Source organism: Streptomyces sp. NPDC001070 (assembly GCF_053598835.1).
In genome coordinates this window covers 1-56966 of sequence record NZ_JBSFLB010000035.1, presented here as the reverse complement: position 1 = coordinate 56966, position 56966 = coordinate 1, and the positions used below count along the sequence as shown (strand labels likewise).

Sequence of the window (56966 nt, the reverse complement as noted above, 5' to 3'; positions counted from 1 at the left end):
TGCCGTTCTCCCGCATCTTGCCTGCCGGGAAGGCCACCGCCGCCTGGAAGAGGATCCAGACGCCCAGCAGCCAGAAGATGTGCGCGCCGTGCCAGTTGTGCGCCTCGGAAAGCGTGTCCTCGGCGGAGGTGAACGCGTACTCCGAGGAGCTGATGGCCATCATGGCGACCCACGGGAGGATCACCATGGTCCACCGGGGCCGCCCCATGATGTCCCGGTCGGATTCGCCGATCCGGTACGTGCGGCCGTTGCGGTCCGTCACCTCCGTGTAGGGAATGGGTGGTTGAGACGATGTCGATGACGCCATTGTCGTTCCCCTTGCCTCGTAAGAGCCGGTGCCAGCGCCCCCTGGACGGTTCTCGTGTGGTGCTGCCGGAACGGCCCGGCCTCGCGGTTCGGGTCCGATGCCGCCCGGTGTGCTGCTCCCCCGCAAGCGGGAGCGACTGCCCGGGACGGGGGTGTCCGGGCAGGGTCGGTGGCGGGCCGAGTTCTCGGCCCGGATGACCGGGTGCGCCGTGGAAGCACTCGCGGAAGGCCATCGCCACCATGTCGGCCGTGCGGGCCGTGTCGGGCACGGTGGCGGCGAACTTGGTGATCGGGGCCATCAGGTCGACGTGCGGGAGGTCCTGCGGCGATCCCGTCCTGTGCCGGCTGCGGGACCCCTGGCCGCCGATCAGCAGCATGGGGCTCTCGGCCCGGAAGGCGTTCGCCACGCCGGTGACGGCGTCGGTGGTGCCGGGGCCCGCGGTGACGACGGCGTAGCCGGGGCTGCCCGTGATGCGGGCGCAGCCGTCGGCGGCGTGCGCGGCCACCTGCTCGTGGCGTACGTCGACCACCTTGATGCCCTCGTTGACGCAGCCGTCGTGGATGTCGATGATGCGGCCGCCGTCGAGGGTGTAGACGACGTCCACACCCTCGGCCTTGAGCGCCTGAGCGACGAGGTGGCCACCGGAGACGAGGTCGGAGTTGCCCTCGGACATGGCGAGTTCGGTTCCTTCCGACGGGGCCGGTGGATGGGTCGAGCGGCGATTCCGTTCACGAGTCTGTACATTGCATACAGGCGACGAATACTGTATGCAGACGTTTATCCCGCATCGGCAAGCCGGTGTCCAGGGGTGTGCACCGAATTATCTTTCGACTCGAGACAGGGCAGGTGCGTTTGACGATGGATCTGTTCGAGTACCAAGCACGGGAGCTGTTCGCGCGGCACGGAGTCCCCGTGCTCGACGCACACGTGGTGGACGACCCCGCCGCGGCCCGCGCCGCGGCCGAACGCCTGGGCGGGCGGGTCGTGGTGAAGGCCCAGGTCAAGACGGGCGGCCGGGGCAAGGCGGGCGGGGTGAGGCTCGCCTCGGACCCGGCGGACGCGGAGGAGAAGGCCCGCGCCATCCTCGGCATGGACATCAAGGGCCATACCGTCGGCAAGGTCATGCTGGCCCGGACCGCCGACATCAGGGACGAGTACTACGTCTCCTACCTCCTCGACCGCGCCGAGCGCACCTTCCTCGCCATGGCCTCCGCCGAGGGCGGCATGGACATCGAGGAGGTCGCCGCCACCCGGCCCGAGGCCCTGGCCCGCATCCCCGTCGACGCCGCCGAGGGCGTCACCGAGGACAAGGCCCGGGAGATCGCCGCCGCGGCCGGCCTCCCCGAGGAGACCGTGCCCGTCCTCGTGGCCCTGTGGGAGGTCCTCACCGCCGAGGACGCCCTGCTGGTCGAGGTCAACCCGCTCGTACGGACCGGGGAAGGCCGCATCGTCGCCCTCGACGGCAAGGTGTCCCTCGACGCCAACGCCCGCTTCCGCCACCCCGCCCACGAGGCCTACGAGGACCCCGGCGAGGGCGACCCCCTGGAGGCCGCCGCCCGTGCGAAGGGCCTCAACTACGTCAAGCTCGACGGTACGGTCGGCGTCATCGGCAACGGCGCCGGCCTGGTGATGAGCACCCTCGACGTGGTCGCCCACCACGGGGGCGCCCCGGCGAACTTCCTCGACATCGGCGGCGGCGCCTCCGCCCAGGTGATGGCCGACGGCCTCGGCGTCATCCTCTCCGACCCCGACGTCTCCTCCGTCCTCGTCAACGTCTTCGGCGGCATCACCGCCTGCGACGCCGTCGCCGACGGCATCGTCCACGCCCTCGACCTGGTCGAACTCACCAAGCCCCTCGTCGTCCGCCTCGACGGCAACAACGCCGAACGCGGCCGCGCCATCCTCGAGGACGCGGCGCACCCGTTCGTACAGCAGCTGGACACCATGGACGGCGCGGCCGCGCGGGCCGCCGAGCCCGCAGGGAGCTGATCGCGATGGCCATCTTCATCGACCGCAACAGCAAGGTGATCGTCCAGGGCATGACCGGCTCGGAGGGCATGAAGCACACCCGCCGCATGCTCGCCTCGGGGACTGACATCGTGGGCGGCGTCAACCCGCGCAAGGCGGGCACGCAGGCCGAGTTCGACGGGCGCATCGTCCCGGTCTTCGGGTCGGTCAAGGAGGCGGCCGGCGCCACGGGCGCGGACGCCAGCGTCGTCTTCGTCCCGCCGCCGTTCGTGCGCGGCGCCGTCGACGAGGCCGTCGACGCCGGGCTCGGGCTCGTCGTCGTCATCACCGAGGGCGTCCCCGTCCACGACACCGTCGCCTTCCGCGCCCGCGCCGTCGCCTCCGGCACCCGCATCATCGGCCCCAACTGCCCCGGCCTGATCAGCCCCGGACAGTCCAACGCGGGCATCATCCCGGCCGACATCACCACCGCCGGGCGGATCGGCCTGGTGTCGAAGTCCGGCACCCTCACCTACCAGCTGATGTACGAGCTGCGCGACATGGGCTTCTCCACCGCCGTCGGCATCGGCGGTGACCCCGTCATCGGCACCACGCACATCGACTGCCTGCGCGCCTTCCAGGACGACCCCGACACCGACCTCATCGTCATGATCGGCGAGATCGGCGGCGACGCCGAGGAGCGCGCGGCCTCGTACATCTCCCGCCTGGTCGCCAAGCCCGTCGTCGGCTATGTCGCGGGCTTCACCGCGCCCGAGGGCAGGACCATGGGTCACGCGGGCGCCATCGTCTCCGGCTCGTCCGGCACCGCCCGGGCCAAGAAGGAGACGCTGGAGGCCGCGGGCGTCGCCGTCGGCAGCACCCCCTCGGACACCGCGCGGCTCGTACGCGGACTGCTGCGGTGAGCGGCGCCGAGGAGCTGCTCACCCGCAGGTACGACGTGGGCGCGACACTCACACCACTCGCCCCCGAAAAGAAGCAGCCCCAGACCGGAGTCGCTATCGTCGCGTGCATGGACGCACGGCTCGGCGTCGAGACGATGTTCGGGCTGCGTCCGGGCGACGCCCATGTCATCCGCAACGCGGGCGGGTGTGTCAACGACGACACGCTCCGTTCGCTCCGACTGAGTCAGCTACGAGGCGGCACCCGCGAGATCGTGCTGGTCCACCACGAGGACTGCGCGGCACTGAGCGACCCGGCCGACGACCTGCGTGCGTGCATGGCGCGTCTGCGTGCCGGCACCGAGCTGCCCCACACCGAGCTGGTGCGGGGATTCCTCTACACGCGCGGTGGTGCGCTGCGCGAGATCCGCCCCGAATGAGCGGAGAACCCATGACCCTCATCCTCAAACCCGGAACGGCCTGGACGGACGCGTGGAGGCGCTGTCTCCAGGCCGCCCCCGAGGCGTTCCACGACGACCGCGTGCTCAACCTGTGGGCCGGGACCTGGCAGGCCGACGGCCGTGTCCTGCCGACCACCAGCCCCGTCGACGGCACCCCCATCGCCGGGCTGCCCCGCCTGGACGCCGGCACCGCCCACCGGGCGGTCCGCGCCTCCCTCGACCAGCACCGCGCCTGGTGCGACGTCCCCCTTCCCGAGCGCAAAGCACGGGTCGCGGCCGCCCTGGACGCCCTCACCGAGCATCGCGAGCTGCTCTCCCTGCTCCTGGTCTGGGAGATCGGCAAGCCATGGCGGCTCGCCCAGGCAGACGTCGACCGGGCCGTCGACGGCGTGCGCTGGTACGTCGACGAGATCGACGGCATGCTCGCCGACCGGACGCCACTGCCCGGACCGGTCAGCAACATCGCCAGCTGGAACTACCCCATGAGCGTCCTCGTCCACGCCATGCTCGTGCAGGCGCTCGCCGGCAACGCCGTCATCGCCAAGACCCCCACCGACGGGGGCCTGGCCTGCCTCACCCTCGCGTGCGCGCTCATCGCCCGCGAGGACGTACCGGTGACCCTGGTCAGCGGCAGCGGCGGCGAACTCTCCGAGGCGCTGGTGCGGGCGCCCGAGGTCGGCTGCGTCTCCTTCGTCGGCGGCCGGGACGCGGGCGGCCGGGTCGCCTCGCACGTCGCCGACCTCGGCAAACGCCACGTCCTGGAACAGGAGGGTCTCAACGCCTGGGGCGTGTGGGACTACAGCGACTGGGACACCCTGGCGGGTCATATCCGCAGGACCTTCGACTACGCCAAGCAGCGCTGCACCGCCTACCCCCGCTTCGTCGTGCGGCGCGAACTCTTCGCCGACTTCCTGTCCGCGTATCTGCCGGCCGTGCGCTCCGTACGCCTCGGCCACCCACTCGCCGTCGAGAACCCCGGGGACGACCTCCCCGAGCTCGACTTCGGGCCGCTCATCAACGCGGCCAAGGCCAAGGAGCTCGGAGACCTCGTCGCCGAGGCCGTCGACCGCGGCGCGATCCCGCTGCACCGCGGCAGCCTCGCCGACGCCCGGCTCCTGCCCGGCCAGGACACCTCCGCCTACCTGCCGCCCGTCACCCTCCTCAACCCGCCCTCCACCTCCCCGCTGCACCACGCGGAGCCCTTCGGCCCGGTCGACACGATCGTCCTGGTCGACACCGAGGCGGAGCTGCTGGCCGCCATGAACGCCAGCAACGGCGCCCTCGTCGCCACCTTGTCCACCGACGACGAGGAGACCTACGCCCGTCTCGCCCCGCAGATCCGCGCCTTCAAGGTCGGCCACAACAAGCCCCGCTCCCGAGGCGACCGCGCCGAGCTCTTCGGCGGCTTCGGCGCCTCCTGGCGCGGCGCCTTCGTCGGCGGCGAGCTGCTGGTCCGCGCCGTCACCGAGGGCCCGGCGGACGAGCGCCCGCCGGGCAACTTCCCGGACTACCACCTGATGCCGGAGCGGGCGGCGTAGCCGCCCGTGACCCGGTCGCCGGCCGCCGGGGCCGTCGTGGCCCCGGCACCCCGGCGTATCCCCGCGCACCCCGCGGATACGCAGGTGAAACCCACTCCGAATCCTTGGTATCGTTGTCCATGTCGCCGCGGGGCCAGCCCCGCGGTCGCATCACCTGGTCCGGGTGGCGGAATGGCAGACGCGCTAGCTTGAGGTGCTAGTGCCCTTTATCGGGCGTGGGGGTTCAAGTCCCCCCTCGGACACAACGATTGACGATACGGTGAGGACCTCGATCTTGCGATCGCGGTCCTCGTTGCGTGTTCGTAGCCAATGGCGATGCCCAGTGCCTCGTAGAGGGGGCCTTTCTTCTCGACGGCGGCGGTCTGGATGCGCTGTGCAATATCTCCAAGACTCTCGGTGATCTGCCGGATCTGTTGCGCGTTGAGCGGGATCTTGTGGGGCTCGGAAAGTCGTCGCTGCAGGTCAGGCCGCGTATCGGTACTCATCGATGACACCGCCGAGGATGCGGGTGCGTAGGAGCCTGCGGCCTCCGAGCTCGTGCACGGTGATCGGCTGCTGGTCGGCGCCCGGAGGTCGTTGGGTGCGGGCCCGGTGGGGGCGGTGGTCGTTGTAGTGCCGCTCGTGGGCGGTCAAGACGTGCCGGGCGCGGGCCTCGTTCAGGATGGGGACGTGGTCGAGGGCTTCGCGCCGGATGCTGCCCGAGCGCGTCCGGTTCGAGCATGACGGCCCGGTCACCCGGGCACGCCAACCCGCCCTGACCAGCTGGTCAGCACCTCCCACGCGGCGGGGGAACCTCAGATCAGGGACGCACATCGACGTAGTCGCCGGTGGCCTTGGCCGGGCCGGTGGTGTTGGTGCCGGTGAAGCTCCACCGCCAGTAGCCGTCTTTGACTGCCTTGACCGTGGTGCGAAGGGTGCCGGTGCCGCTGGTGTTCACCGTGGCCACCGTGGTGTAGGTGCTGCTGCCCTTCGGGCGGAACTGCAGTTTCACGGCTTGGCCCGCGTATCCCGCATACCGGTAGGTGTCCCAGTTGGCCCGCACGAGCTTGCCGGTGATGGTGATACGTGCGCCCTTGGCCACCGGTTCCGGTGAGGCGTTGACCGTGAGCCGCGCGGCACGCTTGAGGCGGAACGACCCCACGCCGGGGGCAAAAACGGAATCGCCGTCGTTGGTGTCGACCAAGGCGTCGACTGACCATGTTCCCGCGTTGCTGTTGGACAGGTCCACTGGGTCGTCGCCGCCCGGAGTCGGGTGGGCGTTGACGGTGAACACCGTCGTGCACGCCGTCGCGGTCTCGCAGAACGCATCAGTGGTGTAGAAACCGCCGTGCGGCCCCTTCAGATCCACATCGGCGAAAGACAGACCGGCGTCATCGGATCCGGTGACCGTGACCGGGAACTGCACGTTGTGCGTTGTACCTACGATGACGTCATGTCCGGAGTTGACGGTGGCACCGCTGACCACCGGGTTGCTGGGCGCGGCATCGGCCGAGGTGCCGACCCCCGCCAGCAAAACGGCGACGGCCCCCACCACGACGCCGCGGCCTGTGGCGCGTCCGACGGGCTTGCGCCGTATGGCACGTGCGGTGGCGATGGGTGAGGGGATGTCCCGCCCGCCGCTTTGTCTGTCGCCAGGTGGTGCGGCGAAGCGTCTCATGAATCCCTCCCAGGGATGACAGGCCTTGCAGCCAACCACACCGCGTGCGGGGGCAGTTGGCGGCGAGCGCAGGAGACCGATATGTGTCACTCTCTACGACTGCCGAACCGGCCCGATCGTTGCCCCGGCCGGGGTGGGAAAACAACCAGCCACCCGCCACGGTAGTCGGATGACACCCCCACCCGCCACGCGAGTCGGATGAGAAATGAGCAGGAGATGCGATGCCTTGAGTGCCGAGTTCGCGCATCCGCTTCATCACCGGCTGAACTGTGACCGGCTAGTACTCCAGTGCGGTTTCGTGATCACGTGCGGGTCGACTGCGCCAGGACCTGCCCGAAGATCTGTGAGTTGAGCCGAACAGAGGTCGCAGACGGGCTCTGCGGGCAGACGTGTCAATGGTTAGGCCAGGAACCGAACTGGTGCGGCCTACGTCTCCCGCACCATGACTTCTGACGACCAGCAAGGGCACGCGGGTCACACCGGAGCTGCCTCGCCGACTGCTGTGACTGTGGATCCGCCGAGGGTCAACGACTACGACAGCTTTGCCGAGGCGTACACGAGCGAGAACGAAACCAACCTCATCAACGCCTACTACGAGCGTCCCGCGATGCTGACCCTCGCCGGGAACGTGGCCGGCCGGCGGATCCTCGACGCCGGCTGCGGCTCCGGACCCTTGTTCGCGGCGCTGCGTGACCGTGGCGCGATCGTCAGCGGCTTCGATGCGAGCGCCGGGATGCTGGAGCTGGCCCGACGTCGACTCGGCGAGGATGCCGACCTGCAGGTGGCCGCCCTGGGCAGCCCCCTTCCCTACGCTGACGACACCTTCGACGACGTCGTCGCGTCCCTGGTGCTGCACTACCTGGAGGACTGGGGGCCGGCGCTGACCGAGCTGCGACGGGTACTCAAGCCCGGCGGTCGGCTGATCATGTCCGTCGACCACCCCTTCGCCATCCACGGCCTCGAGTACCTGGCCGGGAACAAGACTGACTACTTCGCGACCTACGACCGGATCGAGGAGTGGTCCATGGGCGGCCGGACCGCCCGGCTGCGCTTTTGGAACAGGCCGCTACACGCGATGACTGACGCCTTCACCGCAGCAGGCTTCCGGATCAGGGTCATCAGCGAGCCGGATCCTGACCCTGCTGCTCGTGACCTGTTCCCCGAGGTCAAGCCACGCTTCCTGTGCTTCCTGTTCTTCGTCCTGCAAGCGGATTAGAGGGCACAGGAGGAGTGCACCCAAGACGCCGACCTCATCGCCCCGCTTGCGCCATTAGCACCTTCATAATCAGCAGTCCCGTCAAGGGCCGGCCTCAGCGGATCTCGCCGAGCAGGTTGGCTTCGCAGAGAGGATTCACAACAACCTCGAGGTCCTGCGTAGCAGGGCGATCGCTCGAGGCTCTGGAAAGTACGTTGTGGATAGCGGCTGGTTCGGCGCAAAAGTGCTTAGTTCTATCAGGAACGGCAATCAGGACTGGGTGGTAGCCCTGCGCGGTGGTCAGTACCGCATCACGGGTACGGTTGACGTGCGGCAAAAAGCGGCGATCAGTTACCGTGTCCAGGTGTACAAGGACTGGAACTTCGACTACGGCGACACTTTCGCCGGAATCGACTTCGCGCCGTTCGCGCGGCTGCACGAAGCAGGTCTAGCTGGGGAATTTGACGTGTACGGAACCACTGGACTGCTGAGCTATGGTGGATAGTCAGGGCAAGTCAGACCTCCCTGGCCGTGCGATCCGTCGCCGGCCGGGAAGGGGCCTACTGATTGCCGGAGTTCTTTCGCTGCTTCTCTGCGGAGGGCCGCTGGCCGCAGTCGGCTACTTCTTCAGCTCTCCATCCCTTAATTTCGACACCAGACCGCTTGCTGTGATCTTGAAGGAATTCCAAATAGCGTTGCCGCCCGGCGTGAAGGATGTCTCGTATCGAGACTTCGGAAAATATCAGGGTGACGCGATGGCCTTGAAGTTTTCCACCGACGAAAGTGGGGCGGAGAGCTTTGTGGAGGGCATCGAGCCGGGTCAGCACCTGGAGGTCGGCATGAATCTGATCTCTTCCGTCGAAGAAGACGAAGCAGGTTGGAGCATTTCGGAATCTGCCGACCACCGGGGGGCGCTGCTCCACGGAAGACCGGAGTGCGGTTGCGAATTCGAAATTCTGGCAGTGGGCGAAGGGGAAAAGGTGACGGTGTACGTATACGCGCTCAAGGCATGACAGGCGCGGCGAGGGGCCGAAGCGCAAGCAGTCCCTGTGCCTGAACCGTCCCCCAGACGACCATCCGGTGGATCTCGTGAACAACGAATTCGGCCGTGCGGTCGGAATGCGTGCGGTGGGGATGGCCGGCGGTAATTCCGCACTGACCGTCTTGTACGTCAAGCGCATGGCTCGCGCGTACATAGAATCAGATATGTACGCGAGGAAGGGCGACATCCCGTAGCATCTGGTGCTGCGGCCCCTGCCCGCCATCTTCGGATGGCCGGCAGGGGCGCCCTGGAGTCCGTTACTTTGGGGGAAGGGCGACGCGGGGCTGGAAGTGGCAAATCCAATTCCATGGACGGGTGATTTCAGGTGACCGAACCGCATGCATCTCAGAACGTGGACGCATGGAGGTTTCGCCTCTTCGTCAGTATGCCCGGGATCGCGATGATCTCCGGCTTGCTGCTGGGGGGAGGCGCTGAAATATCCTTCTATTCGAGTTCTGTATTTCCTGTTCTTGGGTGCTTGTTCGGTGGCATCTCCGGCCTTGCCGATGGGCTCATTTCCTGGATGCTGTTGGCGCCTCTTTCAGCGCATTGGGTGATGCGATCGAAGGTCGCGCCCCTGGCCGTGGTATGTGTTTCGTTTGCGGGAGATTCCTGGATGCTGCACGTCTTTACCGCTGAAGGGTTCCCGGAATTTATTATCTCGGAGGGGACGGCCATTCAAAGCTTCTTTTTGGGGCACATGGCGCTTGCGTACGTGACCGGCTGGTATGCGATTCGGATCGCGACTGTCCAGGGCGGCGGCCGTCAACCCAGGTAGGCGGAGGCGTGCAGACGCACGTCGGAACTGGCTTTCGGCGTCGCTCGAAACCTGGTTCTGGATCACATTGAGCTGTCGTCAAGCTTTTCAGGAAGCATAGCCAAAGTCTCCATGGAGCAGCTTGGGCGACTTGCCGATGGATTTCTCGGTCGAGCCTTGGAGCTTCTCTAGGCAGCACACTCCGAGCTCGGGCGAAATGTCTGTCTGGGTACCGTTATCCAAAGCGTGAGGAGCTATGCTCCCCGCACGTCGCTCTGGGCGAATACCTGGGTCACGCCGGGCAGGTGAATGATCCGCAGCGGTATCGGGTTCGCGGTGCAGCCCGATGGGCGAAAGCCCGGACCGCACCGCGTGGACCCTGTTGTCACCCGGCCGCCACAGACAAGGGGATGCTCGAGGGTGTGGGTGGCCGGCGTCGTTTAGTTCGGGTTGCCGGTCAGGCGAGGACTTCCTCCATGGACCAGGTGTCCTCGTGGTTGGCGAGCTTGAGGATGGCTTCGGCGTCGTCGACCGGGGGGTAGATCCATACGGCGTTGATCTGACGCTTCAGTGCCTTGCCCTTCTCTCCGGTCTTCTGGACGACCCGGTCCCAGCCCAGGGTGACGACCGCGCCACTGGGTCCCAAGTCCAGGCAGGTGACGTACGGGTTGGGGACATAGGCGGCAGGGTCCAGCCCGAGAACATCGGCAGCCACGTTGTGGCCGGCGAACTTGCCCAGAGGGATGGCGTGCTGGCAGCTCTGCATGACCGTGTGCTCCGCGTCGGCGGCGGCCGCTGCGGTGTCACCTGTCGCGAACACCTCGGGCGCTCCGATGACGCGCAGGAACTCATCCACCCGCAGTCGCCCGTGCCGGTCGCGCTCGCCGGGGATGTACTGGGTGAGCGGGCTGGCGGCGACGCCGGCCGTCCAGATCACGGTGGAGGCCGCGATGATCTCGCCGTCGGAGAGATGGACCTCGTTCTCAGTGACGCGCTCGACAGACTTGCCCAGGTACACCTCGACCCCGAGGTCACTCAGGGCAGAGCTGATCTGCGGGCGCGGGCCTTCGCCCAGCTCGGGGCCCACGGCGTCGGCGCGCTCCACCAAGACGACGCGCACATCACCGGCGTCACCGGCCACTTCCCGCAGTCGGGCGGTCAGTTCGGTGGCCACCTCCAGGCCGGTGAATCCCGCTCCGACGACGACTGCGGTGAAGCGACCGGCCGTCGGCGCGCGCTGCGGCAGCCGCCGCATGTGGTGGTCGAGGGCGGTGGCGGCGTCCAGGGGTGTCCACATCGAAAATCCACTCGGAACCGGGGATCGTCGGGCGCACGAGCCGGCTGCCGGTGGCCAGCACCAAACGGTCATAGCTCAGCACCGTGTTCTGGCCGTTGCGGTCGACTGCGCTCACCGTTCGGGTGCTGGTGTCGATGCCGGTGACGGTCGCGGCGATCCGCCGTACTCCGATCGGACCGAGCACCCGGTCCAGCGCCACCCGCATCCCCTCCGGATCGGCCTCGTAAAGACGCGGACGGATCACCAGGTCATCACCGCTGCTGACGACCGTCACCTGCAGCTGCGACTGCGGCACACCGTGGGCACGTGCAGCACGTACGGCGGCAGCTGCACTCCACACGCCGGCGAACCCACCGCCAATAACCAGGATATTTTTCATCCAGATTCACCTCCGGAAAAATGCGCGGTCGGACCGCGCAGGGAAAGATCCACTCCCACCCAAGCCCGACGAACCTGTGCCGCCAGGAGGGGGAGTGTGTATGTCGGCCGCGGCCTGCAGGTCGGCGAGACTCTGCTCGGCCAGCGCTTTTCGGCAGGGCGCTCCAGCCCGCCCCATGGCGATCTTCGCCATGCGTGGCCGCGTGAAGCTGACGCCATGGCGCCGCGCCGGTGGCCTTGCCCGTCTTGTAACTGGATACTATGCATCCAGGTTCTGATCCGTCAAGCACTCGTAGAGCCCATCCGGTCCGCGTCCTTTGCGGCATGGCATGTCGGTCGGTCACGTCACGCGCGCTGTCGGTCGCCGCATGAAGCTCGGCATCCACGCCGGGGATCTTGCCGCCACCCATCCCGTCCGCGACGTTTGTGGCATGGCATGGAGCTCGACATGGCATTTCGAGCACACATGGAGTCATTGACGAATCGGAAACTGGATGCCTAGCATCCAGTTATGCGAACGGGCAAGGGTGTCGAGTGGGCGATGCACACGCTGCTCAACCTGGCGTGGCTGGGTGACGGCGAGCCGGTGGCGACCGCGCAGCTGGCCGCCGGTCACGACCTGTCGCCGTCCTACCTGAACAAGCAGCTGCAGCAGCTGGTCAAGGCCGGCCTGCTGGAGTCCGTGCCGGGTGCGCGGGGCGGCTTCCGGCTGGCTCGCCCCCTTGAGGAGGTGTCGCTGCTGGACGTGGTCCTGGCCGTCGAAGGGGAGGAGCCGCTCTTCAGCTGCTCCGAGATCCGCCGGTGCGGCACCATCGGTGAGCGGTGCCCCGATGGCGTCTTCGCCCGGCCGTGCATGGTGAATACCGCCATGAGGCGAGCGGAAGCGGCTTGGCGGAAGGCGCTGGCCGAGCAGAGTCTCGCCGACGTGCAGGTCGCGACCGACGCACTCAATCCGACCTTGGCGGCGCATATTCGCCAGGGGCTTGGGCGCGACTGATTGTTTTCCCCGCGCGGCACCCTGATCGGGGTTGACGGGGCCGCGGTGTCAGGGCCAGACGAAAGGCGATCACCCTGATCGACGTCACGCGAAATCGGCCGACGAAATCGATCAGGTCCCCGACCGCGACCCGAGGAGACTGCCGAATGGGCGGCCTCTCTCGATGCCGTCGTCGAAGCCGCGCAGCGGCCGGGGCGAACCCGGGCGTAGGCGGTCCAGGTTCCCGCGCCGGACGGGCCGGAAGGGATGACGTGGGCCGACCGGGAAAGCGCCGGAAGCTCGTCGTCCACGCACACACGTACACGACCTCCACGGCGGAGCGGGCGGAGGCTTCCGGGGGGCGCGAGATCTGATCGGAGGCTTCGGCTCGCCGTACTCGGGCCGGTGCGGGCCTGGTCCCGCTGAGCGCAGCTGCCCCTGGCGCCTTTCCCCTACTTCACGCCGCCGGCGGTCAGTCCGGCGATGATCCGCCGCTGGAAGAGAAGTACGGCGATGACAAGCGGGACCGTGACCAGGACACCGGCCGCCATCTGCGTGCCGTACGGCTGGTCGAAGCGATAGGCGCCGGTGAAGCGCGAGATGGCGACGGTCGCCGTCTGCATCGACTTCTGGTTGACCATGGAAAGGGCGATGATGAATTCGTTCCAGGCCGCGATGAAGGTGATGATCGCCGTGGTGAAGATGCCCGGCGCGGCGATGGGGATGATGACCTTCCGGAATGCCTGCCCCCGCGTACAGCCGTCCACCATGGCGGCTTGCTCTAGTTCCGCCGGCAGCTGGCGGAAGAACGCGGTGAGAGTCCACACGGCCAGCGGAAGGGCGAAGGACATGCTGGGGATCACCATGGCCTGGTAGGTGTTGATCCAGCCGATGTCCGAAAAGAGCCTCAACAACGGGATGATGAGCGAGATTCCGGGGAACATGGACGTGGCGATGATGACTGCCGCGACCAGGCCCTTGAAGCGGAATTCCAGGCGGGCCAGCGCATAGGCCGCGACGGTGCCGACCAGCAGCGTGAGCGCGGTGGTCACGCCGGCCACGACGAGGCTGTTGAGCAGCGAGCGCTGGAAGCCGACGTCCGGCCTGAAGACCGCGGCGAAGTTGGCGCCGGACCACGGCTGGGGCAGCAGCGAGAGCTGGAACTGGTCGGTCGGGCGCCGAAAGCTCGACACGACCATCCAGTAGAACGGCGCGAGACAGTAGAAGACGATGGCGGCGATGCCCAGGGCCCGCAGCAGGGCCTTCGGGCGAAGCCGCCGGGCCGGGGCCGGCGCGGGGTGGTCGGTGGCGCTCATGCGGTGGTGGCCTTTCGTGCCGGGGCGGGCGTCCGGGTTGTGCGGGCGGTACGCCGGCGGGCTCTGGCCTCTCCGATGAGGTCCGTGCCGAGCAGTTTCACGAAGGCGAACGCCACGATGACGACGTAAGCGAACAGGAGGGTCGCGTAGGCGGCCGCCGGGCCGTAGCGCACATTGCTGGCCTCGTAGTACGCGAGCATCGCCAGCGTCTCCACCTCGTGCTTCCGCCCGCCGATCAGGACGAACGGCAGGTCGAACATGCGCAGCGCGTCCAGGATGCGGAACAGGACGGCGATCAGCAAAGTGGGTTTGACCAGGGGCAGTGTGATGCTGCGGAACTGGCGCCAGGGACCGGCGCCGTCGACCCGTGCCGCCTCGTAGAGTTCACGGGGTATCAACTGCAGACCCGCGAGCACCAGGAGGCCGATGAACGGCGCGGTCTTCCAGGTGTCGGCGACGATCACCGCCACCTTCGCCTGCCACCCGTCCGCGGTCCACAGGATCTGCCGGCCGAGCAGGGCATTGGCGATTCCGTTGACGTCGAAGACCCACCGCCACAGCAGCGCGGAGACGGCCGTGGGGATGGCCCAGGGCACGAGAACGGCCGCGCGGACGACGGCGCGCCCGCGCAGGACGTGGTTCATGACCATGGCCATCGCGATGCCGATGAGCACCTCGATCGACACGGTGGTGACGGTGAAGAACGTGGTGTTCCAGAAGGCATTCCAGAACACCGAGGCGTTGGCCCCTGAGAACGCGTCCGTGTAGTTGTGCAGACCCGCGAATCGCTCCCCCTCCACCACGAAGCCGTCGGCGTCGAGGCCCTGGCCTTCCTGGAAGAGGGAGGCCCTTATGGCGGCCACCAGCGGATAGGCGATGACCAGGCCGAGGACGAGGAGGGTGGGAGAGAGCAGGGCGGCCGCGAGGCGGCCGTCACCTCGGCCCTTGCGGAGCCTTGGGACAGGACGCGCGGTGGCTGTCGGGATGGTGGTGGTCACGAGGTGTCCTTCTTCGGGGGAACGCCGAGCGGCCCCGGCCGGGCACGGAGCGCGCAGGTCGCAGCGCGCCCGGCCGGGGACGACTCACTCTGCGGTGATCTTCTCCAACTGCTGCTGCAGGTCGGCGAGCGCGGTGTCGGGGCTCGCCTTTCCGGAGACCACCGGATAGATGGCGTTCTGGATGGCCGCGGTGACATCGCCGTAGCGCACGGCCTTCGGCCGGGGCCGGGCACTCTCGATCGACTTGCCGAGCGTCGCGAGGTAGGGGAACTTCTTCTGAAGGTCGGCCTGGCCGTACAGGTTCGCCCGAGTCGGAGCGACCGCTGCCTTCAGCAGGTTGGAGCGCTGGGCTTCCTCACCGGTCAGGAACTTGATGAAGTCCCGCGCGGACGCCTTGTGCTGGGCGAACGTGGACACGGCCAGGTTCAGGCCTCCCAGGGTTGAGGACCCCGGGCCGTTCATTCCCGGCAGCGGAGCGACGTCGAACTTGCCCGCCACCTTCGAGGAGCCGTCGGTCTCGTTGGCGAGGTTCCACACATACGGCCACTGGCGGAGGAAGACCAGCTTGCCCGCCTGGAAGGCCTCGCGGCCGTTCTCCTCCTGGTAGGTCAGCGCCTCCTTCGGGATGGTGCCGTCCTTGAAGCTGTCCACGAGCCACTTCAGGCCGGCCTTCGCCTCGGGCGTGTCGACGGTCGGCTTGCCGTTGTCGTCGAACAGCTCCCCGCCGGCGGACTGGACGGCTTCGGAGAAGTTGACGGTCAGGCCCTCGTACTTGTCGAACTGCCCCGCGTAGCAGCTCATCTTGGAGGCCTCGGGCAGCTTCACGACCTTCTTGCAGACGGCCGCCATCTCGGCCCAGGTGCTCGGCGCCTGGGCCTTGACCTTCTTCAGCAGGTCGGTGCGGTAGAAGAGCATCCCGCCGTTGGACTGGTACGGGGCCGCGTACACCTTGCCCCGGTACTTCGCGGTGTCGACGGCGGACGGCAGCAGGCCGTCCAGCGGGAAGTCCTTGGCCGGCAGTTCGTCGATCCAGCGGTTGGCGGCGAATTCGGCGGTCCAGGTCACGTCGAGGCCGAGCACCGAGTACGCGTCCGACTTGACCTGGGCGTTCTGCACCATCTGCTGACGCTGCCCGTCCGCGGAGGTGGGCAGTTCGGTGATGGTGGCCTTTTCCTTCGGGTGTGCGGAATTCCACTCGTCGAGCAGGTTCTGCAGATTGCCGGAGGTGTCCTTGCCTGTGGCCAGGGTTATGGGACCGCGATCACCGGAGCCCTGGTTTCCGTCGCTCTTGTCGGTCCCCTTGCTGCTGCACGCAGTGGCGACGAGTGTGGCGGCCGCGGCAACAGCGGCCGCCTGCAGAATTCTTCGACTGGTCATTCCCTTGCTCCTCATTGAGCAGCGCCGGTCGGCGCGGATTTCGAATGGTGCGGCAGCGAGACATCAAATCGGGGTTGTGAGCGTGCAAACTGCGCCGGCATTCGGCTGTCGGACGCCTTTCCCGTCAGCCATGGGTGCTTTCAGGACCTGAGGCGCCCGTTGTGTCCGGGACGAGTGCCTGTCCACCGGGCCTGCACCGGGGGCGCCGGAGCGTTCCCCGCCTGCGGAGGGGTGCTGCCCGGAGAGGTCGTCCCTGCCCGGCTCTCCAGGTACCCGATGACCGCCACCGCCCCCGCGGCCGCCCAGGCCTGGGGACGGCAGGCCGAGGGATAGGCGGGCAGAGGCCCGCCGTCGGCCGCCGAGACCCCTCCGTACAGCTCGGGCAGTCGGTAATCGAAGCGTTCCGCGGCCTCGACCACTCCGTTCGCGAGTGAGCGGGCCACCTCGTGGTGGCCCTCGGCGGCCAGGCCGAGCACGGCGATGGCTGTGTCGTGCGGCCAGACGCTGCCGCAGTGGTAGCTCATCGGGTTGAATGCAGCGCTTGCGGAGGAGAGGGTCCGCAGTCCGAATCCGCAGTCCATGTCCGGCCCGGACAGTCTGCGGGCGACCATCGCCGCCTCGTCGGGCGAGAGCAGGCCGGTGCCGAGCAGATGGGCCATGTTCGAGGAGGCCCCGTCCACCGGCCGTTTGGCTCCGTCCAACGCGATCGCCGGATAGGGCCCGACGTCGTCGCAGACCCAGTACGCCTCGCGGAAGCGTTCACGCAGCCGGGCCGCCCAGTCGCGCAGCGGCTCCGCCCCGCCGGCACCGAAGCTCTCCAGCAGGTCCGCGCCCTGCACTGCGGCGGCATGCGCGTACCCCTGGACCTCGCACAGTGCCAGCGGTGCCTCCGCGAGTCGTCCGTCGGACCAGCGCACCCCGTCGTGGGAGTCCTTCCAGCCCTGGTTCGCCAGGCTGCCCGGGACGGCCGCCCGGTACTCGAGGAACCCGTCCCCGTCGGCGTCTCCCGTTTCGGTGATCCAGCGCAGGGCCTCCCGAAGGTGCGGCAGCAGCTCGGCGACCTCGGCCTCGGGCAGGCCCGCCCGCCAGGCGTCGTGGAGCAGGCGCACCCACAGCGCCGTGGCGTCGACCGTGCCGTAGTACAGCGGAGGCAGCGTGAGGCTGCCCAGTCGCAGCGGCTCCGGTCGCGCCTCGTGCAGGATCTTCCCGGGCTGCTCCTCCGCCTCGGGCGAGTCCCGCCGGCCCTGCCTGCGGGCGAGGGTGCGCAGCGTCCCGCCGGAAACCGCGGTGCCCAGGGGCAGCAGCATCCGGGCGGACCAGAGCGAATCGCGCCCGAACAGGGTGAAGTACCAAGGGCTCCCGGCGGCGAGGAAGCGGTCCCGTGGATCGAGGGGGTCGCACAGCAGCATGGCCTGCAGATCCTCCAGGCTGCTCTGCAGCAGGCGCGCCCGGCGGTGGTCGACCGGAGCCTGCGCGGGCGCGGCCCATGGCGGAGGCAGCGAGTCACGGGGCGCGCCGAATTCGGTCCGCGGCGCGCCCCCGGAAGCGGTCGCCGGGTCGGTGCCGGGCGACGCGCACACGCGAAGGGCCAGCGACCAGGAGCCCGCGGGCGGCAGTTCGGCCTCGAAGCACAGGACGGCCGTTCCACCCTCCTCCCGGCATTCGGCCGGCGCCGGGTCCGCGGTCAGGACGACCCCTGTGCCGTCGCGGTCCCAGCGGACCTCGCCGCCGGCGGTAAGCGGGGGGACAGGGCGGATGCGCTCGCCCGACCGGACCTCGTGCACGGGAGCCAGGTCCGACTCGGCGCGTACCCGCACCCGCAGGCGCAGGGGGGCGTCGCCGAAGGTGCGCAGCGTCAGGTGCTCCTCGAGGCCGCTGGGCGTCAGCACCCGGCGGCGGTCCAGCATCAGGTCCGTGTCGGTCGCAGCTGCGCGGACCGGCTGCACGACGGCGGTGAACCAGGCCTCGGACGACCGGGTCAGTGACCGGCCCACCGGCCGGACCTCGGCATCGACGATCTCGACCTCCAGCCGGGAGAGCACCCGGCGGTCGTCGTCGTAGTAGCCGTCCGCGCCGCCCGTCCGTAGTTGGCCGTCCGGCCCGCACAGCGCAGCGGCGGGGGCACGCAGCACCGTCACCAGGTCGTGCAGGGCAGGTGGGTGGGGGGTTGTCACCCTGCCTCCTTCGGTCAAGCGGGTCGTACGGTGGGGCCGCGCAGCGCAACCGCCCGCGAGTACGCGGGCTGGTTCCGTCACCCGGTGGTCCGGCCTCGGGTGAGGAAGACGGCAGGGGTGGGCACGCGGCCGATCGGCGGTCGCTTACGTACAGCTCCGGGCGCCGAGCCGGAATCATCGCCGGGCGCCGTAAGTTGAACGATCAAAACTGCGACGCGCAGGACTATGCCATGTGGTGGGCCACCTGACTAGGGGGAGTTTCCCCGACGTTTCCGTGGTGTTCCGCCCGGAGGAGCCCAGGGGCTCCCGCCGACGGTCAACTCCCGTTCCGCAGAAGCAGCGCGGAGGCGGCGGGCGGATTGCCGCGAGCGTCAGGAGCTCTCACGGACGATCAATTCCGGTTCGAGCAGCACGTACTCTGAAGCGGCGGGTGGGCTCCCTGCCAGGCGGGCGGTCAGCAGCCTGATCACCGCACGCCCGACCTCGGTCAACGGCTGCCGCAGCGTGGTCAGCGAGGGCTGGACCAGCGCGGCGGCAGGGGAGTCGTCGAAGCCGACCACTGCCACGTCCCGCCCGACGGTCAGCCCCTGGTTCCGGACCGCCGTGTAACACCCCAGCGCCAGGGTGTCACTGGCCGCCACCACCGCGGTGGGGCGGGGCCGGGCGCGCAGCAGGTCAGCGGCGGCGGCGGCGCCGTCGTCGATCGTGTCGGGCGAGCGGGCGGAGTTGCGGGCGACCAGCTTGTGCCGGTCCATGGCCAGGTGCCATCCGAGCAGCCGGTCCTGTCCCGGCCCACTGCCCTCCTCCATCCCCAGGAACGCGATCTCCCGGTGGCCCCCGGCCACGAGGTGGTCCACGGCCGCGCCGACGCCGGCAGCGCCGTCCACATCGACCCACAGCTGCCCCGGCGGGGCATCAGGCGCCCGGCCGAAGCCCACGAACGGCGCGTTCCGTGAGACCAGCCATTCCGGTCGGGGATCGCCCGGGTCCAGCCGGGACAGTATGAAGGCGTCGACGCTGGACGTGCGCAGCATCTCGTCGTACGTCGCCAGCTCGTCCTGGAAACCCTGCGCGGCACAGATCACCACGCGGTAGCCGTTCTCCTGGGCCGCTGCCGCGAGCGCGTGCAGGAAGCGGTCGAGGATCACGTTCGATGTGCCGTCCCGGCCCACCTCGACGCAGTAGCCGATCTGCCGCGACGCCTGGGTCCTGAGCGACCTCGCGGCCCGGTTGGGCTCGTAGCCGACCTCCCTGATCACCCGGAGCACGCGCTCCAGCGTCTCCGGGCGCAGGCGATCCGGTGTGTTCAGGGCGTTGGAGACCGTTTGGCGGGACACCCCCGCGATACGTGCCACATCGTTGACGGTGGGAGCCGGCGAGACGGAGCGCTTACGCATAGGAACACCAGTCTACCGGCGAAGACGGAGACTGCTATCGCCTGGTCACCCACCGCGACGGCCACCGAGGGAACCCGGCCCGGTCGGGACCGTCGTCGGTCCCGTCCGGGCCGGGGCGTAACCGCCACGCGTTCGGCGGCCGGGCTACTTCGCGATCAGCAGGAGGGTCGCCCGGCCGTGCAGGCGGTAGACGGTGCCGGCGCCGCCGATGAGGGCCTCGGAGCCGGGTGAGGCGACCTGATCGGGTCCTTCGGCCCAGGTCGAGGTGTCGGTGACGCGGTACCACTGCTTGCCCGCGCCGGGTGAGGGGAGGGTGAAGTCGACGTCACCGGACCAGCCGTTGTAGGCGGTGTAGACGGCGCTGCTGGGGTCGCCGAGTTCGGTGCCGTCGAGGCGCCAGGCCAGGGCGTGGTTGTTCGGGCTGGACCAGTAGGTGCTGTCGGGTGCGCCGCCGGCGGGGGTGAACCAGTCCAGTTGGCCCAGGCCGTTGCCGTTGTTGTCGGCGGGGCTGTAGAAGGCGGCCGGGTGCAGGGCCGGGTGCGCCTTGCGGAAGGCGATGAGCCGCTGGGTGTAGGTGCGGAAGGTGCTCTGGTCCGCGGTCGGGCTGTGGCCGAGCCAGTTGGCGGAGGAGTCCAGGTTGTAGGGGTTGTTGTTGCAGCGGATCGAGCGCAGGGTCTCGTCGCCGCCGGTCATCATGGGCGTGCCGGCGGACAGCATCAGGAAGGCGAAGCCGTTGCGGGCGGCCTTGCGCTGGTCGGCGGCGTTGCCGCCCTGGTCCCAGGACAGGTTGTAGTCCGCGCCGCCGTCGGAGGGGCCGTACGGCCAGGGCTGGGTGTTGTTCTTGGCGTTGCACCCGTACAGGTCAGCGAGGGTGAAGCCGTCGTGGGCGACCATGAAGTTGACCGAGTTGAAGGGCGCCCGGCCGTCGTCCTGGTACAGGTCGGAGGATCCGGCGAAGCGGGTGGCGAGCTGGCCGGGCGTGACGTTCTCGGTGCCCATGGCGTTCTGGTCGCGACGCAGGGTGTCGCGGAAGGTGTCGTTCCATTCGGACCAGCCGGCCGGGAAGTTGCCCACCTGGTAAGTGCCGTCGCCGAGCGCCCAGGGCTCGGCGATCCAGTCGGTGCCGGTTCCGCCGGCCGCGGGGCGGGCGGGCATCGCCGCGGTGATCCGGTTGAGGGCTGTGCCGGAGTCGGTCCTGCTGTAGCGGAAGCAGCCGGTCTGGCAGGTGTTGCCGAGGACGGGCGCGAGGTCGAAGCGGAAGCCGTCGACGCCGAGGGTGTCCTTCCAGTAGCCGAGGGAGTCGACGATGAGCTGCTGGGCCACGGGGTTGTAGGTGTTGTAGTTGCCGCCGACCCCGGTGTTGTCCACCGGACTCTGCAGATCCGTGCTCAGCTCGTAGTACGTCGGATTGTCCAGGCCGCGGAAGGACAGGACGTCGTAGGTGTTCTTGTCGCCGGTGTTCAGCGGGCCGCCCTCGCCGGTGTGGTTGTAGACGACATCGGTGAAGACCTTGATCCCGGCGTCGTGGTACGCCTTCACCATGGCCTGGAACTCACGGGTCGGGCTGCCGGGACTCCGGTCGGAGGCGTACCGGCGGTCCGGGGCGAAGTAGTTCAGGGTCATGTAGCCCCAGTAGTTGTCGCCCGTGCTGCTCGCCGGGTCGGCGTCGTTCGCGTCGTTCTGGGTCTCCTGGACGGGGAGGAACTCCACCGCGGTGACGCCGAGTCCGGCCAGTTCCGCCGCCTTGAGGGCGGCGCCCTTGTACGTGCCGCGGTCGGCGGCCGGGACGGACGGGTCGTTCGCGGTCAGGCCGCGCACATGGACCTCGTAGACGACGTCGTCCTTCAGCGCCCGCGTGGGCTTGCTGCCGGTGGCGGCGGTCGAGTCCGGGAGCACGATGCCCTTCGGAGCCGCCGGTCCGCTGTCCAGGGTGCGGTACGACGGGCCGGAGGCGTACACCGTGTCGCTGTTCTGCGAGGCGGTGCGCGGGTCGTGGCTGAGCTCGCGGGCGTACGGGTCGATCAGCAGCTTGTTGGGGTTGAAGCGGTTGCCGGCGGCGTCGACGTCAGTGACGAACCCGGCCGACGACCCCTTGGTCCAGGAGGCGTTGTACGGCCAGTTCGGGCCCCAGGCGCGGTAGCCGTAGTAGACGGTACCCGTGATCCCGTACTGGCTCTGCAACGTCGTGACCGGGACCGTCACCGACCAGACGTGGGTGGCGGAGTCCACCGTCAGCGGCAGGCCGGCCTGCTCCTGCGCCCCTGAAGGGGTCTTGTAGAGGGAGACCTCGATCCGCGTCGCCCGCGCCGAGTAGACGCGGAAGGCGATCGCCGACCCGGTCGCGTCGTAATGCGCCCCCAGGCCCTGGAGGACGGCCGCCGCAGCAGGGGCAGGGTGCGCGGGCCCCACCAGGGCGGCGGTGAGGACCACGGCCAGAGCGGTCAAGCCCGCTCGTACTCTGTGGCGCGCACGGGAGAACAGACGCACAGCGGCTCCTTCACATCGGTACAGGAGAGCCGCACGCGCCGGCAGCCGTTTCGTTCCTGCCATCCCTTGCAAGAACGTGCAGAAAGTTAACCGCGGCGCGTGCCGACGTAAAGCCTGCGCGCACAGGAAAAGCGGAGAGTTCTGCCGTCGGTCAGGTAGCGCTCCGGCGGCCCGGATGCGGCGGCTACGTGCCGGCCGGCGGGGTGAGTACGGGAGCCACGGTGCGCTCCGCCCAGTCTCTGCCGGTGGTGCGTCCGGCGAGGTGTCGGCGTAGAAGATGCCGAGCAGGGCGGAGGTCAGCGTGTCCGGGTCGGCGTCGCAGGCGAGTTCGCCCTGCGTGCGGGCCCGGTCGAGCAGTCGCCGCAAGGCCGCGCGGCGTGGTTGCACGGCATGCTCGCGGAAGAGTGCCAGCAGCTCGGGAGTGTCTTCCTCGGCCAGGCAGGTGCCGATCAGGGCCATGCCTCCGGTGCGGATGAGGGTGGCGGAGAAGTCGGCGAGCTGGGCGACGATGTCGGCGCGCACATCCCCGGTCTCCGGTGGCGCGGAGCAGGGGTGCAGGGTCCTCAGCGCGGCAACGGACGGCTCGGCCTTCGTTTTGAAGCGCAGGTGGATGGTCGCCTTGCTGACCCGAGGCGAGCGTCAACGACCTCGGTGAGATCACTACCGCCCGCGGCACCGAGATGCTCCTGCCGATCTGGCTGCGGCCGTGGGGCGCGCTCGGTCACGCCGCCTTCAACTTCCACATCGCCGACGCCCGCACCGGCGCCTGGCTCCGGACCGGGCCGGCCAGGAATCCCTTGGAGCCCTGCCGCCCGGCTCGCCCTTCCGCGTCCAGCCACCGAAAGCACCTCTGTGATGAGCGCCCTGGTCCTGGACCGTCCCGGCGGCCCCGACACGTTGCACCCGGCCGACTGCCCAGTCCCCGGACCGGGGGCTGGGCAGGGCCGTGTCCGCGTGGAGGCGTGCGGGCTGGACCCGGTCGACTACCAGATCGCCGCCGTCGGCCATGCGGAGTGGGTCTGGCCGCACGTGCCGGGTCTGGACGTGGTGGAGTTCCGCTTCAACGTTTAGGGGGCGTCGTGGCGTCGGCGTAGTGATCTGGCACATGTGCAGGCCAGGCGGGTTGGTTCCATTCTCCGTGGTGGTACGGGAGGCGACCGGCGGCTGACCGTACGGCGGCCTGGTTGTCCGGCCGACGCCTCCCGGAGGCCGCAGCGGTCAGGGGGACCGGTGGACGGGCTTGCCTACCGGTTCCCGGGCCACGCGCCCTTCGCGGGCCAGCCACATGTGAGGGCCGGGCGACGGGCCGACGCCGGCCGCGACGGCGATCGACGATTCGTCGGGTCCGTCGGTGCGAACAGGTCGCGCTGCCGTGGTCGGCCAGCGATGCGGGACCACGGACGCAGGTCGACGATGCACATGCCGCCGATCGGCCGCCGGCCGACTCCGTATCCTGAGAGCCGCCGGGGTTCTCGGAACCGGAGAGTCCGGATGTTCGCTGCCTCTTCGCCCCGACGGGGCGTCCGGGCATTGGGATGAGGTGGTCATAGTGCTCAAGACGGATGTCCGGCTGGAGTGGTTCGTGTCGTTCCTTGCGGTCGTCGACACCGGCAGCTTCGCTGCCGCAGCCGAGGCGACTCACCGCTCGCAGCCCCGGGTGAGCATGCATGTCGCGGCGCTGGAGCGGGAGGCCGGGGTCGCGTTGTTCGACCGACGGAAGCGCCCCGTCGCTGTGACCGACGCGGGCGCCGCGCTTGCCGAGCACACCCGCCGCATCCTGGGTGAGCTGCACTCGGCCGAGGAGGCCATGGCCGCCCGGCGCGGTACCGCGCGCGGCGTGGTGACACTCGGCAGCTATCCCAGTCCGAGCGCCGCGTTCGTGCCCCGCGTCCTCGCCGGGCTCGCCGTGACCAATCCCGACATAGAGGTGATCCTCTCCGACCACTCGATCCCGGTTCTGGACGAGGCGTTCACCGCCGGGAAGATCGATGTCTGCCTGCGACCCCTCACGCCGCCACCCGCCTCCAAGTCACTGCGGTGCCAGGTGCTCTGGCACGAAGCGCTGGTCGTCGTACACCCTTTGGAGCACCCTCTCGTCGACTTCCCCGAGCCGTTGCCGGCGGCCGCTGTCGCCCAGCACCCAGTGATCACGATCGGTCGGGCGGAGGGCCTGGCCTTCGAGTGGTACAAGCTCTTTCGTGAACGCGGGCAGGACCTCCAGCCCGTGCACACCACCAACCAGCCCCAAACGGTGATCGGGCTGGTCAGGGAGGAGCTGGGTGTGGGCATCATGAACGCCCTGGCCGCGCAGGTCTCGGACACCACAGGAGTCGCGGTGCGCCGCCTGGAGGGGAATTACGGTCGCAGGGTCGCGGCCTTCTGGGACACCTCCCGGCCGCTGACGCCGGCCGCGCGCACATTGTTCCGACACCTTGGCACCACCCCCATTCCTGAGGGCACCGAGCCGCCGCCGGTCGAGGACGACTCCGCTGGAGCCTGATCCCGGCGGTTCCCGGCCAGGGTCACAGCATCAGCGATGCGAATACAGGCATTCAAAACGCGTGCTTAACGTGCACGACACACACGCCTAACCTCTCTTCACAGACGGCCCGAGCCGCTTCCGGGTTCGTCGCACGAAGGGATTCAATCCGTGACCCAGACAACGGCGTCAGGTCTTCCTGAACGACGGCAAGCGCTCCGCATCCCGCGTGGCACGGTCCGTTTCCCCAGGGAAGTACGAGCGCACGAAGAGCCGATGGCCGTCGGCGCTCACTGAGCCGCGACCGGCCGCTCCGTCGGCCTCGTTCCCACTCCCTGCACCAGTCGTCCCCACTCGGCCGCGTTCACCCGGCCGTACCCGTTCAGGAGCACTCATGTCTTCCGCTACCCAAAGTGACGGGCAAAGAGCCCAGAGTGACATATCGATCCCGCCTGGCGGGCTGCGATTCCGCGGCACGCGCTGGTCGATCATCTCCGTCGTCTTCTTCGGCACCGCGATCAACTACCTCGACCGGGCAAACCTCAGCATCGCGCTGCCCTACATGTCGGACGACCTGAACCTGTCCAGCACCGCCTCCGGCGTGCTGCTCGGTGCGTTCTCCCTGACGTACGCGCTGATGCAGTTCCCGGCCGGCTGGCTGGTGGACAGGGTCGGTCCGCGCAAGCTGTACGGCTACGCCCTGATCGTCTGGTCGCTGATCACCATGCTGGTGGGCGCCGCCACCGGCCTGCTCGTCCTGGTGCTGCTGCGCATGCTGCTGGGCGTCGGGGAATCCCCGGCGTACCCATCGAGCGCGAAGATCGTCTCCAGGTGGTTCCCGCAGAAGGAACGCGGTCTCGCCTCCTCGATCTTCGACAGCGGCGCCCGCATGGGCAGTGCCGTCTCGCTGCCGCTGATCACCGGCGTCATCGCGCTGCTCGGGTGGCGCGGTGCGTTCGTGGCCGCCGGTCTCGTCGGCCTGATCTTCGGCGCGTTCTGGCTGAGCTTCTACCGCGACCCCGAGGACCACCCGCGGCTGTCCGCCGAGGAACGCGCCTACATCGAGGCCGGTCAGAAGGTCGGCACTGCGGACGAGCGCGAGCCGCTGCCCTGGCGCAAGCTGTTCGCGCACCGCACCACCTGGGGGATGATGCTGGGCTTCTTCTGCCTCTCCTTCGTCCTCTACTTCTTCATCACCTGGTTCCCGTCCTACCTGGTGAACGAGCGTGGCTTCGACCTGCTGAAGCTCGGATTCTTCGGCATGATCCCGGCGCTGTGCGCGATGCCCGCCCAATGGCTCGGCGGCCTGCTCCAGGGCCGGCTGATCGCCCGCGGCCGCAGTGTCTCCTTCGCCCGCAAGGTGCCGCTGGTCAGCGGTCTGCTCATGGCCTCCGTGATCGTGTTCGCCGGTGCGGCGCCCAACGCGGCCACCGCTCTGATCCTGCTCACCGTCTCCTACTCCGCCCTGACCTTCGCCGCCTCCAGCCTGTGGGCGCTGCCGTCCGACGTGGCCCCCGCCGCGGGCAACGTGGCCTCGCTCGCCGGCATCCAGGGCTTCGCGTCCAACTTCGCCGGTTTCCTGAGCCCGATCGTGGTGGGCGCGCTGCTCGACGCGAGCGGCGGCTCGTACGCCGTGCCGCTGACGGTGGCCGGTTGCATCGCGGTCGCGGGCGCCCTCGTCTACGGCCTGGTCATCGGCCGTATCGCACCGCTGGGAAGCACCAAGTGACCTTTCTCGACACACTGAGGGACGCGGGCTGCGTGGCGGTGCTGCGCAGCCGGTCGGCAGCCGACGCGGTGACCACCGCGCGCGCCCTCGCGGAGGCGGGGATCCGTGGCATCGAGCTGACTTTCTCCGTGCCGGACGCGCTGACCGCCGTGGAACGTCTGCGCGAGGAGCTGCCCGGTGACGTCCTGGTCGGCCTCGGCACCGTGACCAGCCCCGCCCAGGTCAAGGACGCGGTGGCCGCCGGATCCCAGTTCCTGGTCAGCCCGGGGACGGACACTGTGCTCGGCCGGGCGTTGGCGGACAGTGAAGTGCCTTTTCTGGCCGGGGCGTTGACGCCCAGCGAGGTGATGGCGGCCGCCGTATACGGTCCCGCTGCCGTCAAGCTCTTTCCGGCCTCCGTCGTCGGCCCCGGCTACCTCAAGGCTCTTCGCGGCCCCTTCCCCGAGCTGCCGATCGTCCCCACCGGCGGCATCGGCACCGACAACGCCGCCGACTGGATCCGCGCCGGAGCCCTGGCCGTCGGCGCGGGTGGCTCGCTTGCCCCCGTCGACGCCGCCCCCGAGTCCCTCGCCCGGGCCCGCGAGACGGCTGCCGCCCTGCTGGACCGGATACGTACCACCCGCACTGCCACCCCTACTGGAGACCCTTCGTGAAAGTCGTCATCACCGACTCCGAATACCCCGACTTCGACATCGAGCGAGCAGTCCTGCAGGAAGCCGGACTGACCGTGGTCCGCGCCCAGGTCCGCACCCCCGAGGAGGTCGCGAAGGCCGCCCAGGGTGCCGACGCGCTCATCGTGCAGTGGGCCACCGTCACCGACGAGGTGTACGAGGCCGCGCCCAGTGTCGGCCTGGTCTCCCGCTACGGCGTCGGCGTCGACAATTTCGACGTGGCGGGCGCCGAGCGGCGCGGCATCTGGATCGCCAACGTTCCCGACTACGGCACCCAGGACGTCGCCGCGCATGCCTTCGCCGGCGTCATGGCCGGCGCCCGTCATCTCAAGCAGTACGACGCGCTAAGCGCCCGGGGCACCTGGGACTATCTGACCACCGGGCCCGTCCGCCGGCTCTCCTCGCTGACCATCGGTGTCCTCGGTCTCGGCCGCATCGGTCGCACCCTGGCCGCCGGCGCCGCCCCCTGGTTCGGCACGGTCGTCGCGTACGACCCGGCGCTGCCGGACGAGGTCTGGCCCGCCGGTGTCGAGCGGGTCGGCCTGGACGAGCTGTTCCAGCGCTCCGACGTCCTCTCCCTGCACCTTCCGCTGAACGACGGGACCCGGCACATCGTCGACGCCCGCCGCCTCAGCCTCATGCCGCGGGGCGCGATCCTCGTCAACACCGCGCGCGGCGGCCTCGTGGACGAGCAGGCTCTGTACGCGGCCCTTGAGTCCGAGCACCTGGCGTTCGCCGCGGTGGACACCTGGACCGATGAGCCGGTCCCGGCGGACCACCCCCTGGTCGGTCACCCCAACGTGATCGCCACCCCGCACGCCGCCTGGTACTCGCAGGAGGCCGAGGAGGAGGTACGGCGCCGTGCTGCCCTCAACGTCGCCACCTGGGCCCGTACCGGCAAGCCGGACCACGCGGTGGTCACCGGCACGCGTGCGGCTCCGGTCCCGGTCAACTGACCTCCACAGCAAAACAGCTGATTAACCATCATATTTCGTTTGCCCTCACACACCAGGAGCACGCCATGCCCGCCACCTACCCGCAGGACGTCATCGAAGCCTTCCGCGACATCACCACCGCCTCCATCGCCGACGCAGTGGAGAAGGTCGGTGTGCGTGGCTACCTCGACGGCGCGATCAAGCCGGTCATCCCCGGCAAGATCGTGGGCCCGGCGGTCACTGTCCGCGAGGTGCCCGCCGAGGACGCCGAGGCCCCTGTCCACGCCCTGCAGGCCATCGACGAGTCCGCGCCGGGCAGCGTCATCTGCATCGCGGCCGACGGCGCCGATGTCGCCGTCTGGGGTGGCCTGATGACCGCAGGCGCCGTCGCCAACCAGCACGCCGGCGCGATCCTCGACGCGGGCGTGCGTGACGTCGATGAGATCAAGCGGGACTTCGGCTTCCCGATCCAGGCCCGCAGCGCGGTGCCTGCCACCACCCTCGGCCGCATCAAGACCGTCTCCCTCAACGAGCCCGTCGTCCTCGGCGGCCTGACCGTGGAGCCCGGCGACCTGATCGTCGCCGACAGCGACGGCGCCGTCCGCGTCCCGGCCAAGCACGTGGACGAGGTCCTTCGCCTCGCGACCGAGATCGAGGAGAGGGAAAAGGAGCAGACCAAGCTCATCCTGGCAGCCGGTTCGCTCCGCGAGGGCCTGGCCAAGTACAACAGGATCTGAGAACGCACGCCATGACCACCGCACCGAACACACCCGACGACATCCTCGCCCTTGGCGAGGCCATGCTGGAGTTCAACGCCGATGCCGACGGTGCCCTGGAGGCTGCCGAGTCCTTCTCGGTCGGCTACGGCGGCGACACCTCCAACTTCGCCATCGCCGCGGCCCGTTCCGGCGGCCGTACGGGGTACGTCTCGCGCGTCGGCGACGACGCCTTCGGTACCGTACTCACGCGGCTGTGGGAGCGCGAGGGCGTCGGCACCGCCCATGTGACGCGCGAGCCGGGCGGCCGTACGGGCATCTACTTCATCGCCCGCGGCCCCGCCGGGCACGGCTTCACGTACTACCGTGCCGACTCCCCGGCGAGCCGGCTGACCCAGGCCGACGTCCCCGAGCAAGCGATCGCCGCGGCGAAGCTGCTGCACGTCACCGGCATCACCCAGGCGATCAGCACCACGTCCTGCGACGCGGCCTTCCACGCCATGGCCGTCGCCCGCGAGGCCGGCACCCTGGTCACGTACGACCCCAACCACCGGCCCGCGCTGTGGCCGCAGGATCGGGCCCGCGCCCTCATCCTGCGTAGCCTGGAGCTGTGCGACATCGCCCTCCCCAACATCGAGGAGGGCCGGATGCTCACCGGCAAGGAGAGCCCCGAGGCGGTGCTCGGGGCTCTGCGCGCCCGCGGCCCGAAGGTGATCGTGCTGAAGATGGGTGCGGACGGGGCGCTCGTCGCCGACGGCGGCGACGTGACCCGCATCCCGGCGCACCGCGTCACCCCCGTCGACGCTTCGGGCGCAGGCGACACCTTCGACGGGGCGTTCGCCGCGCGCCTGGTGGAGGGCGCCTCGGCGGTGGAGGCCGCCCGCTACGCGGCGGTGGCCGCGGCCCTGACCACCACGGGGCACGGCGCCGTACGGCCGATCCCGCACCGTGTCGACGTACTGAGCCAACTGGCCTCTCCCGCAGGAGCCTTCGCCCCCGGCGGAACCCCCCAAAAGGAGCCGCTCGCATGAAGCGACGCACATTCGTCACCGGAGCGACCGCGGCGACCGCGGCCCTGGCCGTCACACAGCTCGCCGGGAGCGCGTACGCCGCCGGACCCGCGGCGGCGGGGCGGGCGAGGGGTTACAAGACCGTGGCGCGCTTCTGGGACGCGATGCCGACGGGCGTTACGGTGTCGCGCCGCGGCCGAGTCTTCGTCAACTTCCCCCGCTGGGGCGACGACGTCCCGTTCACCGTCGCCGAAGTCCGGGACGGCAGGCCGGTGGCCTACCCCGACACCGAGGTGAACCGCGAGGACGCCTCCGACCTGGCCGGACACTTCCAGTCGGTGCAGAGCGTCGTCGTCGACCCGGCTGACCGGCTGTGGATCCTCGACACCGGAAGCCCGCTGTTCGCCGGCTCCTCCTACGGTGGTCCCAAGCTCGTGGCCGTCGACCTGCGCACCGACCGGATCGTACGGAAGATCCTCTTCCCGTCCGACGTGGTGCCGTCGAACAGCTACCCCAACGACGTGCGCTTCGACCTGCGGCGCGGGGCCGAGGGCATGGCATTCATCACGGACTCCGCCGGCTCGAACGGCATCATCGTCGTCGACCTGGCCACGGGCGCCTCGTGGCGACGGCTGGCGAGGCACTCCTCCACGCTCCCGGACGACAACTTCCTGCCGACCATCGACGGCGAGCCCTTCATGAACCGCCCCGCGGACGCCGAGTCCACGTATTTCGAGGTGGGCTCCGACGGCATCGCCATCAGCGCGGACGGCGAGCGGCTCTACTACTGCCCGCTGTCCGGCCGCCGCCTGCACAGCGTCTCCGTCGACACCCTCGCCGACCCGGACGCCTCCGACGCCGAGGTGGCCGCGACGGTGGTGGACCACGGGTACAAGCCCATGGCAGACGGCCTGGAGAGCGACGACCGGGGACGGATCTACGGCGGCGACCTGGAGCACAACACCATCTGGCGCAGGAACCAGGACGGCACCTACGACACCCTCGCCCAGGGCTCCGACCTGGTCTGGGTGGACACCCTGTCCGTGGCATCCGACGGGCACGTGTACGCCATCGCCAACCAGCTCAACCGGCAGGCCGGCTACCACGAGGGCCGGGACCTGCGGCGCAAGCCCTACCTCCTGGTCCGCGTGCCGATCGACGGGGGGCCAGTTCGGCTCCGGTGACCGGTAGTGAATGTACGACCGTCGCGATGCCGGTCCCATCCGACCGGCGTCAGGCGCAGCGTGTGCATCATGCGGACTCGGACACTGAGCACGCCGAAGCAGTGGTCGAGTTGTACAGGGCCAGCAGGGTCGACTCCTGGCCGCCGTGGGTCGTCGCGGTGGTTACGAAAACCGCTGCAGACCTTCCGGCGCCGTGCCAGGAGGGGCGCAGCCGACAGACTTCGAACGGCGCGGCAGAGACGGCCGAACCACGTGTGCGGTCGGTACCGCTGGCCGACGTCCAGCTCTCGTGGACCTTCAGCGTAGTGACTTCGGCGCCCTTCTTAGGCCAGAGTCGTCCCTCTCGGACGCGTGGGAATCTGTCAGACGACCCACGGGGGGACTGTGGCCGCGACGGGAGTCGTCAGCTCGGAGACAGTCTGGTCACACGGCGGCGTCGGCGACGAACTCGCTCCCGAAGTGGCCATGGCCTCCAACGAGGCGTGAGCGGCCCACGCGAACAGCCAAGGTCGGATGCTCCCGATGCCCTACATGGCCACCACCGAGGCGGCCTTCACTCACGACGGGACGGTCGGAGGCGACGCGTTCATCGCAGCCCACCTGGTCGTGCCTAGAGCCCTCCGTCTGTGGGTGTCGTTCTGGGCATGCAACATCGACTACCAGGAAGGTGCCGACGTGATTTACCCGCGCGGAAGGCTCGCAGGCTTGTACGGGATTGCGGGTGTCGTGCTCCACCCGCTTGGCGATGCCCCCGGCGACGGTCGCAAGTACCGGCGAGCCTTCCGGTCGGGCGCCGACACCACCGAGCGGAACTACTTGTACTCCTCGGTGCTGCGGAAGCGCGCCTGCGTGGGCACCGACCGGGGAGACCACAGTGCCACGCCCTATGAGCTGAAACGCCCTGGGAGTGCTGACCGGCAGCAGACCGTCACAATGAGCAGATCCGTCGGTCTTGTCCCGTGCGTACGTGCCGGAGATCGTTCGACGGTACCGGTCCTCGCGTCAAGATCGGGACTGCTCGGTCCAGATGGTCTTGCCTTGCTGGTGTATCGGGTTCCCCAGTGCCGGGCGAGTTGGGCAACGATGAACAGGCCGCGGCCTCCTTCGTCGACGGTGCGGACATGGCGGAGGTGGGGGCGGCAAGGCTGGTGTCCGAGACTTCGCAGGTGAGAGTCCCATCCTTGATCAGGCGCAGTTGCACGGGCGGTGCGCCGTGACGGATGGCGTTGGCGACCGTTCACCGACGATGATTTCGGCGGCGAGGGGGATCGCCGGTCACGTGCCATTCCGCGAGCTGGCGCACCGCGCGGGAACGGGCCGTGGCGACGGCCTCGGGGTGGTCGGGATCGGTCCAGGTGGCGACTTGGGACTGCGTGAACGCTCGACGTGCGCACGGCAGGTGGTTATGCCGGTGGTGTCGGGGTGAGTACGGGAGCCACGGTGCGCTCCGCCCAGTCTCTGCCGGTGGTGCGTCCGGCGAGGTGGTCGGCGTAGAAGACGCCGAGCAGAGCGGAGGCCAGTGTGTCCGGATCGGCGTCGCAGGCGAGCTCGCCCTGCATGCGGGCCCGGTCGAGCAGCCGCCGCAGGGCCGCGCGGCGTGGTTGCACCGCATGCTTGCGGAAAAGTGCCAGCAGCTCGGGAGTGTGGGCTTCCTCGGCCAGGCAGGTGCCGATCAGGGCCATGCCGCCGGTGCGGATGAGGGCGGCGGCGAAGTCGGCGAGCTGGGCGACGATGTCGGCGTGCACATCGCCGGTCTCCGGCGGTGCGGAGCAGGGGTGCAGGGTCTTCAGCGCGGCCGCGGCCAGCTCGGCCTTTGTTTTGAAGCGCAGGTGGATGGTCGCCTTGCTGACCCCGGCTGCCCGCGCGACTGCGTCCAGGGTCATGCGGGTGAAGCCCTGTTCGGCGAGCAGGGTCAGGGCCGCGGCGAGGATCGCGGCCTCCTTGCCCGGGCAGCGGGGCCGTCCCGCAGGGCCGCGGCAGCCTTCCGTCTCCGTCTTCTTCATGCGACGAGGATACCTATTTGCAATACCGAACCACTCGGTTTAGATTCGTGGAGTCAGGCGGACTCCGTCGCGACGTCCATCCTTCGGAAGGGATCCAACCCATGCGTTACACGGTTCTCGGCACCGGCGTCGTCGGGCGGACGATGGCTGCCAGGCTTGCCTCGCTCGGCCACGAGGTCGTCGTCGGCACGCGCGACCCCAAGGCCACGCTCGCCCGCGTCGAGCCGGACGCCTACGGCAACCCGCCGTTCGCGCAGTGGCACGCGGCCAATTCGCAGGTGCGCCTGGAGACCTTCGCCGCCGCGGCCGCCTGGGGAGAGGCGGTGGTCAACACCACCTCCGGTGTCGCGACCCTGCAGGCGCTCGAAGCCGCGGGTGCCGCGAACCTGGCGGGCAAGGTGCTCATCGACATCGCCAACCCGCTGGACTTCTCCCAGGGCATGCCGCCGTCCTTGAACCCGGTGAACACCGACAGCCTCGGCGAGCAGGTCCAGCGGGCCTTCCCCGAGGTGAGGGTCGTCAAGACGCTGAACACCATGAACTGCCAGGTCATGGTCGACCCGTCCCGTGTCGCGGGCGAGCACAACGTCTTCGTCTCCGGCGACGACGCCGACGCCAAGAAGGCCGTCACCGAACTGCTGGTCTCCTTCGGCTGGCCCGAGGCGAGCGTCATCGACCTCGGTGACATCACCACCGCCCGCGGCACCGAGATGCTCCTGCCGATCTGGCTGCGGCTGTGGGGCGCGCTGGGCCACGCCGACTTCAACTTCCACATCGCCGGCGCCCGCACCGGCGCCTGACCCCGGCCCGGGCGGTCGGGGCTTCGACCGGGGCTGGACAGGTCCGTGTCCGCGTGGAGGCGTGCGGGCTGAATCCGGTCGACGCCAGATCGCCGTCGCCGGCCATGCGGACTGGGCCTGGCCGAGCGTGCTGGATCTGGACGCGGTGTGCATCGTCGACGCGCTGGGTGAGGGCGTCACCGGCACCCATGTCGGCCGGTATGCGGCCTACCAGGTTGACTGCGCCGCCGGGGAGGTTTCGCGGAGTACCCGCCGGCCGAGGCCGCGCGCTGCCGCGCCGGCACTGGCTCTGCACGGCGCCGTGTCGGCCACCGCGCTGCCGTGCGCCGGGCGACCGCGCACAAGTCGTCCGCCGCCCGGTTGTCGAGGCGGGCGACATTGTGCCGATCGCCGGCGGCGTGGGCGGATTCGCCGTCCGGATCGCTCCCCGGACGGCACCCGCGTGATCACGTCCACGTTCGCACGGATCACCGAATGGGTCCGGGCTCAATGCGCACGAAGCCATCGGCTACCGCGGCGAAGACCTCACCGCTCGGGTCCGGGAGGAGACCGACGGGCGCGGCATGGATGCCGCGGTGGACACCGTCGGATCCGCGTCGGCCACGGAGAGTACGGTTCCGCTCACCCACGGCAGTAGGACCGCAGGCGTCGCAGGCCGTCCCGACCTGGACACCGTGCCACTGCTCAGCACCACCCGTCGGTGTACGGGATCGCCCTCGGTGCCGCCTACGCGCACGGTGACGAGCGAGCCCGTATCGATCTGGCACACATGCTCACCGACCTGATGGCCCTCGTCGCCGTCGGCCGAGTCGACCCCATGCTCGCCGGGGCCAGCGCAGGCCGACGTCCCGGACGCGCTCGCCGATCCGGCCGGCGGCCATGCGCGGGGCAAGATCGTCGCCTCCATGTCCCCGACCCGTTCCCCGCTCCTCCTGAGAAGGGCGTACACCATGAAGACCGGCATCCACCTCGTCTCCTTCGACGTCCCCGGCGGTACGCCGGCCATCGCGCCCGTGCTCACCGAGACGGCGCAACTCGCCGAAGAGGCGGGCATCGCCTCGCTGTCGCTGATGGATCACTACCTGCAGATCGGCGGCATGGGCCTGGGGGACGTCGACGCCCCCATGCTGGAGGGCTACGCCACCCTCGGCTTCCTCGCCGCCCACACCCGGGCGATCCGGCTGCATCTGCTGGTCACCGGTGCCACCTACCGGCACCCGGGCCTGCTCGCCAAAATCGTTTCCACTCTGGACGTGCTGTCCGGCGGCCGGGCCACGCTCGGTATCGGCGCAGCCTGGTACGAACGCGAACACCAGGCCCTCGGCGTGCCGTTCCCGCCGCTCGCCGAACGCTTCGAGCGCCTGGAGGAAGTCCTACAGATCGTCCGCCAGATGTGGAGCGAGAACAACGGCCCGTACACCGGCAGGCACTACCGACTCGCCGAGACCCTCAACTCCCCGCAGCCGCTGACCCGTCCGCATCCGCCGGTGCTCATCGGCGGCGGAGGCGAGAAGAAGACCCTGCGGCTGGTCGCCAAGTACGCCGACGCCTGGAACATCATGGGCGACCTGGAGACGGTGACGCGCAAGTCCGAGATCCTTCGCGTGCACTGCGAGCGCGAGGGCCGCGACGTCGACACCATCACCAAGACCCTGATGCACCTCGGCGCACCACCGAACGATGCGGCCTCCACCGACGCATTCCTCAAAGACATGCAGGGTTACGCGGCCCTCGGCTTCGAAGAGGTCCACCTCATGCCGTTCGGCCCCGACCCACGACCGGTCGTCCAATACCTCGGCGAGCACGTCGTCCCGCGCCTGGACGCCCTCTGAGCACGCAGAACTGACCGACCCCCGCTGGTGCGGACCGGGGACGCCCACGGCGGGCGGCCGGGGTGGAGATCTGTTCCACTCCCGGCAGCGGATCACCGAGCGGATCTCCGTGTCCACCGCCCTCACCGTAGGGGACGCCGGGCCCCCGCTCACCGCCCGGCAGACCGGGGTGAGCAGGGGCCCCGGCTTGATCAGGCGGGGCAGCCGGAGTCGGCGATCACGTAGTAGCCGGCGGAGGTCTCCTCCAGTGTGTGCGTCACGTAAAGGTTGTACAGGCCCATGTACTGGTTGGAACCGTTGGCATAGACGTATCCGAGACTCTGGTGGGCCCGCCCCGCGGCGACCTGGTTGTAGTTGCTGTCGGTGAAGCAACGCGGCTGGTAGCCGGTGGTGGTCGCCGTCACGGCCGCGGAGGACGCGCCCACGCGGCCGGAGGCGTCGACGGCGGCGACGGTGTAGCGGTACCCGGTGCCGGAGGCGAGGCCGGTGTCGGTGTACGAGGTGGAGGCCGTCGAGCCGACCTTCGTCCCGCCCCGGTAGACGTAGTACGAGGCTGCGCCGCTGACGGCGCCCCAGGACAGTGACACGCTGTTGTCGGTGGTGCCCGTGACCGTCAGGCCGCTGGGGGAGGGCAGACTGCCCGTGCCGCCGGAACCGTCCAGGCCCCAGAACTTCGCGGTGTAGTAGCTGGAGCAGATGTAGTTGAGGTAGTAGGTGCCGGTGATGCCGCACTGGTCCCCGGCGGATCCGGGGCTGACGGCGAGGCCGTGGGCCATGCCGGAGACGGTGTAGGTCTCGACGGCCGGCTTGCCGTTGGCGTCGTTGTAGACGGCCTGGGTGGTGCCGCCGGCGAGGGGCGTGGTCGAGGACGGGGTCTGGCTGATGCCCCAGACGTTGGTCCACTGGTCGCGGGACTCGGTCGCGTTGGCCGGGTTGACGGTGGTGTCGGCGGTGCCCTGCCAGACGGCGACGCGCGGCCAGGGTCCGGTCCAGCCGCCGGAGGCGGCGCGTACCAGGTCGCCCCACTGCTGCGGGGTCTTGCCGGCCGGGTTGTTCTGACAGGTCAGGCCGCTGCTCAGGTCCGTGGCGCAGCCTGCGGGGATGCCGGAGTCGATGGATCCGCCGGCGAAGACGTCGGGGTAGCCGGCGAGCATTGCGGCGGTCATGGCGCCGCCGGCGGACAGCCCGGTGATGTACACGCGGCTCGGGTCGCTGCCGTACTGCACCCTGGCGAAATCCACCATCTGTTTGATGGACAGCGCCTCGCCCTGACCGCGCGTGTAGTCCTGTGGTTGGAACCAGTTGAAGCAGGCATTGGCGTTGTTGGCGCTGGTCGTCTGCGGGAAGACCAGCGCGAAGCCGTAGGCGTCGGCGTACTTGGGCCAGCCGGAGTGGCTGTAGTAGTCGCTTGCGCTCTGAGTGCAGCCGTGCAGGGCGACCACCAAGGGCGCCCCGGAGGGCAGATTGTCGGGGACGTACGCGTACATCGACAGGTTGCCGGGGTTGGAGCCGAAGCCGCTCACCTGGGTGAGCGAGGCCGCCGAGGCGCTGTGCGGGACGGTGAACAGGGCGAGCAGCAAGGTGAGCAGTGCGGCCCAGCAGGTCTTGCCGGCACGGTCACGAACCGACATGCGATCCTCCGGTGTTGAGGGGTGGAAGGACGAGGCCGCGCCGCTCCGGGCGTCCCTTCGGAGCGGCGCGGTCCGCTGCACCGTAGAACCGCGGCGGTCGCTTGCCAGCGTGAGCGGCCCACAGTCCTCGCTTGCCCGGGGTATCGGCCGTCTCCAGGTCACGTGCCGCGGGGCGTCACCGCAGTGCGCAGGAGTTGATCAGGTCGCCCGACGCGGGCCTGGGGACCGTCCCGCTCGCCGGAGGGGCGGCGCGGTGCTCGACCCAGTCGGTGAGCGCTTCGAACGCGCGGCGATAGCAGGGCAGGATGGGGCGCAGCCGGTCCGGGTAGGCGTTGTAGAGGCCGTCCACATGGGTGCCGCCCTCGATGGTGTAGTAGCGGTGCAGCCGGGAGCGGTGCCGGTCGGCGATCATGCGCGCGTACACGTCGGAGTCGGTGGCGATCGGCAGCAGCGCGTCGAGCGACCCGTGCAGGGTGATCATGGGCCTCCCGATCCGGCCGGTCAGTGACACCCCGTCGACCGCCTGGTGCACGGACCGGGGTCTGCCCGCGTAGTCGTACGAGGTGTCCGAGGCGCAGGGAGCCAGAATCTGCGCGGTCGTCGAACCTGCCGACGCTCCGGGGCAGCCGGGATCGTACGACGGGTCGAACTCGGCGCGGTACACCTTCTGGGTCAGGCCCCAGTAGACGGCCTCGTGGTACGGCCACAGGAATTCGGTGCCGGGGGTGAACCCGGCGGCGATCATGTCGTCGTGGCCGGCCCGGCCCGCCTGGTATGCGACCGCGGTCGGCAGGTAGGTGAAGAGGTTCGGCCCCTTCCCGGTCCAGAGCGCGCCTTCCCAGTCGACTCCGCCGTCGTAGAGCTCCGGGTGGTTCTCGAGCTGCCACCGGGTCAGATAGCCGCCGTTGGAGATGCCGGTGATGTAGGTACGGCCCGGGGCACGCCCGTATGCCTGCCTGACGACGCGCTTGGCGGCGCGGGTCAGTTCGGTGGTGCGCCGGTTCCATTCGGCGATCGCGCCACCGGGCCGGGTGCCGTCGGTGTAGAAGTCCGGGCCGTTGTTGCCCTTGTCGGTGGAGGCGAAGGCGTAGCCCTGGGCCAGGACCCAGTCGGATATGAGCGTGTCCAGGGAGTACTGCTTGCGCACGCCGGGGGCGCCGGTGACGACGAGACCGCCGTTCCAGTGGTCGGGCAGGCGGATCACGAACTGGGCGTCGTGGTTCCAGCCGTGCGTGGTGTTGAGATGTGACGAGTCGGGGAAGTAGCCGTCGATCTGGGTGCCGGGCACACCGGTGGGGTTCTCGGTGCCCGCGGCGGTGAGCGAGGCCCAGTCCGTGGAGTCGGTGTACGGGGTTCCGGCCAGGGCGCTGGTGGTCATGTCGCCGTGGCAGGAGACCTGCTGGAGTCCGGCGCCGGGCACGTGGATCCGGTCCAGTCCTTCGCAGTGGTGCTCCGTCTCCGCAGTGGCGTTCGCGGACAGTGCCGCCGTCGACAGGAGCATGGCGGACAGCAGGACAAGGGTGCGTCTCAGGCGCATGGTTCGGCCTCCGGGTCGGGAACGGGGAAGGGGGTCAGGAGTCGAAGCGAGCACGCAACGCCTTCTTGTCGAACTTGCCGACTCCGGTGCGCGGGATGGCCTCCACGACCTCGATACGGTCCGGGAGCTGCCAGCGCGCGAATCCGGCCGCCTCGAGGTGCGCACGCACCCGCTCGAGCGTGACCGTGCATCCGGGACGCGGGGCGAGGCAGATCAGCGGACGTTCCTGCCACCTGTCGTCGGGAACGGCGATGACCGCGGCCTCGGCGACCTCGGGCAGGGCCATGACGGCCGACTCCATGTCCACCGAGGAGATCCACTCGCCGCCCGACTTGATGAGGTCCTTCGCCCGGTCGGCGATGACGACGTAGCCGTCCGGGGAACCCACGGCGATGTCCCCGGTGCGGAACCAGCCGTCGTCGGTGAACTGGGCGCCGCCCTCACCGCCGAGGTAGGAGTCGGCGATCCAGGGCCCGCGTACCAGCAGGTCGCCCATCGACGTGCCGTCCCAGGCCACGGGGTCGCCCGCCGCGTCGCGGATCTCCATCTGCACTCCGGGCAGCGGCAGCCCGGCGCGGGTCCGTACGGCATCGGTGATCCGCTCCTCGTCCCAGTCGCGCATCCGCTCCTTCGGCCAGGCCAGACTGGCCAGCGGCGAGGTCTCGGTCATGCCCCACACCTGCACCACGGGGATGCCGAAGTCGCGGCGGTAGCGTTCGATGAGCGCACGCGGCGGACGGGCGCCGCCGCACAGCAGATGCCGCAGGCCGGGCAGCCCGCCGCGCGCGGTGATCTCGTCGGCGACCGCCATCCAGATGGTGGGGACGCCCGCGGCGACGGTGACCCGCTCGGCGGCCATCAGTTCGACCAGGGCCGCCGGATCCAGGGAGCCGCTGAGGAAGACCTGCTTGGCGCCGTACGGAGTGGCGGTGTACGGCACACCCCAGGCGTTGGCGTGGAACATGGGCACGACCGGCAGTACGCAGTCACCGGGGCCGATGGCCATCGCCGCCTGCGAGGACGCGGCGATGGCGTGCAGCACGGTCGACCGGTGGGTGTAGACCACGCCCTTGGGGCGGCCGGTGGTGCCGGAGGTGTAGCACAGGCCGAGCGGTGACCGCTCGTCGATGTCCCGGGGGGCGTACGCGTCCGGCTGGCCGGCGATCAGGTCCTCGTACGCCACCACGCCGGGAAGGGACGTGTCCGGTACCTCGTCACCGAGCACGATGACATGCCGTACACCGGCCAGGCCGCCGCGCGCGCGCACCTTCTCCAGCAGCGGCAGCAGGTCGGGATCGGCCAGGATCGCGCGGTCGCCGGCGTGTCCGATGACGTACGCCAAGTCATCGGGTGACAGCCGCAGGTTCAGGGTGTGCAGGACGCGCCCGGTGCAGGGCACCGCCCAGTACGCCTCCAGATGCCGGTGGCCGTTCCAGGCGAGGGTGGCCACCCGCTCCCCGGGCCCGAGGCCGAGTGCGTCCAGGGCGTGCATCAACTGCTGGGCGCGCCGGGCGAATTCGGCGTACGTGTAGCGGTGCACGTACCCGTCGGGGAACCGGGTGACCACCTCGGTGTCGGGAAAGTATCGCGGGGCGTGGCCGAAGAGCAGCCAGGTATTGAGCGGGGTCTCCATCATCGCCATGGCGCACATCGTCGCCGCGGTGCGGGATCCGAACCACGGAGGCGTTCTCCAATACGCCCCCCGCCGGACTGGAGCCGGTACCCACCGCCCCACGGGTGCCCGCGACGCGGGTGTGGAGGTGGCCCACACTCGTGCGGGGCTCCCTTGTGGAGTTCGGCTCCGTAGCAGCCGCTCGTCGCCGAACCTACCGTCTGCTCCACATCGGCATCCGCCGGTTCATCCCCCGTGCATCCGAGGCGTCATGAAACAGTCGCGCGCCATCCTGGTCACGCAAGGCCTGTCCAAGCAGTTCCAGGGATTCCACGCCGTGAACGCGGTCGACCTGAGCGTCGAAGAGGGCACGGTTCACGCGCTCGTGGGCCCCAACGGGGCCGGAAAGACCACACTGTTCAACCTGCTCACCGGATTCATCAAGCCGTCCGGTGGGCGCATCACCTTCGCCGGGCACGACATCACGGGACGGCCGGCCGAGCGCATCGCGGGGCTGGGCATTGCCCGGTCCTTCCAGGTCACCAGCCTCTTCCCGCAGATGACGGCCCGCGAGCACGTGGAGCTCGCGCTCCAGTCCCGCACCAGCCTGGGCCACCGGTTCTGGCGTTCGGACAAGCTGATGCGCCGCTTCTCCGGCCGCGCCTTCGAACTCCTCGACGAGGTGGGGCTCGCGCCCCTCGCCGGCAAGCCCGCCGGCAACCTTCCGTACGGGCAGAAGCGCGCCCTGGAACTGGCTCTCGCTCTCGCCCTCGACCCCAAGCTGCTGCTGCTCGACGAGCCGACGGCCGGAATGGGACTGGAGGACGTCGACCGCACTGTGGCCCTCGTCGACCGGACCCGCGAGGGACGCACCGTGGTGATGGTCGAGCACAACATGAGCGTCGTCGGCTCCCTCGCGGACCGCGTGACCGTGTTGCAGCGCGGCGAAGTGCTCGTGGAGGGCTCGTACGGCGAAGTGAAGGCCGATCCACTGGTCATCGAGGCGTATCTGGGGGCCGACGTTGCTTGAGATCAAGGGCGTCAGCGCCTGCTTCGGCGAGGCCAGGGCGCTGGACGAGGTGTCGTTGCACGTGGGCGAGGGCGAGGTCGTCACCCTCCTCGGCCGCAACGGCGCGGGCAAGACCACCTTGCTGCGCTGCGCCATGGGGCTGCATCGCGCGATGACCGGCCGGGTCGAGCTGGCAGGCCGGGACATCACGACAGCGCCGCCGCACCGCAGGGCCCGGCTCGGGCTCGGGTTCGTCCCCGACGACCGCGGCATCTATGCAGGCCTGTCCGTCGAGGAGAACCTGACCCTGCCGCCGGCCGCCGCGGACTCCGTGTGGCCGCTGGCCCGTGTCTACGACGCCTTCCCGGTTCTGGCCGCGCGCCGACGTTTCCCCGGCGGCAAGCTCTCCGGCGGCGAACAGCAGATGCTCGCGCTCGCCCGCGTGCTGTGTGCCGGCGCCCGTGTGCTGCTGTGCGACGAGCCGACCGAGGGTCTCGCTCCGGTCATCGTCCAGCAGATCGGCGAGATCCTGCGCGGAGCCAAGGAGCACGGGGTGTCGGTGCTGCTCGTGGAGCAGAACCTGCGGTTCGCCGCGACCGTCACCGACCGCCATTACCTCCTCGCGCAGGGCCGCATCGTCCAGTCGCTCGACAACGACGACGTACGGCAGCGCGAGGGCGAACTCCTTTCCTACCTCGGGCTGTGACGCACGGCGTCACCCCCTCTCCGCCCATTCGGAACGTATTGATCAGGAGGCACCGCACATGAAGCTCAGGTTGTCGATGGGTGTGGCCACGGCCGCGGTGGGGGCGCTGCTCGCGGGCTGCGGGGGCGGCGGACCGAGCTCGGGTGGCGGGAGGGTCAGCGATGGCAAGCTCGCGCTCGGGGTGCTCACCGATCTGTCCGGCGTCTACGCGGACATCGCGGGACCGAACTCGGTGGAAGCCGTGCAGATGGCCGTCGAGGACTTCAAGAAGAAGTACGGCGACAAGGCGGTCACCAAGAACATCGAGGTGATCAAGGCGGACCACCAGAACAAGCCGGAGGTCGCCAACACCCAGGCCCGGGAGATGTACGACCGGAAGAAGGTCGACGCGCTGTTCGACGTGCCCACGTCCTCGGCGGCACTCGCGGTGCAGACCGTCGCCGGTCAGTCCAAGAAGCTCTACTTCAACACCGGCGCCGCCACCACCGAACTCGCGGGCAAGACCTGCAACCCGTACACGTACGAATGGGCCTACGACGCCTACATGCTGGCGCACGGCACCGGTGCCAAGGTGACCGAACAGGGCGGCAAGAACTGGTACACGATCTACCCGGACTACGCCTTCGGACAGGACATGCAGGCCAAGTTCCAGACCGCGATCGAGGGCGCCGGAGGAAAGGTGGTCGCCAAGGACCCCACCCCCTTCCCCAGTGACAACTACTCCACTTTCCTGCTCAAGGCACCGGGCCTGAAGCCGAAGCCGGACGTCCTCGGGGCCCTGCAGGCCGGCGGCGACCTGGCCAACGTCGTGAAGCAGTACGAGCAGTTCAAGCTCAGGGACAAGGGCATCAAGCTCGCCATCGGGCTGCTCTTCGACAGCGACATCAAGGCCGTCGGCGCGGACAAGCTCGCCGGGACGATGTTCACCACGGCCTGGTTCTGGAACCTCGACGACGAGGCCCGTGCGTGGGCCGACCGGTTCAAGGGGCGCACGGGGAAGTGGCCGACATTCGACCAGGCGGCCGACTACTCCGCAGCCATCCACTATCTGGAAGCCGTGCAGAAAGCCGGTACCGACAAGGCCGAGGACGTGTCCAAAGTGCTGGACGGCATGCAGTTCAGCGACTTCTTCGCCCGGAATGCCACCATACGTAAGGAGGACCACCGGGTCGTCCACGACGCCTACCTGGCCAAGGTCAAGGCGCCGGCCGACGCCGAGGAGGACGGCGACTTCACCGAGCTCGTGGAGAAGATCCCCGCGGACCAGGCTTTCGACAAGCCCTCACCGGACTGCCGGATGAGCTGACACCGCCGGACCCGGCGGTCCGCCCGCATCCCCGGGCGGGCCGTCTCCGACCGAGGGGGAGAACCCATGACCTCGTTCCTGCAACAGCTCTTCAACGGCCTGGTCAGCGGTGGCTTCTACGCCCTGCTCGCACTCGGACTCGCTGTGATCTTCGGCATGCTGCGCGTGGTGAACTTCGCCCATGGCGCCCTCTACATGCTCGGCGCCTTCGGCGCGGTCGTCCTCGCAGACAGTGCCGGGCTCGGCTTCTGGTGGGCGCTGCTCCTCGTGCCGATGACGCTCGCCGTGGCGGGCACGCTGCTGGAGCGGCTGCTCATCCACCGTCTGATGGCCCTGGATCCCCTGTACAACTTCCTGCTGACCTTCGGCATCGCCTTGGTCTGCCAGGACCTGCTGCGCATGAAGTACGGATCGCAGTCTCAGCCCTACGGGCACGCGCCGTTCACCGGGACCGTCGACCTCGGTCTGTTCGACTTCCCCCGCTACCAGGTGTTCGTGCTCGCCGTCTCCGCCGCCACCTGCCTGGCGGTGTGGCTGCTGCTCACCCGCACCCGCATCGGCACCATCGTGCGCGCCGCCACCGAACGGCCCGAACTCACCCGCGCGTTCGGCATCGACACCGGACGCTGGGTCACTCCGGTCTTCGGATTCGGCGTCGGGCTGGCGGCGCTCGCCGGGGTGCTCGCCGCCCCCATGCGGGCCGTCAACTCCGGGATGGGGGCCGACCTCATCATCACCGTGTTCGCGGTCGTGGTCATCGGCGGCCTCGGCTCCGTCTTCGGCTCCGTGCTGGCCGGGTTCGCCATCGGCATGCTGCAGGCGCTCGGCAACCTCTACCTCCCCGTCCTGTCCCAGACCTCGGTCTATCTGCTGATGGCCGTCATTCTGCTGGTCCGGCCCGCAGGCCTGTTCGGCAAGGAGGAACACGCATGATCCTCGGCCTCCTGGAGAAGCTGCACGGCCGCTCCGCATGGATCCGCCGGGCCCTGCTCGCCGGCGCGCTGCTCCTCGCCCTCGGCCTGCCCTGGGGCCTTTATCCGCCGGTCGCCACCGACATCCTGTGCTGGGGACTGTTCGCCGTCGCGTTCGATCTGTTGCTCGGCCACGCCGGGCTGCTGTCCTTCGGGCACGCAGCGTTCTGGGGCAGCTCGGCGTATGTGACCGGCCTGATCGCCATCCACAGCGGACTGCCGTTCTATGGGGCCGTCCTGGGCGGCGCCGCGGCCGCCGCGCTGCTCGCGCTGCCCATCGGCTATCTCGCTGTCCGTCGCAGCGGCATCTACTTCGCCATGGTCACCCTGGCCTTCGCCCAGATGGTGTACTTCATCGCCAACCAGTGGGGCCAGGTGACCGGCGGCGAGAACGGCCTGCAGGGGATTCCCCGTGAACTGCCGGGCTTCGACCTGTCCGACTCGTTCGTCTTCTACTACGCGGCCCTGCCGGTGGTGCTGCTCGGTCTCGCCGTGGCCTGGCGGATCGTCCACTCCCCGTTCGGCCGGGTGATCGCCGCGGTGCGCGACAACCCTGCCCGCGTACGGGCCCTGGGCTACCCTGCCGACCGCTTCAAGCTGGTCGTCTTCACCGTCTCCGCGTTCCTGTCCGGCCTCGCGGGCGGGCTGTACGCCGTGAACCACGGCTTCGCCTCGCTGCAGGAGGTCTACTGGACCACCTCCGGCAAGGTCGTCGTGATGACGGTCCTCGGCGGCATCGGCACCCTGTGGGGCAGCCTGGTCGGCGCCGCCGCCATCGTCCGTCTGGAGGACTGGTTGTCCACCGCCGGTTTCGAGGAGACCGGCCTGGTCACCGGCGGGGTCTTCATCGTCGTCGTCGTGCTCTTCCGCCGCGGGGTGTGGGGCACGCTCGCACACATGTCGCGCTCCCGTACCGAAGCCACGGGACCCGACCCCGAACCACACCTGGAACACGACCATGACGACTCCTCGCAACCGGTGCCGTCGTAGATCTGTCCAGGTGGAGCGACGGGGGCGAACATCGCGGGAGGACACGCGCACCGCAGTTCCCAGGAGGCAACCGTGCAGTCGACGACCACACGCAGCCGGACCGACGAGGGGCCCGCCGCGCGCCTGCTGCGCCTGTTGCGCGAAGGCGCCCCGCGGAGCGAGTACGAGACCCTCCTCGACGGCTGCCCCGCGAAGGATCGGGCCCGGCTGTCCCCGCTCGTCGACGACGCCCTGCAGGTGCGCGCGCGGCTGGAGGAGCGCCGCCGCCGGGAGGCGGAGCTCGGCGCGCTCTACGAGACCGCGGGCGACCTGTCATCGCTGCGTGATCTGGAGGCCGTGCTGCGGGCCATCGTCCACCGGGCCCGGGGCCTGCTCGGTACCGACGTCGCGTACCTGATGCTCAACGACACTCAGCGCGGCGACACCTATATGCGGGTCACCGACGGGATTCGCACCCACGAGTTCAAGCACGCACGGCTGGCCATGGGCGCGGGCCTCGGGGGACTTGTGGCCAAGACGGCGGTTCCCTACAACACCCCGGACTACTTCGCGGACCTTCGATTCGAGCACAGCATCGACGAGGTCGTACGCGCCGAAGGGCTGATCTCCATCCAGGGAGTGCCGCTCAGGCTCGGGGAGAACGTCATCGGTGTTCTGTTCGCCGCCAACCGCAGAGTCCGCCCCTTCTCGGAGCACGAGGTGGCCCTGCTGGTCTCCCTCGCCAACCACGCCGCCATCGCCATCGAGAGCGCCACGCTCTTCCAGGACGTACGCAGAGCCGTCGACGAACTCACCGAAGCCAACGCAGTCATCCGCGCCCACAGCGAGTCCATCGAACGCGCCGCCGCCCTGCACGAGCGTCTCACCACCATCGTCCTCGACGGCGGTGGGATGGCCGATGTGGCCCAGACCCTCGCGGAAGTCCTCGGCGGCAGCATCCTCGTCCTGGACCCCGGCGGCCGTACCATGGCCGCGGCCGGTGACGACCCGCTGGTGGAGCAGGCCCGCACCGATGGTGTACTCCCGGATCCGTGCCCCGCCGCCACCGCGGTCCGCGACGCCCGGGTGTTGAGCACCGAAGCCCGACGCACCCGCCGCATCCCGGCCGGCGCCGGCGGATCGGCCGCCTGCGCCACTCCCATCGTCGCCGGCAGCGAACTCCTCGGTGTGCTGCTTCTCGTCCGCGACCACCTGGACGCCTCAGGGGTACGTTCTCTCGAGCGCGCCGCGCTGGTCACCGCACTGATGCTGCTCAGTGAACGCACCGTCGCCGAGGCCGAACACCGGCTGCGCGGCGAGATCCTCGAGGACCTGCTGGGCTCCCCGCACCGGGACCCGGAAGGGCTGCGGCGCAGAGCGGTCCTGGTGGGTCTCGACCTCCATCGCCCGCACACGGTGTTCGCCGCCCGCTGCCGCGACAGCACCCAGCGCCGCCGCATCGCCGATGCGGCCGCCTCGTACGCGGCCCATGCCGGGGGGCTCGCGGGCGAGTACCGGGGCGACACCGTCGTGCTGCTGCCGCAGGACCCCGACCCGGACGCAGCCGCCCGCGTACTGGCCGACCACTTGTCGCGGGTGGTGGACAGTCCCGTCACCGTCGGCGCCGCGACGGCCGCACCCGGGGTCGACGCCATCGTCGAGTCACATCACGACGCGGCGCGCTGCCTCGATGTCCTGCTTGCGCTCGACCGCGACGGAGAGGGCGCATCGCCCGGTGAACTCGGCGTCTACGGGTTGCTGTTCCACCAGGCCGGCCGCGAGGAACTGCACCGCTTCGTACGTCGCACCATCGGCCCCGTCCTCGACTACGACACCAGGCGCGGCGGCGAACTCACCCGCACCCTGATGGTCTTCTTCGCCTGCGACTCGAGCCTGAACCGCACCGCCGAACAGCTCTATGTCCACGTCAACACGCTCTACCAGCGCATCGACCGCATCACCTCGCTCCTCGGCCCGCACTGGCGCGGCGGCGACCAGGTACTGCAGGTGCATCTCGCCCTCAAGATCCACATGGTGCTCTCCGCCAAGTGATCACGGGCGGCTGCGCAGACCGCCGAGGACGTGGTCGACGTGGCGGGCGGCCTGTGCCGGATCCAGCGGCACATGGCCCACCAGGAGCCGGTACCAGAAGGGTCCGAAGAGCAGGTCGATCGCGTAGTCCGGATCGAGGTCGCCAGGCAGCTCGCCGCGGTCCAGGCCGCGGGTGAGGATGCGGGCGATGACGTCGCGCCGGGTGCCGACCCAGGTGCGGAAGGGCTGCTCGAAGGCGGCATCCAGCTGTGCCTCGGCCATCAAGCCTCGCAGGGCCCGCACGCGCAGCGGATGGTCGCCGACGCCCGCGGACTGACGGCGGGGCACGAGGAGCTGAGCGTTGAGGAGGCCGGCAAGATCCTGCGGAGCATGGGCCACCTGCCGGAGATGCTTGTGCCCTCCGTGCTGGAGGTCCTCGGCCCCGAGGCCGCGGCACTGCCGGTTTCGACCGCCACCGAAAAGCTGACCGGCCGCCCGGCCCGCACCTTCCGCCAGTGGGTCCGGGACAACACTGACAAGTTCTGATCAACGCCCTGCCTCCGGAGCGCGGGAATCCGTACCGAACCACTCGGTGCGGATTCCCGCTTATCCTGTCGGCATGGGTGACAATCAGGCCAAGAGCGCCGGGCGGCCGCGGTCGGCCGAGAAGGACGCCGCGATTCTCCAGGCGGCTTTGGAGTTGCTGGCCTCGCACGGCTACACACGGATGAGTCTGAGCCAGGTCGCCGCCGCCGCACAGGTCAGCAAGTCCACCATCCACCTGCGCTGGAAGACCAAGGCGGACCTCCTGACCGCGGCACTGGCGGCCCTGCGCATGGCCGACGCCCCGCCGCCGAGCGGGGACACGCGGGCCGACCTGACAGCGATCCTCGAGGACTTCGCCGCGACTGTGGAGCGCGTGCGCGGCATGGCGCTGATCGGCACCTGTCTCGCCGAGGAAGCCCACACCCCCGAACTCCTCGCCTTGCTGCGCGAACGCACCGTAGTACCCCGCCGCGCCTTGCTGCGTCAGGTCCTCGAACAGGCACGCGAACGTGGTGAGATCCGCCCTGGCGCCGACCTGGAGGCAGCCGTCTCCGCACTCCTCGGCCCCTTCTACGCCGACTACATGGCCGGCCGCGGCGGCCGTACGGGCTGGGCCGAGGACGCCGTGGACCTCGTCCTGACCGGCCTGCGCCCGACGGGCCACTGAACACCCGGCGTGGAGATCCCGAAGTTGCGGCCGATCAGATTCCAGTGGGCCTGTTTGCCCCGCAGGTGCAGTTCGATCAGGTCCACCAGGATCTGCTGCAGGGCTTCGGTCAACGTCTGCAATGCCGTGAACCCGACAGCGGCCTCTTCCTCGCGACGCCGCACGCTGGAAGCAGTGCTCGACACAGTCATGAAAAATCCTTCCTCTTCATCCACGTTCCCGGCATGCAGAACATCGGGCAGAGACCCGAAAGACCTTCGGTCGGCGCCGGGCGGGAATGACCGGCTCCGGGACGAGTTGGGCAGGGCCTACTCAGCCGTTCCGGGATTCTGATCCCGGCTCTCGTTCGATGTCTCAAGCCTTCCGAAGCGGCCTTTGCGGCGCTGTCGAGCAGACTCCACAAGCGTGGCCCGGCGACCCCACACAGCTCAGTGGGGTTGACCCGACGGGGTCCACAGCGGGAACCCGCACGGTGGGCCGTACCGGGCGTAACGGACGGGGTGGTCGCCGGGTGATCACGGCCGTCGGACTCCGCTCCGGTCAGCTCATGACGCCGCGCGGCCCACGCCAGGGGTGGACAGGAGCATGCGATGCGGCGCTCCCCGCGCCGGAGCCGGGGAGTGAACCTGGCGGCACGGCCTCAGGAAGACGACGCGGCCGGGTCAGTGCCTGTCGTGGAGTCCCGCGTAGAGGTAGGCGTCGGCCTGGCTGATCGCTGCCTTGGCGGCATTGGTGTTCCCCAGTGCGTTGAGCATGAGGAAGTCGTGGATCATGCCCTGGTAGCGCACCGAGGTGACGTCGTTGCCGGCGGCCCGGAGCTTGTTCGCGTAGGCCTCGCCCTCGTCGCGCAGGACGTCGGCCTCCTCGGTGATGACGAGGGCCTTGGGCAGCCCCTTGAGCTGGTTGAGGTCGGCGCGCAGCGGAGAGGCCAGGATGTTCCTGCGGTCCTTGGCGTTCGGGGCGTAGGCGTCCCAGAACCACTGCATCGCCTTGCGGGTCAGCCACGGGCCGTCGGCGAACTGGCGGTAGGACGAGTTGTTGAAGTCGGCGTCGGTGACCGGGTAGAAGAGCACCTGCTCGCGCAGCGCCGGGCCGCCCCGCTGCTTGGCCATCAGCGATACGACCGTCGCCATGTTGCCTCCCACCGAGTCACCCGCGACGGCGAGGCGAGAACCGTCGACATCGATCTCACTGCCGTGCTGCGCCACCCACTGAGTGGCGGCGTACGCCTGCTCGATGAAGATCACGGCCGCATGCGCGCCGTTGGCGAGCTGGCGCACCAGGCGGTCGTGCGTGCTCTCGTCGCCCAGCACCCAGCCGCCGCCTTGGAAGTACATGATGGCGGGCAGCTTGCCGGTGGCGCCCTTGGGGCGGACGATGCGGACCTTGACCTCGCCGGTGGGGCCGACCGGCAGGGTGCGGTGGGTGACGTCGGCCGGCAGCAGGCCGGTGGGGTCGGCCTGGACGCCGTCCAGGGCCTTGCGCGCGTCGGCGTAACTGAGCGTGTAGATCGGCGGGTTCTTGGCGGCGGCGGCCGCGAAGACCTGGGCGTCGTGCTCAAGGACCGGCGCGGTTGCCTTTCGTGCGGTCGCGGAAGAGGTCGTCGCGTTGGCTCCGGCATTGACCTCGAACAGGATTCCAAGGGCGAGGGGCAGGGTGGCGGCGACAGCGACGGTGCGGCCGATACGGCGGCGTGCGGACATGGATACGTCTCCTACACAGGATGAAGAGCGACAGCGGCGATCAGCCGTAACTGGTGGAGCGCCGCTTTCCGACAGCGAGAGTCTCGCCGCCGGGCACCGGGAACGGCTGTCGAGCGATCACCAGGATTTCGGGCTGGCGGCCCCACAGTCCGAGCTGTGGACAACCCCACAGCGAGAGCTCACGTCCGTGCGCGGTATCGCCGCCTCCATCCTGATCCCGTGGCTGCCTCCATGACCTGTGAGCCGTTGCGAGCCCCGGAGTTCCCCGGCCACGGGAGCCGTACGACGTCAGTGGGGTGTCCGGCAGCACCGGCCGCCGGACACCCCATCCGGTCCGTCAACCGGCCGGGTCAGCTGCCGTGGTGGGACGGGCGCTTCTCGGCGGTCACGTCATCGGCGTAGATCAGGCCGGGGCGAGTTGGAGGATGCAGCCGGGCAGGACGCTGACCGGCGCATCCGCCAGAGCGGTTGCCGGAACGCGGGTGGGTAGGTGCCCGGCGTCCTGGTGGTCCCGCACGATGCAGGCGACCTCGGCTCTGGTCCCCGTCAGCATGGCTCTGCATGTCGCGGGCCGGGTCCTGCTGGTCCAGCAGCGCCGACGGTCGGCCCGCGCGCGGGGTGCGCATGACACCGTTCACAGCGTCCACACCATCCGGAAAGAAAACGAATGTTCGTGTTGACTTTTTCCCTGCGGTCGCAGCAGACTGGCGCAGTAAAAAAAATGATCATTCGTCTTTGGGAGGTGCGGCCGTGAAGAACCCCTTGTTGGGAGTCATGTCATGGCGGCGAGCCGTCATCATGACAGTGGCGTTGCCACTGGTGATCTCGCTGGCCGTAATGGCGTACGCATGGCCCGCATCGCGCGTTGCTCCGCGTGATGTGCCCGTGGGGATCGTGGGCACGAGCACGGCCAGTCAGAACGCGGTCGAAGGCTTGGAGCGCAGCCAGCCAGGCGGGTTCGACCTCTATCTTTACCCCGACGAGACATCGGCGCGCTCCGCGATCAAGGATCGGGAGATCTACGGCGCCTTCGTCGTCACCCCTGGCAGGTTGACCGTGCTGCAGGCCACTGCCGCGAGCACGTCTGTGGCGCAGCTGCTCAATACGTCCGGCCGGCAACTTGCCGCGGAGGCGACCAAGTCGGCTGCGAACGGTGCCGCGGCGTCGGTCCAGGGTCCGTTCACCGAGCCCGAAGCCGGTGACAAGTCCCTAGCCCGTGACAGTCCCAAGGCCGCTGACAAGTCCAAAGCCGGTGAGAGGGTCGCCAAGACGCCGGCCAAGGTCAGTGTGAGGACGGTAGATGTCGTCCCGATCTCTGCAGAAGATCCCCGTGGGGTGGTGTTCAGCTCGGCGCTTCTCCCGCTCACGATGTGCAGCATTCTGATCGCCTCGCTCCTCGCGATGTCGAATTTCCACATGCCGGGGTGGCGTCGGGCCATGGAACTGGTCGCTGCCTGCGCCGCGACCGGTTTTGGCGCCTACCTGGTCGCCCAGGGCATTTTCGGCGCACTGCCGCACGAGCATGCGGCCACTTGGGCGTCCCTGTCCCTGACGATGCTCGCCATCAGCGCAACCTGCGCAGGCCTGATCATGCTCATCGGTCCTGCGGGCATCGGGCTCACAGCCGTGCTGATGGTCTTCGTGGGGAACCCGTTCTCCGGCAGCACGTCCGCACCGGAACTGCTGCCCAAGGCGGTGGAAGACATAGGCCAGTGGCTGCCTCCGGGTGCCGGCGCGAGTCTTCTGCGCGGCACGGCCTACTTCGACGGCAACGGCTCCGGAGACCACATCGCCGTTCTCGTCCTGTGGAGCTTGCTCGGGCTGACGACCGTCGCCCTCGGCCGCCGGAACCCCACTGTCGAGGACGGTCCGTCCGTGGAACAGCCCCCGAGGGGCGACGACACGGGTGCGGACACCGCGGTCGCGAACGAAACCGCGACGCCCGTCCCCCGGTCGGCCCCCGACGGAGATTCCCCGCCTTCCCCGGCGCCGGAGGGGAAGCATCCGCACTCGCACGCCCGGCACGCGGCCGTCCGCTGAGGCTGACCGCCGAGTCGGCCCGCGACGGGACGCGTCGCCCCCACCCACTGCACCGACCGGCTCCCCTGACGCAGCCGCGATTCCCCACGGGCTGTCAGGGCCCCGGGTTTCGCCCTCGCGCACACGAGTGAGGTCACGGCGGCCGGCCGCGCCGAACAGCAAGGACTGTCAACCATGTCGTCGAAGGACAATCGAGCGGATGGCACCGAGGACCTCCGCGCGGCGGAGGAGGTGTTCCAGAACGCCCGCGGTCTTCTGTTCGGGATCGCCCATCGGATGCTCGGCAGCGTCAGCGAGGCGGAGGACGTCCTGCAGGACGCATGGATCCGATGGCAGACCTACGACCGGTCCAAGGTGGAGAACGCGCAGGCGTTCCTCGCGACGACGGTGACGCGGCTCTCGATCAACGTCCTGCACTCCGCGAGGGTCCGCCGTGAGACCTGTGCCGGCCCGTGGATGCCGGAGCCGGTCGACTCCGCGAGCGACCCCGCGCTGGGCGCCGAGAACGGGGAAGCACTGGAAGTCGCGGTGCTGATGCTCCTGGAGAAGCTCACGCTCGCGGAACGGGCGGCCTATGTGCTCCGGGAGGCGTTCGACTACCCGTACGAGCGGATCGCCGAGATCATCGGCCGGTCGCGCGCCAACGCGCGCCAACTGGTGTGCCGGGCACGGAAGCACCTGGCCGCCGCGGAGAAGCGGGCCAGCGTCGCGGCCGAGGACCATCAACGGTTCCTCACGGCCTTCCTGGCGGCCGCCCAGGCGGGGCATGTGACCGTACTGGAGAAGCTGTTCGCGGGGGACGCCGTTCCGCGGGCCCACGGCGAGGGCGCCCTGCGGACGCCGAGATCCCCCGCCGCGGGCCGTCACCGCGTGGCGAAGCGCCACCACGCGTTCGCCGACCGCTTCCGGCCGGACGTCACGGTGGATCCGGTCGAAGCCGACGGCAGGCCCGCGGTGAGCCTGTCCCGCGACGGCACCGTGTTCGGGTGCTGGTCATGATGAATCCCCGCCGGAACCCACTGCCATGACCGTCCGGGCGTTCACACCGAGGTAGGCATCCACCGGTCCTGATCAAGAAGCCACGCGGAGAGGCACGGTGGGTGGGGGACAGGCTCAGGACGCGGCCGAATCGGGCCAGAGCGCTCGCAGGGCGTCGGGAACCCCCTCCAGGGCCTTGGAGTCGCCCATGGCCAACTGGAGGATGTAGCCGGGCAGGGTGCACATGAACGCGGCGGCGATCGCCTCGGGCGACACCTCGCGCGTGAGGGTGGCGCTCTGCTGGTGCTCCCGGATGACCTCGGTGAGGGCGGAGCGCATCTGGGCCAGCAGGTCGTTGAACTGACCGAGCAGCGCGGGGTTCCGCAGGGCTTCGGACCAGGCCAGCACGGAGAGCCCGGCGATGTTCTGCTCGGCGGTCTTGGCCTTCACGATGTCGAGGATGTCGGCCATGAGGTCCCCGAGGGAGCTGCTGGGGCGGTCCTCGGCGACGTCGTGGACCATCGTCAGGACGTCACGCATGCTCTCCTCGACGATTGCCGTGATCACCTCGTTCTTGCTGGCGAAGTGCCGGTACACCGCGCCCGCCGAAAGGCCCGACTCTGCGAACAGGTCCTGCATGGACGTCGAATGGAATCCGTCCCTCAGGAAGCAGCGGCGAGCCGCGTCCAGGATCTGCTGACGGCGGGCATCCATGTACTCCTGCGTGACCTTCGGCATGGATCCATCCTGTGCGCTAAAAAACGAATCTTCGTGTTAACTTAACACGCTGACGGTCGGCCCTTGCGGCCATCGGTCCGTGGGGTGTGGGCTGCGCGCCCGCTGTCGGTGCGCCGGCCGACGTCATTGGCGTGGCCGCCGGCTCGACCAGAGAGGGTGGACCCTCCATCGGGCCGCCGAGCGCGACACGCTCGGCAGGCAGCCCGCGAAGCCCGGGCCGGACACGTCACTGAGCGCCGCCTCGGCCGCCGGGCGGGCGACGTCGAGATCCCGCCGCGCGGTCATCCCTGCAAGCCACGTCCCGGTGCGGCCGCACCTGTGCGGCGGTGGTGACCTGTCACATTTTCGGGGTGATTACGGTCAATCGGGGAGAAAGTGAGCAGATTGGGAGGTGGGTGACCGTGGACGTCTACGAGGCGGTCACGAGCCGGCGGGCGGTACGCGGTTTCACCGACCGGCCCGTCCCGAGGGAGGTGCTGGAGCGTGTGCTGTCCGCCGCGGCCTGGTCGCCGTCGGCGTCGAACCTCCAGCCGTGGCACGCGTACGTGGTGACCGGCGGGCCGCTGGCAGAGCTCAAGAAGCGCGCCGGCGGGCGCGTGGCCGCAGGTGACCCCTGGGACGAGCCGGAGTACGAGCAGTACCCGCCCGCACTGAAGTCCCCGTACCGCGAGCGACGATCCGCCTTCGGCGAGCAGCGCTACGGCGCGCTCGGCATTCCGCGGGGGGACCTGGAGGCGCGCCAGAGGGCCGCTTCCGCGAACTGGGACTGCTTCGGCGCGCCCGCCGCCCTCTTCTGCTACGTCGACCGCGACATGGGACCGGCCCAATGGGCCGACGCCGGCATGTACCTGCAGACGATCATGCTGCTGCTCCGCGTCGAAGGGCTGCACAGTTGCCCGCAGATGGCGTGGGCGAAGTACCGCACGGTCGTCGCGGAGGTCGTGTCACCCCCGGCCGAGCTCATCCTCTTCTGCGGCATGTCGATCGGGTTCGAGGACGTCACGGTGGGTTACGCGCGCACGGGCCGGGCGCCGCTCGGCGAGACGGTCACGTTCGTCGAGGACCGGCGGCCGTGAACGAGGCCGGGACGGGGCCGGCTCCCGGCCGGACCCGCCCCGGCCCGGCGCCGCCCGCGCACCGGCTTCCCGCATCCATACCCCCTCCCTCCACCCGGCTGAGGACGTGAGTTCGATGACCAGCACCGGCAAGGCCACATTCGGTAATCCGATGAACACGCCCGAGATAACCGACTCGGCGATCGCGATGATCGACGATCACGGGACGGTGGTCGGATGGACGCAGGCCGCCGAGCGGCTTGTCGGGTACTCCCCAAAGGACGTGGTGGGCCGCTCTGTCGCACTCGTGGTGCCACCCAGCGAGGAGGCGCCGACGATATCGGCGTACGTCGAGCGGTGCCGTGCCCGGAACGGGTGGGCGGGCACGACGGCGGTGCGCGATCGGGACGGCCGCATGCTCGACGTCAGCCGGCGGATCTCGATGCTGCGGGGGCAGGACGGGACCGTCCGGTGGCTCGTGTCGGTGACCGACGTCGGCACGCTCGCCCGGGAGGCGGCGAACGGATCGATGCGGGAGTCGCTTCTCACCCGCGCGCCGATCGGCATCGTCGTCCGCGACCGGCAGCTGCGGTGCACCTGGGTGAACGACACGATGGAGAGCCACGACGGCATCCCCCGTGACCGGCGGCTCGGACGGCGAATCAGCGAGGCACGGCCCGGCGTCAAGGCCGAAGCACTTGAGACCGTGATGCGGCAGGTGCTTCAGAGCGGCACCACCAGGGTCCACGAGTACCGGCCGTGGCTGCCGTCGAGTCCGCGCCGGGAGCACGTACTCGCGGGCTCGCTCTTCTGCCTCCAGGACGCCGACGGCCATGTGCTGGGGGTGTGCACCATCAGCGTGGATGTCACCGAGAGCCGGCGGGCGCGCGAGCGTCTCGCCATTCTCAGTGAGGCCGGTACGCGCCTTGGCGGCACCCTGGACGTGACGCAGACCAGCCAGGAGCTGGCCGACCTCGCCGTGCCCCTGCTCGCCGACTACGTCGCCGTCGACCTGGAGCAGTCGGTCTCGCTCGGCGAGGGGCCGCCGGTCCGCATCGGCACGACGGGCGAGCGCCTCCCCGCGTTCCGTCGTGCCGGTCTGGCCTCGATCCGGCAAGAGGTGCCGGAGTCCCCATGGACGCGCGGTGAGCGGGTCCTTGTGCCGCCCGCGTCACCCTACGCACACGTCCTGTCCACCGGCGGGCCCTACCTGGAGCCGATCCTCGCTGCGGGCACATGGATCGACAAGGTGCCGGCACTCGCGCAGAGGGTCCACGAGAACGGCATGCACTCGCTGATGGTCGTCCCCATCCGCGTGCGGCGCGCCCTGCTGGGCGTGGCGTTGTTCGTCCGCACCGAGGATCCCGTGCCGTTCCAGGAGAACGATCTTCTCCTGGCCGAAGAGCTCGTCAGCCGTGCCGCGCTGTCGTTGGACAACGCGCGCCAGTACGCCCGCGAGCACGCCGCCGCCCTGGCGCTCCAGCGCAATCTGCTCCCGCACCGATTGCGGGGCGGCTCGGCGGTGGAGGCGGCCTCGCGCTACCTGCCGGCCGACATGGACCACGGCGTCGGGGGCGACTGGTTCGACGTGATCCCGCTGTCCGGCGCCCGGGTGGCCCTGGTCGTCGGCGACGTGGTCGGGCACGGCATCAACGCGGCCGCGACCATGGGCAGGCTCCGCACCGCCGTGCACACGCTCGCCGACATGGAGCTGCCCCCCGACGAACTGCTGACCCACCTCGACGACACGGTCCAGCGCATGGCCGAGGAAGACATCGCCGCCGTGCACCAGACCCCCGTGGGTGTGGGCGCCACGTGCCTGTACGCGGTCTACGACCCGGCCACCCGGCTGTGCACCATGGCCGGAGCCGGGCACCCCCCGCCCGCGATCGTCGACCCGCAGGG

49 protein-coding genes, 1 tRNA gene and 3 pseudogenes (1 of these 53 running past the window's edge) are annotated in these 56966 nt (G+C 69.6%); 33 read left to right on the top strand and 20 right to left on the bottom strand.

Features of this window, described 5'->3' with window-relative positions; all coding sequences use genetic code 11:
* A protein-coding gene (locus ACWDAS_RS33720) for an OFA family MFS transporter (RefSeq protein WP_450398502.1) crosses the window boundary here: on the bottom strand, positions 1-307 show its start. It extends 1085 nt beyond the left edge of the window; 307 of the gene's 1392 nt are visible here — the first part of the coding sequence; its start codon is at positions 305-307; the stop codon falls past the left edge of the window.
* Positions 308-496: 189 nt separating this feature from the next.
* Positions 497-980 (bottom strand): annotated as a pseudogene (locus tag ACWDAS_RS33715) (thiamine pyrophosphate-binding protein); the annotation flags it as partial.
* Between the two features lie 185 nt (positions 981-1165).
* Between ACWDAS_RS33715 and sucC the strand changes: the two are divergent.
* From sucC to ACWDAS_RS33690, 5 genes are all read left to right on the top strand, one after another.
* Entirely contained in the window at positions 1166-2296 is a 1131-nt protein-coding gene (sucC, locus tag ACWDAS_RS33710; RefSeq protein WP_450398500.1) for an ADP-forming succinate--CoA ligase subunit beta, read from the top strand.
* 5 nt (positions 2297-2301) lie between these two features.
* Entirely contained in the window at positions 2302-3177 is an 876-nt protein-coding gene (gene sucD / locus ACWDAS_RS33705; RefSeq protein WP_450398499.1) for a succinate--CoA ligase subunit alpha, read from the top strand.
* Entirely contained in the window at positions 3174-3593 is a 420-nt protein-coding gene (locus ACWDAS_RS33700) for a carbonic anhydrase (RefSeq protein WP_450398497.1), read from the top strand. The genes sucD and ACWDAS_RS33700 overlap by 4 nt, the downstream gene beginning before the upstream one ends.
* An 11-nt stretch (positions 3594-3604) precedes the next feature.
* Positions 3605-5152: an aldehyde dehydrogenase family protein gene (locus ACWDAS_RS33695; protein ID WP_450398495.1), complete on the top strand. Its 1548-nt coding sequence runs from the start codon at positions 3605-3607 to the stop codon at positions 5150-5152.
* Between the two features lie 157 nt (positions 5153-5309).
* Positions 5310-5394: transfer RNA gene (locus ACWDAS_RS33690), tRNA-Leu, on the top strand.
* A 220-nt stretch (positions 5395-5614) separates the two neighbouring features.
* On the opposite strand, the gene ACWDAS_RS33685 is transcribed toward ACWDAS_RS33690, so the two are convergent.
* Together ACWDAS_RS33685 and ACWDAS_RS33680 are read right to left on the bottom strand one after the other, a co-directional pair.
* Complete coding sequence (locus ACWDAS_RS33685; RefSeq protein WP_450398494.1) at positions 5615-5887, bottom strand: hypothetical protein; 273 nt, start codon at positions 5885-5887, stop codon at positions 5615-5617.
* 64 nt (positions 5888-5951) lie between these two features.
* Positions 5952-6809 (bottom strand): calcium-binding protein, encoded by an 858-nt coding sequence (locus tag ACWDAS_RS33680; RefSeq protein WP_450398492.1) that lies wholly within the window; start codon positions 6807-6809, stop codon positions 5952-5954.
* A 442-nt stretch (positions 6810-7251) separates the two neighbouring features.
* Between ACWDAS_RS33680 and ACWDAS_RS33675 the strand changes: the two genes are divergently transcribed.
* The 4 genes from ACWDAS_RS33675 to ACWDAS_RS33660 all read left to right on the top strand — a co-directional run bounded on the left by ACWDAS_RS33675 (position 7252) and on the right by ACWDAS_RS33660 (position 9824).
* The gene (locus ACWDAS_RS33675; protein ID WP_450398490.1) at positions 7252-8025 is read left to right on the top strand and encodes a class I SAM-dependent methyltransferase; all 774 of its coding nucleotides are present in this window, start codon (positions 7252-7254) and stop codon (positions 8023-8025) included.
* 196 nt (positions 8026-8221) lie between these two features.
* Positions 8222-8509: a hypothetical protein gene (locus ACWDAS_RS33670; RefSeq protein WP_450398489.1), complete on the top strand. Its 288-nt coding sequence runs from the start codon at positions 8222-8224 to the stop codon at positions 8507-8509.
* Positions 8499-9017 carry a hypothetical protein gene (locus ACWDAS_RS33665; RefSeq protein WP_450398488.1) on the top strand — a complete coding sequence of 173 codons (519 nt, stop codon included), beginning with the start codon at positions 8499-8501 and terminating at the stop codon, positions 9015-9017. The genes ACWDAS_RS33670 and ACWDAS_RS33665 overlap by 11 nt, the downstream gene beginning before the upstream one ends.
* A gap of 354 nt (positions 9018-9371) precedes the next feature.
* The gene (locus ACWDAS_RS33660; protein ID WP_450398486.1) at positions 9372-9824 is read left to right on the top strand and encodes a hypothetical protein; all 453 of its coding nucleotides are present in this window, start codon (positions 9372-9374) and stop codon (positions 9822-9824) included.
* 436 nt (positions 9825-10260) lie between these two features.
* On the opposite strand, the gene ACWDAS_RS33655 is transcribed toward ACWDAS_RS33660, so the two are convergent.
* Both ACWDAS_RS33655 and ACWDAS_RS33650 read right to left on the bottom strand, forming a co-directional pair.
* Complete coding sequence (locus ACWDAS_RS33655; protein ID WP_450398484.1) at positions 10261-11100, bottom strand: NAD(P)/FAD-dependent oxidoreductase; 840 nt, start codon at positions 11098-11100, stop codon at positions 10261-10263.
* Between the two features lie 121 nt (positions 11101-11221).
* Positions 11222-11479 (bottom strand): annotated as a pseudogene (locus ACWDAS_RS33650) (NAD(P)/FAD-dependent oxidoreductase); the annotation flags it as partial.
* A 510-nt stretch (positions 11480-11989) separates the two neighbouring features.
* Here ACWDAS_RS33650 and ACWDAS_RS33645 point away from each other — a divergent pair.
* On the top strand, positions 11990-12475 hold the full coding sequence (locus ACWDAS_RS33645) for an RrF2 family transcriptional regulator (protein ID WP_450398483.1): 486 nt from the start codon (positions 11990-11992) through the stop codon (positions 12473-12475).
* 431 nt (positions 12476-12906) lie between these two features.
* On the opposite strand, the gene ACWDAS_RS33640 is transcribed toward ACWDAS_RS33645, so the two are convergent.
* The 7 genes and pseudogenes from ACWDAS_RS33640 to ACWDAS_RS33610 form a co-directional block, all read right to left on the bottom strand.
* Positions 12907-13770 (bottom strand): carbohydrate ABC transporter permease, encoded by an 864-nt coding sequence (locus tag ACWDAS_RS33640; protein WP_450398481.1) that lies wholly within the window; start codon positions 13768-13770, stop codon positions 12907-12909.
* Entirely contained in the window at positions 13767-14768 is a 1002-nt protein-coding gene (locus ACWDAS_RS33635; protein WP_450398479.1) for a carbohydrate ABC transporter permease, read from the bottom strand. The genes ACWDAS_RS33640 and ACWDAS_RS33635 overlap by 4 nt, the downstream gene beginning before the upstream one ends.
* 84 nt (positions 14769-14852) lie before the next feature.
* The gene (locus ACWDAS_RS33630; RefSeq protein WP_450398477.1) at positions 14853-16145 is read right to left on the bottom strand and encodes an ABC transporter substrate-binding protein; all 1293 of its coding nucleotides are present in this window, start codon (positions 16143-16145) and stop codon (positions 14853-14855) included.
* A 140-nt stretch (positions 16146-16285) separates the two neighbouring features.
* On the bottom strand, positions 16286-18319 hold the full coding sequence (locus ACWDAS_RS33625; protein WP_450398476.1) for a glycogen debranching N-terminal domain-containing protein: 2034 nt from the start codon (positions 18317-18319) through the stop codon (positions 16286-16288).
* Positions 18320-18690: 371 nt separating this feature from the next.
* Entirely contained in the window at positions 18691-19674 is a 984-nt protein-coding gene (locus ACWDAS_RS33620) for a LacI family DNA-binding transcriptional regulator (RefSeq protein ID WP_450398474.1), read from the bottom strand.
* Positions 19675-19860: 186 nt separating this feature from the next.
* Complete coding sequence (locus ACWDAS_RS33615) at positions 19861-22161, bottom strand: glycogen debranching protein (RefSeq protein WP_450398472.1); 2301 nt, start codon at positions 22159-22161, stop codon at positions 19861-19863.
* A 318-nt stretch (positions 22162-22479) separates the two neighbouring features.
* Positions 22480-22761 (bottom strand): annotated as a pseudogene (locus ACWDAS_RS33610) (TetR-like C-terminal domain-containing protein); the annotation flags it as partial.
* 297 nt (positions 22762-23058) lie between these two features.
* On the opposite strand from ACWDAS_RS33610, the gene ACWDAS_RS33605 reads away from it, so the two are divergent.
* The 8 genes from ACWDAS_RS33605 to ACWDAS_RS33570 all read left to right on the top strand — a co-directional run bounded on the left by ACWDAS_RS33605 (position 23059) and on the right by ACWDAS_RS33570 (position 30927).
* Positions 23059-23274 carry a hypothetical protein gene (locus ACWDAS_RS33605; protein WP_450398471.1) on the top strand — a complete coding sequence of 72 codons (216 nt, stop codon included), beginning with the start codon at positions 23059-23061 and terminating at the stop codon, positions 23272-23274.
* Positions 23275-23752: 478 nt separating this feature from the next.
* The gene (locus tag ACWDAS_RS33600) at positions 23753-24703 is read left to right on the top strand and encodes a LysR family transcriptional regulator (RefSeq protein ID WP_450398469.1); all 951 of its coding nucleotides are present in this window, start codon (positions 23753-23755) and stop codon (positions 24701-24703) included.
* Positions 24704-25076: 373 nt separating this feature from the next.
* The gene (locus ACWDAS_RS33595; RefSeq protein WP_450398467.1) at positions 25077-26411 is read left to right on the top strand and encodes an MFS transporter; all 1335 of its coding nucleotides are present in this window, start codon (positions 25077-25079) and stop codon (positions 26409-26411) included.
* Positions 26408-27064, top strand: coding sequence for a bifunctional 4-hydroxy-2-oxoglutarate aldolase/2-dehydro-3-deoxy-phosphogluconate aldolase (locus ACWDAS_RS33590; RefSeq protein ID WP_450398466.1), 657 nt, complete (start codon positions 26408-26410; stop codon positions 27062-27064). Before ACWDAS_RS33595 ends, ACWDAS_RS33590 begins: the two co-directional genes overlap by 4 nt.
* Positions 27061-28038 carry a C-terminal binding protein gene (locus tag ACWDAS_RS33585; RefSeq protein WP_450398464.1) on the top strand — a complete coding sequence of 326 codons (978 nt, stop codon included), beginning with the start codon at positions 27061-27063 and terminating at the stop codon, positions 28036-28038. The genes ACWDAS_RS33590 and ACWDAS_RS33585 overlap by 4 nt, the downstream gene beginning before the upstream one ends.
* A 65-nt stretch (positions 28039-28103) precedes the next feature.
* On the top strand, positions 28104-28754 hold the full coding sequence (locus ACWDAS_RS33580; protein WP_450398462.1) for an RraA family protein: 651 nt from the start codon (positions 28104-28106) through the stop codon (positions 28752-28754).
* Positions 28755-28765: 11 nt separating this feature from the next.
* Complete coding sequence (locus ACWDAS_RS33575; RefSeq protein WP_450398460.1) at positions 28766-29764, top strand: sugar kinase; 999 nt, start codon at positions 28766-28768, stop codon at positions 29762-29764.
* Positions 29761-30927: an L-dopachrome tautomerase-related protein gene (locus tag ACWDAS_RS33570; RefSeq protein WP_450398458.1), complete on the top strand. Its 1167-nt coding sequence runs from the start codon at positions 29761-29763 to the stop codon at positions 30925-30927. Before ACWDAS_RS33575 ends, ACWDAS_RS33570 begins: the two co-directional genes overlap by 4 nt.
* Before the next feature lie 1403 nt (positions 30928-32330).
* Here ACWDAS_RS33570 and ACWDAS_RS33565 read toward each other — a convergent pair.
* Complete coding sequence (locus ACWDAS_RS33565) at positions 32331-32930, bottom strand: TetR/AcrR family transcriptional regulator C-terminal ligand-binding domain-containing protein (RefSeq protein ID WP_450398456.1); 600 nt, start codon at positions 32928-32930, stop codon at positions 32331-32333.
* A 101-nt stretch (positions 32931-33031) separates the two neighbouring features.
* Between ACWDAS_RS33565 and ACWDAS_RS33560 the strand changes: the two genes are divergently transcribed.
* Both ACWDAS_RS33560 and ACWDAS_RS33555 read left to right on the top strand, forming a co-directional pair.
* Positions 33032-33730, top strand: a complete 699-nt coding sequence (locus ACWDAS_RS33560) for an NADPH-dependent F420 reductase (RefSeq protein WP_450398455.1) — start codon at positions 33032-33034, stop codon at positions 33728-33730.
* A 905-nt stretch (positions 33731-34635) separates the two neighbouring features.
* On the top strand, positions 34636-35562 hold the full coding sequence (locus tag ACWDAS_RS33555; RefSeq protein WP_450398453.1) for an LLM class F420-dependent oxidoreductase: 927 nt from the start codon (positions 34636-34638) through the stop codon (positions 35560-35562).
* A gap of 191 nt (positions 35563-35753) precedes the next feature.
* Here the strand turns inward: ACWDAS_RS33555 and ACWDAS_RS33550 are convergent, their stop codons facing one another.
* The 3 genes from ACWDAS_RS33550 to ACWDAS_RS33540 form a co-directional block, all read right to left on the bottom strand.
* A complete protein-coding gene (locus tag ACWDAS_RS33550; protein WP_450398452.1) occupies positions 35754-37193 on the bottom strand; it encodes an extracellular catalytic domain type 1 short-chain-length polyhydroxyalkanoate depolymerase in 1440 nt (479 codons plus the stop codon).
* Between the two features lie 175 nt (positions 37194-37368).
* Positions 37369-38730 (bottom strand): tannase/feruloyl esterase family alpha/beta hydrolase, encoded by a 1362-nt coding sequence (locus tag ACWDAS_RS33545; protein WP_450398450.1) that lies wholly within the window; start codon positions 38728-38730, stop codon positions 37369-37371.
* A gap of 34 nt (positions 38731-38764) precedes the next feature.
* On the bottom strand, positions 38765-40372 hold the full coding sequence (locus ACWDAS_RS33540) for a long-chain fatty acid--CoA ligase (RefSeq protein ID WP_450398448.1): 1608 nt from the start codon (positions 40370-40372) through the stop codon (positions 38765-38767).
* 241 nt (positions 40373-40613) lie between these two features.
* On the opposite strand from ACWDAS_RS33540, the gene ACWDAS_RS33535 reads away from it, so the two are divergent.
* The 6 genes from ACWDAS_RS33535 (at position 40614) to ACWDAS_RS33510 (ending at position 47355) form a co-directional block, all read left to right on the top strand.
* Positions 40614-41372, top strand: coding sequence for an ABC transporter ATP-binding protein (locus tag ACWDAS_RS33535; RefSeq protein ID WP_450398447.1), 759 nt, complete (start codon positions 40614-40616; stop codon positions 41370-41372).
* On the top strand, positions 41365-42057 hold the full coding sequence (locus ACWDAS_RS33530; RefSeq protein WP_450398445.1) for an ABC transporter ATP-binding protein: 693 nt from the start codon (positions 41365-41367) through the stop codon (positions 42055-42057). Before ACWDAS_RS33535 ends, ACWDAS_RS33530 begins: the two co-directional genes overlap by 8 nt.
* A 58-nt stretch (positions 42058-42115) precedes the next feature.
* Positions 42116-43363: an ABC transporter substrate-binding protein gene (locus ACWDAS_RS33525; RefSeq protein WP_450398444.1), complete on the top strand. Its 1248-nt coding sequence runs from the start codon at positions 42116-42118 to the stop codon at positions 43361-43363.
* A gap of 66 nt (positions 43364-43429) precedes the next feature.
* Positions 43430-44296: a branched-chain amino acid ABC transporter permease gene (locus ACWDAS_RS33520; protein WP_450398442.1), complete on the top strand. Its 867-nt coding sequence runs from the start codon at positions 43430-43432 to the stop codon at positions 44294-44296.
* The gene (locus ACWDAS_RS33515; protein WP_450398440.1) at positions 44293-45324 is read left to right on the top strand and encodes a branched-chain amino acid ABC transporter permease; all 1032 of its coding nucleotides are present in this window, start codon (positions 44293-44295) and stop codon (positions 45322-45324) included. Before ACWDAS_RS33520 ends, ACWDAS_RS33515 begins: the two co-directional genes overlap by 4 nt.
* Before the next feature lie 72 nt (positions 45325-45396).
* Positions 45397-47355 carry a helix-turn-helix domain-containing protein gene (locus tag ACWDAS_RS33510; protein ID WP_450398438.1) on the top strand — a complete coding sequence of 653 codons (1959 nt, stop codon included), beginning with the start codon at positions 45397-45399 and terminating at the stop codon, positions 47353-47355.
* On the opposite strand, the gene ACWDAS_RS33505 is transcribed toward ACWDAS_RS33510, so the two are convergent.
* Positions 47356-47616 carry a TetR-like C-terminal domain-containing protein gene (locus ACWDAS_RS33505; protein WP_450398436.1) on the bottom strand — a complete coding sequence of 87 codons (261 nt, stop codon included), beginning with the start codon at positions 47614-47616 and terminating at the stop codon, positions 47356-47358.
* Between the two features lie 30 nt (positions 47617-47646).
* On the opposite strand from ACWDAS_RS33505, the gene ACWDAS_RS33500 reads away from it, so the two are divergent.
* The 3 genes from ACWDAS_RS33500 (at position 47647) to ACWDAS_RS33490 (ending at position 48828) form a co-directional block, all read left to right on the top strand.
* A complete protein-coding gene (locus ACWDAS_RS33500; protein WP_450398435.1) occupies positions 47647-47880 on the top strand; it encodes a hypothetical protein in 234 nt (77 codons plus the stop codon).
* A 73-nt stretch (positions 47881-47953) separates the two neighbouring features.
* Positions 47954-48547 (top strand): TetR/AcrR family transcriptional regulator, encoded by a 594-nt coding sequence (locus ACWDAS_RS33495; RefSeq protein WP_450398434.1) that lies wholly within the window; start codon positions 47954-47956, stop codon positions 48545-48547.
* 44 nt (positions 48548-48591) lie between these two features.
* Positions 48592-48828, top strand: a complete 237-nt coding sequence (locus ACWDAS_RS33490; RefSeq protein ID WP_450398432.1) for a hypothetical protein — start codon at positions 48592-48594, stop codon at positions 48826-48828.
* A gap of 381 nt (positions 48829-49209) precedes the next feature.
* Here ACWDAS_RS33490 and ACWDAS_RS33485 read toward each other — a convergent pair whose 3' ends face one another.
* Complete coding sequence (locus ACWDAS_RS33485; protein ID WP_450398430.1) at positions 49210-50250, bottom strand: alpha/beta hydrolase; 1041 nt, start codon at positions 50248-50250, stop codon at positions 49210-49212.
* Between the two features lie 750 nt (positions 50251-51000).
* On the opposite strand from ACWDAS_RS33485, the gene ACWDAS_RS33480 reads away from it, so the two are divergent.
* Together ACWDAS_RS33480 and ACWDAS_RS33475 are read left to right on the top strand one after the other, a co-directional pair.
* Positions 51001-52290: an ABC transporter permease gene (locus tag ACWDAS_RS33480; RefSeq protein ID WP_450398429.1), complete on the top strand. Its 1290-nt coding sequence runs from the start codon at positions 51001-51003 to the stop codon at positions 52288-52290.
* A 174-nt stretch (positions 52291-52464) separates the two neighbouring features.
* Positions 52465-53289, top strand: a complete 825-nt coding sequence (locus tag ACWDAS_RS33475) for a sigma-70 family RNA polymerase sigma factor (RefSeq protein WP_450398427.1) — start codon at positions 52465-52467, stop codon at positions 53287-53289.
* Between the two features lie 114 nt (positions 53290-53403).
* Here the strand turns inward: ACWDAS_RS33475 and ACWDAS_RS33470 are convergent, their stop codons facing one another.
* A complete protein-coding gene (locus ACWDAS_RS33470; protein ID WP_450398425.1) occupies positions 53404-54006 on the bottom strand; it encodes a TetR/AcrR family transcriptional regulator in 603 nt (200 codons plus the stop codon).
* A 401-nt stretch (positions 54007-54407) separates the two neighbouring features.
* Here ACWDAS_RS33470 and ACWDAS_RS33465 point away from each other — a divergent pair, with 401 nt between their 5' ends.
* Both ACWDAS_RS33465 and ACWDAS_RS33460 read left to right on the top strand, forming a co-directional pair.
* Positions 54408-55082, top strand: a complete 675-nt coding sequence (locus tag ACWDAS_RS33465; RefSeq protein ID WP_450398423.1) for a nitroreductase — start codon at positions 54408-54410, stop codon at positions 55080-55082.
* Between the two features lie 115 nt (positions 55083-55197).
* The coding region (locus ACWDAS_RS33460) for a SpoIIE family protein phosphatase (protein WP_450398422.1) at positions 55198-56966 on the top strand (1769 nt) is incomplete at its 3' end.

What these genes read in the sequence shown, in the direction of transcription:
- sucC (WP_450398500.1), top strand. Translation starts at nt 1,166, where the DNA reads ATGGATCTGTTCGAGTACCAAGCACGGGAGCTGTTCGCGCGGCACGGA.
- sucD (WP_450398499.1), top strand. Translation starts at nt 2,302, where the DNA reads ATGGCCATCTTCATCGACCGCAACAGCAAGGTGATCGTCCAGGGCATG.
- ACWDAS_RS33695 (WP_450398495.1), top strand. Translation starts at nt 3,605, where the DNA reads ATGACCCTCATCCTCAAACCCGGAACGGCCTGGACGGACGCGTGGAGG.
- ACWDAS_RS33680 (WP_450398492.1), bottom strand. Translation starts at nt 6,809, where the DNA reads ATGAGACGCTTCGCCGCACCACCTGGCGACAGACAAAGCGGCGGGCGG.
- ACWDAS_RS33675 (WP_450398490.1), top strand. Translation starts at nt 7,252, where the DNA reads ATGACTTCTGACGACCAGCAAGGGCACGCGGGTCACACCGGAGCTGCC.
- ACWDAS_RS33665 (WP_450398488.1), top strand. Translation starts at nt 8,499, where the DNA reads ATGGTGGATAGTCAGGGCAAGTCAGACCTCCCTGGCCGTGCGATCCGT.
- ACWDAS_RS33655 (WP_450398484.1), bottom strand. Translation starts at nt 11,100, where the DNA reads ATGTGGACACCCCTGGACGCCGCCACCGCCCTCGACCACCACATGCGG.
- ACWDAS_RS33645 (WP_450398483.1), top strand. Translation starts at nt 11,990, where the DNA reads ATGCGAACGGGCAAGGGTGTCGAGTGGGCGATGCACACGCTGCTCAAC.
- ACWDAS_RS33640 (WP_450398481.1), bottom strand. Translation starts at nt 13,770, where the DNA reads ATGAGCGCCACCGACCACCCCGCGCCGGCCCCGGCCCGGCGGCTTCGC.
- ACWDAS_RS33630 (WP_450398477.1), bottom strand. Translation starts at nt 16,145, where the DNA reads ATGACCAGTCGAAGAATTCTGCAGGCGGCCGCTGTTGCCGCGGCCGCC.
- ACWDAS_RS33605 (WP_450398471.1), top strand. Translation starts at nt 23,059, where the DNA reads ATGAGCGCCCTGGTCCTGGACCGTCCCGGCGGCCCCGACACGTTGCAC.
- ACWDAS_RS33595 (WP_450398467.1), top strand. Translation starts at nt 25,077, where the DNA reads ATGTCTTCCGCTACCCAAAGTGACGGGCAAAGAGCCCAGAGTGACATA.
- ACWDAS_RS33580 (WP_450398462.1), top strand. Translation starts at nt 28,104, where the DNA reads ATGCCCGCCACCTACCCGCAGGACGTCATCGAAGCCTTCCGCGACATC.
- ACWDAS_RS33575 (WP_450398460.1), top strand. Translation starts at nt 28,766, where the DNA reads ATGACCACCGCACCGAACACACCCGACGACATCCTCGCCCTTGGCGAG.
- ACWDAS_RS33570 (WP_450398458.1), top strand. Translation starts at nt 29,761, where the DNA reads ATGAAGCGACGCACATTCGTCACCGGAGCGACCGCGGCGACCGCGGCC.
- ACWDAS_RS33565 (WP_450398456.1), bottom strand. Translation starts at nt 32,930, where the DNA reads ATGAAGAAGACGGAGACGGAAGGCTGCCGCGGCCCTGCGGGACGGCCC.
- ACWDAS_RS33560 (WP_450398455.1), top strand. Translation starts at nt 33,032, where the DNA reads ATGCGTTACACGGTTCTCGGCACCGGCGTCGTCGGGCGGACGATGGCT.
- ACWDAS_RS33555 (WP_450398453.1), top strand. Translation starts at nt 34,636, where the DNA reads ATGTCCCCGACCCGTTCCCCGCTCCTCCTGAGAAGGGCGTACACCATG.
- ACWDAS_RS33550 (WP_450398452.1), bottom strand. Translation starts at nt 37,193, where the DNA reads ATGTCGGTTCGTGACCGTGCCGGCAAGACCTGCTGGGCCGCACTGCTC.
- ACWDAS_RS33545 (WP_450398450.1), bottom strand. Translation starts at nt 38,730, where the DNA reads ATGCGCCTGAGACGCACCCTTGTCCTGCTGTCCGCCATGCTCCTGTCG.
- ACWDAS_RS33540 (WP_450398448.1), bottom strand. Translation starts at nt 40,372, where the DNA reads ATGGCGATGATGGAGACCCCGCTCAATACCTGGCTGCTCTTCGGCCAC.
- ACWDAS_RS33535 (WP_450398447.1), top strand. Translation starts at nt 40,614, where the DNA reads ATGAAACAGTCGCGCGCCATCCTGGTCACGCAAGGCCTGTCCAAGCAG.
- ACWDAS_RS33525 (WP_450398444.1), top strand. Translation starts at nt 42,116, where the DNA reads ATGAAGCTCAGGTTGTCGATGGGTGTGGCCACGGCCGCGGTGGGGGCG.
- ACWDAS_RS33520 (WP_450398442.1), top strand. Translation starts at nt 43,430, where the DNA reads ATGACCTCGTTCCTGCAACAGCTCTTCAACGGCCTGGTCAGCGGTGGC.
- ACWDAS_RS33515 (WP_450398440.1), top strand. Translation starts at nt 44,293, where the DNA reads ATGATCCTCGGCCTCCTGGAGAAGCTGCACGGCCGCTCCGCATGGATC.
- ACWDAS_RS33505 (WP_450398436.1), bottom strand. Translation starts at nt 47,616, where the DNA reads ATGGCCGAGGCACAGCTGGATGCCGCCTTCGAGCAGCCCTTCCGCACC.
- ACWDAS_RS33500 (WP_450398435.1), top strand. Translation starts at nt 47,647, where the DNA reads ATGGTCGCCGACGCCCGCGGACTGACGGCGGGGCACGAGGAGCTGAGC.
- ACWDAS_RS33495 (WP_450398434.1), top strand. Translation starts at nt 47,954, where the DNA reads ATGGGTGACAATCAGGCCAAGAGCGCCGGGCGGCCGCGGTCGGCCGAG.
- ACWDAS_RS33485 (WP_450398430.1), bottom strand. Translation starts at nt 50,250, where the DNA reads ATGTCCGCACGCCGCCGTATCGGCCGCACCGTCGCTGTCGCCGCCACC.
- ACWDAS_RS33475 (WP_450398427.1), top strand. Translation starts at nt 52,465, where the DNA reads ATGTCGTCGAAGGACAATCGAGCGGATGGCACCGAGGACCTCCGCGCG.
- ACWDAS_RS33470 (WP_450398425.1), bottom strand. Translation starts at nt 54,006, where the DNA reads ATGCCGAAGGTCACGCAGGAGTACATGGATGCCCGCCGTCAGCAGATC.